At 70.3% G+C, this 54101-nt stretch carries 59 protein-coding genes and 1 tRNA gene (1 of these 60 running past the window's edge); 23 read left to right on the top strand and 37 right to left on the bottom strand.

All coding sequences use genetic code 11. From position 1 onward, the window contains the following. A tRNA-Tyr gene (locus tag ACWEMY_RS05350) sits at window positions 1–59 on the bottom strand; it reaches 24 nt to the left of the window's first position. Between the two features lie 177 nt (window positions 60–236). Here ACWEMY_RS05350 and ACWEMY_RS05345 point away from each other — a divergent pair. Then, a complete protein-coding gene (locus tag ACWEMY_RS05345) occupies window positions 237–728 on the top strand; it encodes a YajQ family cyclic di-GMP-binding protein (RefSeq protein WP_452388991.1) in 492 nt (163 codons plus the stop codon). 15 nt (window positions 729–743) lie between these two features. Here ACWEMY_RS05345 and htpX read toward each other — a convergent pair whose 3' ends face one another. Further along, on the bottom strand, window positions 744–1607 hold the full coding sequence (gene htpX, locus ACWEMY_RS05340; RefSeq protein WP_375930217.1) for a zinc metalloprotease HtpX: 864 nt from the start codon (window positions 1605–1607) through the stop codon (window positions 744–746). Window positions 1608–1643: 36 nt separating this feature from the next. Then, on the bottom strand, window positions 1644–2666 hold the full coding sequence (locus tag ACWEMY_RS05335) for a polyprenyl synthetase family protein (RefSeq protein ID WP_452388990.1): 1023 nt from the start codon (window positions 2664–2666) through the stop codon (window positions 1644–1646). A 145-nt stretch (window positions 2667–2811) separates the two neighbouring features. Between ACWEMY_RS05335 and ACWEMY_RS05330 the strand changes: the two genes are divergently transcribed. Continuing rightward, window positions 2812–4077 carry a geranylgeranyl reductase family protein gene (locus ACWEMY_RS05330; RefSeq protein ID WP_452388989.1) on the top strand — a complete coding sequence of 422 codons (1266 nt, stop codon included), beginning with the start codon at window positions 2812–2814 and terminating at the stop codon, window positions 4075–4077. Between the two features lie 36 nt (window positions 4078–4113). On the opposite strand, the gene ACWEMY_RS05325 is transcribed toward ACWEMY_RS05330, so the two are convergent. Further along, window positions 4114–4611: a DUF2505 domain-containing protein gene (locus ACWEMY_RS05325; RefSeq protein ID WP_375930226.1), complete on the bottom strand. Its 498-nt coding sequence runs from the start codon at window positions 4609–4611 to the stop codon at window positions 4114–4116. Window positions 4612–4716: 105 nt separating this feature from the next. Here ACWEMY_RS05325 and ACWEMY_RS05320 point away from each other — a divergent pair, with 105 nt between their 5' ends. The 4 genes from ACWEMY_RS05320 to ACWEMY_RS05305 all read left to right on the top strand — a co-directional run bounded on the left by ACWEMY_RS05320 (window position 4717) and on the right by ACWEMY_RS05305 (window position 11708). Further along, window positions 4717–5154: a DUF3592 domain-containing protein gene (locus ACWEMY_RS05320; protein ID WP_452388988.1), complete on the top strand. Its 438-nt coding sequence runs from the start codon at window positions 4717–4719 to the stop codon at window positions 5152–5154. A 72-nt stretch (window positions 5155–5226) separates the two neighbouring features. Further along, window positions 5227–6372, top strand: coding sequence for a glycosyltransferase family 4 protein (locus ACWEMY_RS05315; RefSeq protein ID WP_452388987.1), 1146 nt, complete (start codon window positions 5227–5229; stop codon window positions 6370–6372). A 33-nt stretch (window positions 6373–6405) separates the two neighbouring features. Next, window positions 6406–7119 carry a demethylmenaquinone methyltransferase gene (locus ACWEMY_RS05310; RefSeq protein WP_375930235.1) on the top strand — a complete coding sequence of 238 codons (714 nt, stop codon included), beginning with the start codon at window positions 6406–6408 and terminating at the stop codon, window positions 7117–7119. 197 nt (window positions 7120–7316) lie between these two features. After that, window positions 7317–11708 carry a molybdopterin-dependent oxidoreductase gene (locus tag ACWEMY_RS05305; protein WP_452388986.1) on the top strand — a complete coding sequence of 1464 codons (4392 nt, stop codon included), beginning with the start codon at window positions 7317–7319 and terminating at the stop codon, window positions 11706–11708. A gap of 1 nt (window position 11709) precedes the next feature. On the opposite strand, the gene ACWEMY_RS05300 is transcribed toward ACWEMY_RS05305, so the two are convergent. After that, window positions 11710–12753, bottom strand: coding sequence for an aldo/keto reductase (locus ACWEMY_RS05300; protein ID WP_452388985.1), 1044 nt, complete (start codon window positions 12751–12753; stop codon window positions 11710–11712). Window positions 12754–12835: 82 nt separating this feature from the next. Here ACWEMY_RS05300 and ACWEMY_RS05295 point away from each other — a divergent pair, with 82 nt between their 5' ends. After that, window positions 12836–13447 carry a TetR/AcrR family transcriptional regulator gene (locus ACWEMY_RS05295; RefSeq protein ID WP_375930244.1) on the top strand — a complete coding sequence of 204 codons (612 nt, stop codon included), beginning with the start codon at window positions 12836–12838 and terminating at the stop codon, window positions 13445–13447. Between the two features lie 17 nt (window positions 13448–13464). Here the strand turns inward: ACWEMY_RS05295 and ACWEMY_RS05290 are convergent, their stop codons facing one another. Then, window positions 13465–14064: a TIGR03086 family metal-binding protein gene (locus ACWEMY_RS05290; RefSeq protein ID WP_452388984.1), complete on the bottom strand. Its 600-nt coding sequence runs from the start codon at window positions 14062–14064 to the stop codon at window positions 13465–13467. A gap of 157 nt (window positions 14065–14221) precedes the next feature. Between ACWEMY_RS05290 and ACWEMY_RS05285 the strand changes: the two genes are divergently transcribed. Further along, the gene (locus ACWEMY_RS05285) at window positions 14222–14461 is read left to right on the top strand and encodes a hypothetical protein (protein ID WP_375930250.1); all 240 of its coding nucleotides are present in this window, start codon (window positions 14222–14224) and stop codon (window positions 14459–14461) included. On the opposite strand, the gene menD is transcribed toward ACWEMY_RS05285, so the two are convergent. The 3 genes from menD to ACWEMY_RS05270 form a co-directional block, all read right to left on the bottom strand. Beyond that, entirely contained in the window at window positions 14458–16089 is a 1632-nt protein-coding gene (gene menD, locus ACWEMY_RS05280) for a 2-succinyl-5-enolpyruvyl-6-hydroxy-3-cyclohexene-1-carboxylic-acid synthase (protein WP_452388983.1), read from the bottom strand. The genes ACWEMY_RS05285 and menD overlap by 4 nt on opposite strands. Before the next feature lie 254 nt (window positions 16090–16343). After that, a complete protein-coding gene (locus tag ACWEMY_RS05275; RefSeq protein ID WP_452388982.1) occupies window positions 16344–16628 on the bottom strand; it encodes a hypothetical protein in 285 nt (94 codons plus the stop codon). Between the two features lie 330 nt (window positions 16629–16958). Next, complete coding sequence (locus ACWEMY_RS05270) at window positions 16959–17405, bottom strand: DUF6918 family protein (RefSeq protein WP_375930259.1); 447 nt, start codon at window positions 17403–17405, stop codon at window positions 16959–16961. A 141-nt stretch (window positions 17406–17546) separates the two neighbouring features. Here ACWEMY_RS05270 and ACWEMY_RS05265 point away from each other — a divergent pair, with 141 nt between their 5' ends. The 5 genes from ACWEMY_RS05265 (at window position 17547) to ACWEMY_RS05245 (ending at window position 22055) form a co-directional block, all read left to right on the top strand. Then, window positions 17547–18440 carry a 1,4-dihydroxy-2-naphthoyl-CoA synthase gene (locus ACWEMY_RS05265; RefSeq protein ID WP_375930262.1) on the top strand — a complete coding sequence of 298 codons (894 nt, stop codon included), beginning with the start codon at window positions 17547–17549 and terminating at the stop codon, window positions 18438–18440. A gap of 24 nt (window positions 18441–18464) precedes the next feature. Beyond that, a complete protein-coding gene (locus ACWEMY_RS05260; protein ID WP_452388981.1) occupies window positions 18465–18857 on the top strand; it encodes a VOC family protein in 393 nt (130 codons plus the stop codon). A gap of 181 nt (window positions 18858–19038) precedes the next feature. Next, a complete protein-coding gene (gene menE, locus ACWEMY_RS05255) occupies window positions 19039–20172 on the top strand; it encodes an o-succinylbenzoate--CoA ligase (protein ID WP_375935496.1) in 1134 nt (377 codons plus the stop codon). Between the two features lie 75 nt (window positions 20173–20247). Next, window positions 20248–21234, top strand: coding sequence for an ATP-binding cassette domain-containing protein (locus ACWEMY_RS05250; protein ID WP_375930268.1), 987 nt, complete (start codon window positions 20248–20250; stop codon window positions 21232–21234). Then, entirely contained in the window at window positions 21231–22055 is an 825-nt protein-coding gene (locus ACWEMY_RS05245; RefSeq protein ID WP_375930271.1) for an ABC transporter permease, read from the top strand. Before ACWEMY_RS05250 ends, ACWEMY_RS05245 begins: the two co-directional genes overlap by 4 nt. Window positions 22056–22105: 50 nt before the next feature. Here ACWEMY_RS05245 and ACWEMY_RS05240 read toward each other — a convergent pair whose 3' ends face one another. Further along, on the bottom strand, window positions 22106–25516 hold the full coding sequence (locus ACWEMY_RS05240; RefSeq protein ID WP_452388980.1) for an AfsR/SARP family transcriptional regulator: 3411 nt from the start codon (window positions 25514–25516) through the stop codon (window positions 22106–22108). 95 nt (window positions 25517–25611) lie between these two features. Between ACWEMY_RS05240 and ACWEMY_RS05235 the strand changes: the two genes are divergently transcribed. Both ACWEMY_RS05235 and ACWEMY_RS05230 read left to right on the top strand, forming a co-directional pair. Further along, window positions 25612–26070: an SRPBCC family protein gene (locus ACWEMY_RS05235; protein WP_452388979.1), complete on the top strand. Its 459-nt coding sequence runs from the start codon at window positions 25612–25614 to the stop codon at window positions 26068–26070. 28 nt (window positions 26071–26098) lie between these two features. Beyond that, window positions 26099–26968, top strand: coding sequence for a 1,4-dihydroxy-2-naphthoate polyprenyltransferase (locus ACWEMY_RS05230; protein ID WP_452388978.1), 870 nt, complete (start codon window positions 26099–26101; stop codon window positions 26966–26968). A gap of 65 nt (window positions 26969–27033) precedes the next feature. Here ACWEMY_RS05230 and ACWEMY_RS05225 read toward each other — a convergent pair whose 3' ends face one another. Next, entirely contained in the window at window positions 27034–27642 is a 609-nt protein-coding gene (locus ACWEMY_RS05225; RefSeq protein ID WP_452388977.1) for a TetR/AcrR family transcriptional regulator, read from the bottom strand. A gap of 97 nt (window positions 27643–27739) precedes the next feature. Here ACWEMY_RS05225 and ACWEMY_RS05220 point away from each other — a divergent pair, with 97 nt between their 5' ends. Continuing rightward, on the top strand, window positions 27740–29425 hold the full coding sequence (locus ACWEMY_RS05220; RefSeq protein WP_452388976.1) for a nitroreductase family deazaflavin-dependent oxidoreductase: 1686 nt from the start codon (window positions 27740–27742) through the stop codon (window positions 29423–29425). On the opposite strand, the gene ACWEMY_RS05215 is transcribed toward ACWEMY_RS05220, so the two are convergent. From ACWEMY_RS05215 to ACWEMY_RS05195, 5 genes are all read right to left on the bottom strand, one after another. After that, a complete protein-coding gene (locus tag ACWEMY_RS05215; protein WP_278261520.1) occupies window positions 29422–29817 on the bottom strand; it encodes a phage holin family protein in 396 nt (131 codons plus the stop codon). The two genes, ACWEMY_RS05220 and ACWEMY_RS05215, sit on opposite strands and share 4 nt — an antisense overlap. Window positions 29818–29880: 63 nt before the next feature. Continuing rightward, complete coding sequence (locus tag ACWEMY_RS05210; RefSeq protein WP_452388975.1) at window positions 29881–30465, bottom strand: Clp protease N-terminal domain-containing protein; 585 nt, start codon at window positions 30463–30465, stop codon at window positions 29881–29883. After that, window positions 30465–30686 (bottom strand): helix-turn-helix domain-containing protein, encoded by a 222-nt coding sequence (locus ACWEMY_RS05205; RefSeq protein ID WP_375930293.1) that lies wholly within the window; start codon window positions 30684–30686, stop codon window positions 30465–30467. Before ACWEMY_RS05205 ends, ACWEMY_RS05210 begins: the two co-directional genes overlap by 1 nt. A gap of 80 nt (window positions 30687–30766) precedes the next feature. Beyond that, window positions 30767–31852 (bottom strand): PLP-dependent cysteine synthase family protein, encoded by a 1086-nt coding sequence (locus tag ACWEMY_RS05200; protein WP_452388974.1) that lies wholly within the window; start codon window positions 31850–31852, stop codon window positions 30767–30769. Continuing rightward, window positions 31849–32175: a DUF4229 domain-containing protein gene (locus ACWEMY_RS05195; RefSeq protein ID WP_375930299.1), complete on the bottom strand. Its 327-nt coding sequence runs from the start codon at window positions 32173–32175 to the stop codon at window positions 31849–31851. The genes ACWEMY_RS05200 and ACWEMY_RS05195 overlap by 4 nt, the downstream gene beginning before the upstream one ends. A gap of 164 nt (window positions 32176–32339) precedes the next feature. On the opposite strand from ACWEMY_RS05195, the gene ACWEMY_RS05190 reads away from it, so the two are divergent. The 3 genes from ACWEMY_RS05190 (at window position 32340) to ACWEMY_RS05180 (ending at window position 33630) form a co-directional block, all read left to right on the top strand. After that, complete coding sequence (locus ACWEMY_RS05190) at window positions 32340–32549, top strand: BldC family transcriptional regulator (RefSeq protein ID WP_278261525.1); 210 nt, start codon at window positions 32340–32342, stop codon at window positions 32547–32549. Between the two features lie 116 nt (window positions 32550–32665). After that, entirely contained in the window at window positions 32666–32845 is a 180-nt protein-coding gene (locus ACWEMY_RS05185; RefSeq protein ID WP_375930303.1) for a hypothetical protein, read from the top strand. Between the two features lie 134 nt (window positions 32846–32979). Next, window positions 32980–33630, top strand: a complete 651-nt coding sequence (locus ACWEMY_RS05180; protein WP_452388973.1) for a hypothetical protein — start codon at window positions 32980–32982, stop codon at window positions 33628–33630. Between the two features lie 25 nt (window positions 33631–33655). Here the strand turns inward: ACWEMY_RS05180 and ACWEMY_RS05175 are convergent, their stop codons facing one another. Continuing rightward, window positions 33656–33829 (bottom strand): hypothetical protein, encoded by a 174-nt coding sequence (locus ACWEMY_RS05175; RefSeq protein ID WP_452388972.1) that lies wholly within the window; start codon window positions 33827–33829, stop codon window positions 33656–33658. Between the two features lie 166 nt (window positions 33830–33995). Beyond that, window positions 33996–34445 (bottom strand): hypothetical protein, encoded by a 450-nt coding sequence (locus tag ACWEMY_RS05170; RefSeq protein ID WP_452388971.1) that lies wholly within the window; start codon window positions 34443–34445, stop codon window positions 33996–33998. A 168-nt stretch (window positions 34446–34613) separates the two neighbouring features. Here ACWEMY_RS05170 and ACWEMY_RS05165 point away from each other — a divergent pair, with 168 nt between their 5' ends. After that, a complete protein-coding gene (locus tag ACWEMY_RS05165; protein WP_452388970.1) occupies window positions 34614–35513 on the top strand; it encodes a DUF7691 family protein in 900 nt (299 codons plus the stop codon). A 180-nt stretch (window positions 35514–35693) separates the two neighbouring features. On the opposite strand, the gene ACWEMY_RS05160 is transcribed toward ACWEMY_RS05165, so the two are convergent. The 8 genes from ACWEMY_RS05160 to hemL all read right to left on the bottom strand — a co-directional run bounded on the left by ACWEMY_RS05160 (window position 35694) and on the right by hemL (window position 42464). Then, window positions 35694–35975: a hypothetical protein gene (locus tag ACWEMY_RS05160; protein ID WP_452388969.1), complete on the bottom strand. Its 282-nt coding sequence runs from the start codon at window positions 35973–35975 to the stop codon at window positions 35694–35696. A gap of 144 nt (window positions 35976–36119) precedes the next feature. Further along, window positions 36120–37085: a c-type cytochrome biogenesis protein CcsB gene (gene ccsB / locus ACWEMY_RS05155; RefSeq protein WP_452388968.1), complete on the bottom strand. Its 966-nt coding sequence runs from the start codon at window positions 37083–37085 to the stop codon at window positions 36120–36122. After that, on the bottom strand, window positions 37085–38713 hold the full coding sequence (gene resB, locus ACWEMY_RS05150) for a cytochrome c biogenesis protein ResB (RefSeq protein ID WP_452388967.1): 1629 nt from the start codon (window positions 38711–38713) through the stop codon (window positions 37085–37087). The genes ccsB and resB overlap by 1 nt, the downstream gene beginning before the upstream one ends. Beyond that, window positions 38713–39525 (bottom strand): cytochrome c biogenesis CcdA family protein, encoded by an 813-nt coding sequence (locus tag ACWEMY_RS05145; protein ID WP_375930335.1) that lies wholly within the window; start codon window positions 39523–39525, stop codon window positions 38713–38715. The genes resB and ACWEMY_RS05145 overlap by 1 nt, the downstream gene beginning before the upstream one ends. After that, window positions 39525–39692, bottom strand: a complete 168-nt coding sequence (locus ACWEMY_RS05140; RefSeq protein ID WP_375930339.1) for a hypothetical protein — start codon at window positions 39690–39692, stop codon at window positions 39525–39527. Before ACWEMY_RS05140 ends, ACWEMY_RS05145 begins: the two co-directional genes overlap by 1 nt. Before the next feature lie 56 nt (window positions 39693–39748). Beyond that, on the bottom strand, window positions 39749–40387 hold the full coding sequence (locus tag ACWEMY_RS05135; protein WP_375930342.1) for a TlpA disulfide reductase family protein: 639 nt from the start codon (window positions 40385–40387) through the stop codon (window positions 39749–39751). Beyond that, window positions 40384–41010, bottom strand: coding sequence for a histidine phosphatase family protein (locus ACWEMY_RS05130; protein ID WP_278261896.1), 627 nt, complete (start codon window positions 41008–41010; stop codon window positions 40384–40386). The genes ACWEMY_RS05135 and ACWEMY_RS05130 overlap by 4 nt, the downstream gene beginning before the upstream one ends. Before the next feature lie 107 nt (window positions 41011–41117). Further along, window positions 41118–42464, bottom strand: coding sequence for a glutamate-1-semialdehyde 2,1-aminomutase (gene hemL / locus ACWEMY_RS05125; protein ID WP_452388966.1), 1347 nt, complete (start codon window positions 42462–42464; stop codon window positions 41118–41120). A 208-nt stretch (window positions 42465–42672) separates the two neighbouring features. On the opposite strand from hemL, the gene ACWEMY_RS05120 reads away from it, so the two are divergent. After that, window positions 42673–43059, top strand: coding sequence for a hypothetical protein (locus ACWEMY_RS05120; protein WP_375930351.1), 387 nt, complete (start codon window positions 42673–42675; stop codon window positions 43057–43059). Here ACWEMY_RS05120 and ACWEMY_RS05115 read toward each other — a convergent pair. The 6 genes from ACWEMY_RS05115 to ACWEMY_RS05090 all read right to left on the bottom strand — a co-directional run bounded on the left by ACWEMY_RS05115 (window position 43056) and on the right by ACWEMY_RS05090 (window position 46975). Next, window positions 43056–43271, bottom strand: a complete 216-nt coding sequence (locus ACWEMY_RS05115) for a hypothetical protein (RefSeq protein ID WP_452388965.1) — start codon at window positions 43269–43271, stop codon at window positions 43056–43058. The genes ACWEMY_RS05120 and ACWEMY_RS05115 overlap by 4 nt on opposite strands. Window positions 43272–43327: 56 nt before the next feature. Then, complete coding sequence (locus ACWEMY_RS05110) at window positions 43328–43600, bottom strand: hypothetical protein (protein WP_452388964.1); 273 nt, start codon at window positions 43598–43600, stop codon at window positions 43328–43330. Beyond that, a complete protein-coding gene (locus ACWEMY_RS05105) occupies window positions 43597–44034 on the bottom strand; it encodes a hypothetical protein (RefSeq protein WP_452388963.1) in 438 nt (145 codons plus the stop codon). The genes ACWEMY_RS05110 and ACWEMY_RS05105 overlap by 4 nt, the downstream gene beginning before the upstream one ends. Window positions 44035–44267: 233 nt before the next feature. Next, window positions 44268–44744, bottom strand: a complete 477-nt coding sequence (locus tag ACWEMY_RS05100; RefSeq protein ID WP_452388962.1) for a hypothetical protein — start codon at window positions 44742–44744, stop codon at window positions 44268–44270. A 32-nt stretch (window positions 44745–44776) separates the two neighbouring features. Then, window positions 44777–45754, bottom strand: a complete 978-nt coding sequence (hemB, locus tag ACWEMY_RS05095) for a porphobilinogen synthase (protein ID WP_452388961.1) — start codon at window positions 45752–45754, stop codon at window positions 44777–44779. A gap of 42 nt (window positions 45755–45796) precedes the next feature. Beyond that, window positions 45797–46975, bottom strand: a complete 1179-nt coding sequence (locus ACWEMY_RS05090) for a serine hydrolase domain-containing protein (protein WP_452388960.1) — start codon at window positions 46973–46975, stop codon at window positions 45797–45799. A 238-nt stretch (window positions 46976–47213) separates the two neighbouring features. On the opposite strand from ACWEMY_RS05090, the gene ACWEMY_RS05085 reads away from it, so the two are divergent. Then, a complete protein-coding gene (locus tag ACWEMY_RS05085; RefSeq protein ID WP_375930372.1) occupies window positions 47214–47495 on the top strand; it encodes a hypothetical protein in 282 nt (93 codons plus the stop codon). Between the two features lie 56 nt (window positions 47496–47551). On the opposite strand, the gene ACWEMY_RS05080 is transcribed toward ACWEMY_RS05085, so the two are convergent. From ACWEMY_RS05080 to ACWEMY_RS05060, 5 genes are all read right to left on the bottom strand, one after another. Beyond that, complete coding sequence (locus tag ACWEMY_RS05080; protein WP_375930375.1) at window positions 47552–49123, bottom strand: bifunctional uroporphyrinogen-III C-methyltransferase/uroporphyrinogen-III synthase; 1572 nt, start codon at window positions 49121–49123, stop codon at window positions 47552–47554. Continuing rightward, window positions 49120–50151: a hydroxymethylbilane synthase gene (gene hemC, locus ACWEMY_RS05075; RefSeq protein WP_375930378.1), complete on the bottom strand. Its 1032-nt coding sequence runs from the start codon at window positions 50149–50151 to the stop codon at window positions 49120–49122. Before hemC ends, ACWEMY_RS05080 begins: the two co-directional genes overlap by 4 nt. Then, window positions 50148–51569, bottom strand: a complete 1422-nt coding sequence (locus tag ACWEMY_RS05070; protein ID WP_375930381.1) for a glutamyl-tRNA reductase — start codon at window positions 51567–51569, stop codon at window positions 50148–50150. Before ACWEMY_RS05070 ends, hemC begins: the two co-directional genes overlap by 4 nt. Continuing rightward, complete coding sequence (locus ACWEMY_RS05065; protein ID WP_452388959.1) at window positions 51566–52435, bottom strand: redox-sensing transcriptional repressor Rex; 870 nt, start codon at window positions 52433–52435, stop codon at window positions 51566–51568. Before ACWEMY_RS05065 ends, ACWEMY_RS05070 begins: the two co-directional genes overlap by 4 nt. 206 nt (window positions 52436–52641) lie before the next feature. After that, window positions 52642–52923, bottom strand: coding sequence for a glutaredoxin family protein (locus ACWEMY_RS05060; RefSeq protein WP_375930387.1), 282 nt, complete (start codon window positions 52921–52923; stop codon window positions 52642–52644). Between the two features lie 88 nt (window positions 52924–53011). Here ACWEMY_RS05060 and ACWEMY_RS05055 point away from each other — a divergent pair, with 88 nt between their 5' ends. Then, complete coding sequence (locus tag ACWEMY_RS05055) at window positions 53012–54037, top strand: HAD family hydrolase (protein WP_452388958.1); 1026 nt, start codon at window positions 53012–53014, stop codon at window positions 54035–54037. Window positions 54038–54101 lie beyond the last annotated feature (64 nt).

Genomic DNA, 54101 nt, shown 5'->3' with positions numbered 1-54101 from the left:
CGTAGGCTTTCACCGACAGATTTACAGTCTGCTCCCATTGGCCGCTCGGGCAATCTGCCTTGTGCGCCGTTTCCGGTGCGCTGAGCAGCTTACAACGAACCCACCCCGCCAATGCAAACCGCCTGCACAGGACCCCTGCGAGCACGGGTGGAACCCCCGTACGGGTACAACTGTCTCGGTGGCCGGTAGACCTCCGGCCCCGGAGTTTGCCGGACCTTCAGGGACAGGAGCGCAGTGTGGCTGATTCGTCATTCGACGTGGTGAGCAAGGTCGATCGGCAGGAGGTCGACAATGCGCTGCACCAGGCGGAGAAGGAGCTGAACTCCCGCTACGACTTCAAGGGCACCGACGCCTCGATCGCCTGGTCCGGCGAGGAGGCCATCGTGCTGACCGCCAATGCCGAGGAGCGGGTCAAGGCCGCGCTCGAGGTGTTCAAGGAGAAGCTGATCCGGCGCGACATCTCGCTCAAGGCGTTCGACGCGGGCGAGGCGCAGGCCTCGGGCAAGGTGTTCAAGATCACCGGCACCCTGGTGCAGGGCATCGACACCGAGAAGGCCAAGAAGATCAGCAAGAAGATCCGCGACGAGGGTCCCAAGGGCGTCAAGGCGCAGATCCAGGGCGAGGAGCTGCGGGTGAGCAGCAAGAAGCGCGACGACCTGCAGGCGGTGATCTCGCTACTCAAGGGCGAGGATTTCGGCATCGCCCTGCAGTTCGTCAACTACAGGTAGCCGGGGCGGCGGCGCTCAGTGCCGATGGGTGCCGCCCGCCATCTCCTCCAGGCGCCGGATGCGTTCGTCCATCGGGGGGTGGGTGGAGTACCAGCGGGCGATGCGGTCGCCCGCGCGGAACGGGTTGGCGATCATCAGGTGCGATTCGCTGGTGAGTTTGGGGTCCGGCGGCAGGGGTGCCACCTGCACGCCGCGCTCGATCTTGCGCAGGGCCGAGGCCAGGGCCAGCGGGTCGCCGGTGAGTTCGGCGCCGGACTGGTCGGCCTGGTACTCGCGTGAGCGGGACACGGCCATCTTGATCAGGCCGGCGGCGAGCGGTCCGAGCAGGGAGACCAGCAGCACACCGATGATGTTCGGCCCCTGTCCGTCGCGGCCGCCGAAGGACCCGGCGAACAGCGCCATATTGGCCAGACCGGTGATCACCGAGGCCATCGCGCCCGCCACCGACGAGATCAGGATGTCGCGGTTGTAGACGTGCGAGAGCTCGTGACCGAGCACCGCGCGCAGCTCCCGTTCGTCGAGCAGTTGCAGGATGCCGCTGGTACAGCACACCGCGGCGTGACGGGGGTTGCGGCCGGTGGCGAAGGCATTGGGCGCGTTGGTGGGGCTGATGTAGAGCCGGGGCATGGGCTGGCGCGCCGCGGTCGCGAGTTCGCGCACGATCCGGTAGATGACCGGAGCCTCCAGCTCGCTGACCGGTTGCGCGTGCATGGCCTTCAACGCGAGCTTGTCGCTGTTGAAGTAGGCGTAGGCGTTCATGCCGACGGCCAGCACGATCGAGATGATCAGGATCGTCGGACTGCGGAACATCGCCCCGATGGCGACGATCAACGCCGACATCCCGACCATCAACCCGAACGTCTTGATCCCATTGGGCATGGTGGTGAAACGTCGGTGACGCGGGGAAAGTTCCAGCTACCCCACGCGCTCGATGGTGTAGCGGACCAGCCGGGTGAGGGCGTCGTTGGCCGGGCCCGCGGGCAGGGCGGCCAGTTCGGCGTCGGCGAGGTCGGCGTAGGACTGCAGCTTCTCCTTGGCCTGGGCCATGCCGGGTGAGCGGCGCAGCAGTTCCAGCGCCTCGTCGACCTCGGCGTCGGTTTCCAGGGGGCGCGCCAGCAGCGTGCGCAGGCGGTCGCCGTCGGCGCCGGGCTCGCGCAGGGCGTAGAGCACCGGCAGGGTGTGCACGCCCTCACGCAGGTCGGTGCCGGGGGTCTTGCCGGACTGCTCGGACGAGGACGAGATGTCGATGATGTCGTCGGAGATCTGGAAGGCGGTGCCGACCGCGTCACCGAGGCGGGCCAGCCGCTCGACATGCTCGCCGCCCGCGCCGGAGAACGTGCCGCCGAAGCGGCCCGCGGCGGCGATGAGCGAACCGGTCTTCTCCCACACCACACGCAGGTAGTGCTCGACCGGATCCTGGGACTGCTTGGCGCCCATGGTTTCCCGCATCTGGCCGGTGACCAGTTCGGCGAAGGTCTCGGCGATGATGCGGACCGCGTCGGGGCCGAGGGTGGAGGTCAACCGGGAGGCGTGGGCGAACAGGTAGTCACCGGAGAGGATGGCGATGGAGTTGCCCCAGCGCGCGTTGACGCTCACCGCGCCGCGCCGCTGCGGGGCCTCGTCCATGACGTCGTCGTGATAGAGCGTGGCCAGGTGCACCAGTTCCACCACGGTGCCCGCGGTGACCAGGGCCGGGTCGGTGGGATTGGGGCCGAGCTGGCCGGTGAGCAGGGTGAACAGCGGACGGAAGCGCTTGCCGCCCGCGCGGGCCAGATGCAGGGCGGCTTCCTGGAGGAAGTCCTCGCCGTCGGAGAGTTCCTCGACGAGCAGTGTCTCGACCGCGGCCAGCCCGTCGCGCACGGTGGCCGCGAGTTCGGGATCGACGAGATCTACCCCGGCAACCACGGTGCTCTCGTCGCTCACAGCCGATGTGCTCATTCTCTTCTCCCAGTGATGCGTCCGACCCCGACGGGTAGCAACCTAGCGTGTTCCGGGGTCCACGCCGATGAACACCGTCACACACTGACTATTCCCGGTGTACCCGACACTCTCGCACAGCCGCCGCAGGTGCCAGTATTGAGCCATGGGTTCACCGGATCTCACCCCCGCCGACCGCGCTCCCCTGCCCGCCACCGTCGAGGTGCTGGTGGTCGGCGCCGGGCCGGCGGGCTCGGCGTCGGCGGCCTGGGCCGCGCGCGCGGGGCGCGATGTGCTGCTGCTCGACGCGGCGATCTTCCCGCGCGACAAGACCTGCGGCGACGGGTTGACGCCCCGCGCCACCGCCGAGCTGGAGCATCTCGGCCTGGGCGAATGGGTGCGCGCGCACACGGTGAACCACGGCCTGCGGATGGCGGGCTTCGGCCGCGAGGCGCTGCTGCCGTGGCCCGGCGGCTCGTTCCCGACCTACGGAAGCGCCGTTCCCCGAACCGAACTCGACGACAAACTGCGCGAGACCGCGATCAAGTCGGGTGCGCGGATGGTCGACGGCGCGAAGGTCACCGAGGTGCTGCGCGAGGGCGAGCGGGTCACCGGGGTGACGGTGCGTCTCGGTGAGAACACCCACACCGTGCGTTGCGCGACACTGGTCGTCGCCGACGGCGTGCGCTCCCCCGTCGGCAAGCAGCTGGGCCGCACCTGGCATCGCCGCTTCGCCTACGGCACCGCCGCGCGCGCCTACATCAAGTCCGCGCGCAGCGACGACCAGTGGATCTCCTCGCACCTGGAACTGCGCAATGCCGACAACGAGCTGATCCCCGGTTACGGCTGGATCTTCCCGCTGGGCAACGGCGAGGTGAACATCGGCGTCGGCTCGCTGGCCACCGAGGCCAGGCCCTCGCACGTCGCGCTCAAGCCGCTGCTCGAGCACTACACCCGGCTGCGCCGCGAGGAATGGCAGTTCGAGGGTGAGCTGCGGGCGGTGGCCTCGGCGCTGCTGCCGATGGGCGGTGCCGTCTCGGGTGTGGCCGGGCCCAACTGGGTGCTGGTCGGTGACGCGGCGGGCTGCGTGAACCCGCTCAACGGCGAGGGCATCGACTACGGCCTCGAGGGCGGGCACATGCTCTCGAAGCTGCTCGACGAACCCGATCTGAGCGCGGTGTGGCCGCAACTGCTGCGCGAGCGCTACGGCCGGACCTTCTCGGTGGCGCGCAGGCTGGCCGGGCTGGCCACCCATCCGCGGATGGTGCCGATCGGCGGTCCGCCGGTGATGCGCTCGAAGTACCTGCAGCGCACCGCGGTCCGGGTGATGGGCAATCTCGTCACCGACGAGGACCTCGACATCACCGCGAAAGCCTGGCGGGCGGCGGGCCGGGCCTCGCTGCGCGCCGACGATCTGGCCCCCTTCAGCTGACGGTGCCGCCCGGCGGACGGCACCCGCTGCGGCGGACTACAGCTTCGCGAACCATCCTTCGATGAATTTGCGTTCGCTGTTGAGAACGCGCTGGTGGAGTTGTTCGGCCAAGGGTTCGATGGCACCGCCGACCAGCGGAACCTTCACGGTGACGGTGCCGACGACCTCGATCTCGCTGCCCTCGGCGGTGGGGCGCAGTTCGTAGGTGCCCGACATCTCGGTGTTGATGCCACCGGTGTGGCCGGTGAAGCTGCCCTTGGCGACCTCGCCCTCCAGGGGCTGCCAGTGGTCGGTGCGCGCGAGCACCAGATCGCTCTTGAGCACCTTGCGGACCAGGCCGGGGACCTTGTCCGGGCCGGGGGTCTCGGTCATCTGGATGCGGATGGAATCCGGTCCGTCGGGGTGGGAGAGTTCCAGGGTCGCGGTGTCGGCGCCGGCGAATCGCTGCTGCCAGACCGCATCGTCGACGAGTGCCCGGTGAAGATCTTCGACCGGGACGGTGTAGGGCACGGTGAAGCTGAATTTTCGGGACATGCCCGCACACGCTAGTCCAGCCGGAGGCTCGGCGTACCTCCGCGTTCGCTCCGGCCGCGCGCGGGCTTCGCGACGCTGCGCGCGGGCGCCCTATAGGGTGGCCGGGTGTCGGAAACCAGCCAGTCGGAGAGGCGGAACGTGCGCCTGCGACGGGTGCGCGTAGGGGTGCTCGGCACCGCGACCGTGATCAGCGTGCTGATGGTGCTGCTGGTGCTGGCGGCCTGGCGCAACGACTACGAGATCGAGAACCATCGCGGCGTCACCTCCGGGGAGGTGCTCTCGGCGGGCAGGCTGCGCTCGGCGGTGATGTACGTGACGCCCGACAGCGTGACCCACAATCCCAAGGTCGGCATCCTGTATCCGACGAATCTGACCGCCGGTCAGCGGATCAATGTCGAATACAGCACGCGCGATCCCGACCTGGTTCGGGTGGCCGGGCGCGACGCGCGGGTGGCGATCATCCCGGCGGCCTCGGTGATCGTGGTGGTGTGGGCGCTGGCCCTGCCCGCGCTGTGGCTGGTGCGGCGCAAGCGCGCGGTGTGATTTCCTCCGCTGTTCGCCGGGGCTTCACGTCGGCGTAGGCGTGCCGCGTACCGGGGCCGTCAGGCTGGAGCGGTGCGCGTAGCCATCGTGGCGGAGTCTTTTCTGCCGAACATGAACGGCGTCGTCAACTCCGTCCTGCGGGTGCTGGACCATCTGGACGAGCACGGACACGACGCGATGATCGTGGCCCCCGACACCCTGCGCGGCGCACCACCGGCCCCACGCTTCCACGGCCGCTTCCCGGTGCACCGCGTGCCCGCGATGATGGTGCCCAAGGTGAGTTCGCTGCCGGTGGGCCTGCCGCAGCCGGGAATCACCGCGGCCATCGCCGCCTTCGACGCCGACGTGGTGCACCTGGCCTCGCCGTTCCTGCTCGGCGCGGGCGGACTGGCGGCCGCGACCCGCCTCGATCTGCCCTCGATCGCGGTGTATCAGACCGATGTGGCCGGGTTCGCCAAGAGCTACGGGCTCGGTCTGGCCGCGCGGGCCGCGTGGGCGTGGACCCGGCGGATCCACGAGGGCGCCACGCGCACGCTGGCACCGTCCTCGGCCGCCGCGCGCGATCTCGCCGACCACGGCATCCCCCGCGTGCACCGCTGGGGACGCGGGGTGGACATCGACCGGTTCACCCCGGACGCGCGCAGTGCCGAGCTGCGGGCGAGCTGGCTGGGCGAGGACGAGCATCGGCTCGTGGTCGGCTTCGTCGGCAGGCTGGCGCCGGAGAAGCACGTCGAGCGGCTGGCCGTGCTGGCCGCGGACCCGTCGATCCAGCTGGTGATCGTCGGCGGCGGACCGGACCGCGCGAAGCTGGGCGCGCTGCTGCCGGGGGCGGTGTTCACCGGCGAACTCGGTGGCAGCGAGCTGGCCAGGCACTACGCGAGCCTGGATGTGATGGTGCATCCCGGCGAGCACGAGACGTTCTGCCAGGGCGTGCAGGAGGCGCTGTCCTCGGGGGTGCCGGTGATCGGCCCCGACCAGGGCGGACCACGCGATCTGATCGCGCACTGCCGCAACGGCTACCTGCTGCCGGTCGACCGGTTCACCGAGCTGCTGCCCAGCGCGGTGTCGGCGCTGCGGGCCGCCGAGACCCGCGCGCGGTTCTCGGCCGCGGCGCGCAGATCGGTGCTGCACCGCACCTGGCCCGCGATCTGCGCCGAACTGCTCGGGCACTACGCGGATGTGACCGGATCGCGCGAACGCTTGCCGCGCTCGGCCTAGAACCGCGCGGCGGGCGCCCGATAAGCTCGGTTCGTGGCGACAACAGAGCAGCGGGAACCGATTCGGGCTTCGCTGGACAAGCAACCCCACGAGGTCGCGTCGATGTTCGACGGTGTGGCGAAGCGCTACGACCTCACCAATACGGTCATCTCCGCGGGCCAGGACCGGTACTGGCGGTGGGCCACCCGGCGCGCGCTGGCGCTGCGCCCGGGCGAGCGGGTCCTCGATCTCGCGGCCGGGACGGGGGTGTCGACGGTGGAGCTGGGCAAGTCCGGCGCCTGGTGTGTGGCCGCGGACTTCTCCCAGGGGATGCTCGGCGCGGGCCGTTTCCGGCAGGTGCCGATGGTCGCGGGCGACGCGATGGCGCTGCCCTTCGCCGACAACTCCTTCGACGCGGTGACCATCTCCTTCGGCCTGCGCAATGTGGCCGATATCGACGTGGCGCTGCGCGAGATGCTGCGGGTGACCAAGCCCGGCGGCCGCGTGGTGGTCTGCGAGTTCTCCACCCCCGTGTTCGGGCCGTTCCGCACGGTCTACATGGAGTACCTGATGAAGGCGCTGCCCCGGGTGGCCAAGGCCGTCAGCTCCAATCCCGACGCGTACGTGTACCTGGCCGAGTCGATCCGCGCCTGGCCCAACCAGCGCAGGCTGGCACGGCGCATCGCCGACGCGGGCTGGGACTCGGTGCAGTGGCGTGACCTCACCGGCGGTGTGGTGGCGCTGCACCGCGGTTACAAACTGGCCTGAAACCGCCCCGGGCCGGGGTGAGAACGGTCACCCCGGATCGGTGCGGTCGCGGCGGCGAACATTCGGCACATCCCCTGATCAGCGGCGATATTCCGGCCGCAACCTCACCGCGAAAATTTCGGCCTGTGAGGTCGATTGTCACCTGGAAATAACTTTCGGTAAATCCGGCGCAACGACGAGTACGGATGATCGAAGCCATGACAGGGGAAGCTGACATCCGCGGCGCGGACACTGTGCGTACGCAGTGTTCGTATTGCGGCGTCGGCTGCGGAATCGCCGTCGAGACCAAGACCGACCAGTCGGGTGCGCGGGTGATCGCGAAGGTCAGCGGCGACAAGCTGCATCCGGCCAACGCGGGCAGGCTCTGCACCAAGGGCGCCACCCACGCCGAGATGACCGCCGCGCCCGGCCGCATGGACACCGCCTATCACCGCCCCGAGCGCGGGCAGGTGCCCGTGCCACTGCCGGTGGACGAGGCCGTGCACGAGACCGCCACCCGGCTGCGCGCCGTCCTCGACGAGCACGGGCCCGACGCCATCGCCCTCTACGTCTCCGGGCAGATGTCGCTGGAAGCCCAGTACCTGGCCACCAAACTGGCCAAGGGTTATCTGCGGACCAAGCACATCGAGGCCAACTCGCGGCTGTGCATGGCCAGCGCGGGCACCGGCTACAAGCAGTCGCTCGGTGCCGACGGGCCGCCCGGGTCCTACGACGACTTCGAGCACGCCGACCTGTTCTTCGTCAGCGGCGCCAATATGGCCGACTGCCACCCCATCCTCTACCTGCGCATGGCCGACCGGCTCAAGGCGGGCGCCAAGCTGATCGTGGTCGACCCGCGCCGCACCGACACCGCCGCCCGCGCAGACCTGTACCTGCAGATCGCCCCGGGCACCGACCTGGCCCTGCTCAACGGCCTGCTGCACCTGCTGGTGGCCGACGGCGCCATCGACACGGAGTTCATCGCCGCGCACACCGAGGGCTGGGAGGCGATGCCGGAGTTCCTGGCCGATTACCCGCCCGCCCGCGTCGCCGAGATCACCGGCCTGGCCGAGGCCGACATCCGCACCGCCGCCACCATGATCGCCGAGGCGGGCGAGTGGATGTCGCTGTGGACGATGGGCCTCAACCAGTCCACCCACGGCACCTGGAACACCAACGCCCTGGTCAACCTGCACCTGGCCACCGGGGCGATCTGCCGGCCGGGCAGCGGCCCGTTCTCGCTCACCGGCCAGCCCAATGCCATGGGCGGGCGCGAGATGGGCTACATGGGCCCGGGACTGCCGGGCCAGCGCAGCCTGCTCTCCCCCACCGACCGCGCCTTCGTCGAAACCGCCTGGGATCTGCCCGCGGGCACCCTGCGCACCGAGGCGGGCCCCGGCACCATCGAGATGTTCCGCGGCCTGGCCGAGGGTGAGATCAAGGCCGCCTGGATCATCTGCACCAATCCCGTTGCCACCGTGGCCAATCGCAAGACGGTGATCGCCGGACTCGAGGCCGCCGAACTGGTCGTGGTGCAGGACGCCTACACCGAGACGGCCACCAACGCCTACGCCGATCTGCTGCTGCCCGCCACGCTGTGGGCGGAAAGCGATGCGGTGATGGTGAATTCGGAACGCAATGTCACGCTGCTGCGCCAGTCGCTCGGTCCGGTCGGCGACGCGCGGCCCGACTGGCTGCTGATCGCGCAGATCGCCACGGCCATGGGATTCCCCGGTTTCGCGTTCACCTCCAGCGCCGAAGTGTTCGCCGAGCTGCAGCAGTTCACCAACCCCGCCACCGGCTACGACCTGAGCGGGATGAGCTACGAGCGGCTGCGCGAAGGACCGATGCAGTGGCCGTGCGGTGATGACCGCTCGCCGCGCAATCCGATCCGCTACCGCAACGACGGCCGCCACCAGCCGCTGCACGTGGCGGCCGACGGCACCACCCCCGCGCTGGCGTTCGCGACGCCGAGCCGGCGCGCGGTGTTCTTCGCGCGCCCGCACCTGCCCGCCGCCGAGCTGCCCGACGACGACTACCCCTTCCTGCTCAATACCGGCCGCCTGCAACACCAGTGGCACACGATGACCAAGACCGGCAAGGTCGGCAAACTCACCAAGCTCACGGGTGAGCCGTTCGTCGAGATCCATCCGGCCGACGCACAGCGCCTGGAGTTGCGCGCGGGTGATCAGCTCGAGATCGCCTCCCGGCGGGGCCGCGCGGTGCTGCCGGTGCGGATCAGTGATCGAGTTCGTCCCGGTGATTGTTTTGCTCCTTTCCATTGGAACGACGAACAGGGCGAGTATCTGACGATCAACGCTGTCACCAACGACGCGGTCGACCCGGACTCCCTGCAACCGGAGTTCAAGGCGTGCGCCGTGGCGCTGCGCCGGGTGGGCCCGGCCGCCGAACCCGAGCAGGTCCCCGCCATGCCGGTCGCCCACCCGCTGGCCGGGATTCTCGGCCTGGACGCGGGCACGACGCCGACCCTGAACGAGACCGAACGCATCTACCTGAGCGGCTATCTAGCCGCACTCCAGTCGCTGCCGGTGACCGGTCAGCCGGTGCTGCCCGCGAGCGCGCCGCTGTCGACGTCGTCACGACTGTGGGTCGACGGCCTGCTGGCCGGGATGTACTCGCGCGGCACCAGCGCCACCACCGAGCCCACGGCCGACACCGCCGCGGCGCCCACTCCCCTGACCGTGCTGTGGGCCTCGCAGACCGGCAATGCCGAGGAACTGGCCGCCACCGTCGCCGCCCGGTTGACCGAGGCCGGGTTCACGCCCGCCCTGCTGGACATGGACTCCTGCGAGCTGACGGCCCTCACCGGCGACATCCTCGTGGTGACCAGCACCTTCGGCGACGGCGGCCCGCCCGACAACGGCGCCGACTTCTGGACCCGACTCGATGACAGCGTCATCCGCCTGACCGGCGTCCGCTTCGCGGTGTTCGCATTGGGCGACTCCTCCTATGACGATTTCTGCGGCCACGGCCGCAAGCTGGACTCTCTGCTCGCCGCCCGCGGCGCCGAGCGACTCCTCCCCCGCGTCGACAGCGAACCCGATTTCGCCGACGCCGCCGACCAGTGGCTCGATGCGGTGATCGACGCGCTCGGCAGCGCCACCCCGGGCGACCCCGCCACCGGCACCGGCACCGGCACCGGCCATCCGGGTCTGTCGGCTGGACCCAACTCCGGCGGTGCCACGGACCCGGCGCGTGCTGCTTCAGGCACAGCCGCACCTGGGTCCACCGGTACAGCCGGTCCGGCACACCCCGGCTCGAACTACCCCGGAGCCACCGGGCCCGCGAACACCCTGGCGACCTCCGGTGCGAGCGGTCCGGCGTATCCCGGCTCGGAGACCGCCGGGGGACGCGGTCCGGCGAACAATCCGGTGCCCTCGGGCGCGGGTGGTGCTCCCGCCGGACGCGGTGGCGCGACCGTGCTCGACCGGCCCCAGACCACTCGCACCCAGCGACCCGCGCCCACTCCGTTCACCCGTCAATCCCCCGTCCGCGCGACGCTGATGCGCAACGAGATCCTCAGTGCGCCCGGCTCGCCGAAGGAAGTGCGCCGCTTCGGTTTCGACCTGCACGATCTCGATGCGGGCTACGAGGTGGGTGACTCGTTGGGTGTGCTGCCGGCCAACTGCACCGATCTGGTCGAGGAGTGGCTCACGGTCACCGGGCTGGACGGGCGACGGACCGTCGAGCTCGACGACCGCGAACTCCCGCTCACCGTGGCGCTGCGCACCCACTTCGACATCACCAAGGTGAGCCAGGACCTGCTCGGTTTCATCGCCGAACGCAACCCGCACCCGCAGCTGGCCAAGCTGCTGCGCCGCGACAACCGCAACGAACTCGCGAGCTACCTCTGGGACCGGCAAGCCGTCGACGTGCTGCGCGACTTCCCCGTCCGCACCGATCTCGTCGACTGGCTCGGCGCGCTCAAAAAGCTCCAGCCCCGCCAGTATTCGATCTCCTCCAGCCCGCTGACCACCCCGGACGAGGTACAGCTGACCGTCGGCGTGGTGCGCTACGGCGACCCGGTGGGCGAGGCGGCTCGCCGTGGCGGGGTGTGCTCGACCTTCCTCGCCGACCGCGCCGGCGAAGAGGTGCCCATCTTCCTGCAGCGGGCACCGCACTTCCGCCCGCCGCTGGACCCGGCCGCGCCGATGATCATGGTGGGTCCGGGCACGGGTATCGCCCCCTTCCGTGGATTCCTGCACGAGCGCAGGGCGCTCGGCGCGACGGGCCGCAACTGGCTGTTCTTCGGTGACCAGCACGCCGCCCAGAACTTCTACTACCGCGCCGAACTGGAGGACATGTTCCGCTCGGGCTTCCTCACCCGCCTCGACCTCGCTTTCTCCCGCGACCAGCGCGAGCGGATCTATGTGCAGCACCGGATGATCGAGCACGGCGCCGAGCTGTGGGCCTGGCTGCGCGAGGGCGGTCACTTCTATGTGTGCGGTGACGCCGCCCGCATGGCCAAGGATGTCGACGACACGCTGCTGCGGATCGCCCGGATCCACGGCAAGCTCGACGAGGCCGGGGCCCTGGCCTTCAAGAAGCAGCTCGTCGCGGAGAAGCGCTACGTCCGCGACGTCTACTGACTCAGGCCGCCCGGACCGCGGGCGGGTTCAGCCGGGCGAAATCGGGGAGCCGGTGATACGGGTAGTACGGGTAGGGCGGGGTGGTCGCGCTCGCGGCGTCGAGGGCGGCCAGGTGCTGCGGGTCGAGCTGCCAGCCGACGGCGTCGAGGTTCTGCCGTAACTGCTCCTCGTTGCGGGCGCCGATCAAGACGGTGGCGACCGTGGGGCGGGTGAGCAACCAGTTCAGCGCGATCTGCGGAACGCTGCGGCCGGTCTCGGCGGAGATCCGGTCGAGGACCTCGACCACCGAATAGAGGTGCTCGTCGTCCACCGGCGGACCCGCCTGCGCCGTCTCGTGCAGTCGGCTGCCCGCCGGAAGTGGCTGTCCGCGCCGGACTTTGCCGGTGAGCCTGCCCCAGCCGAGCGGGCTCCACACGACCGCCCCGACCCCCTGGTCGGCGCCCAGCGGCATGAGCTCCCATTCGTAGTCGCGCCCGACGAGCGAGTAGTAGACCTGGTGGGCCACCGGCTTTTCCAGGCCGTGCGCCTGCGCGGTGGACAGGGTTTTCATCAGTTCCCACCCGGCGAAGTTGGAGACGCCCAGGTAGCGGATCTTGCCGGCGCGCACGAGATCGTCCAGCGCCGAGAGGGTTTCGGTGAGTGGGGTGCCCGCGTCGAAGGCATGCAACTGGAACAGGTCGAGGTAGTCGGTGCCGAGACGGCGCAGAGACGCGTCGACGGCGTTGATGAGCCGCGCCCGGCTCGCACCGGCCTCGTGCGGCCCCGGGCCTGTCGGCAGCGCGGACTTCGTGGACAGCAGGACCTGGTCGCGCCTGCCCTTGATGGCGGCGCCGAGCACTTCCTCGGAGGCGCCTTCGGAGTAGACGTCGGCGGTGTCGAAGAAGGTGACGCCCGCGTCCAGGCTGATGTCGACCAGGCGCCTGGCCTGAGCCGCATCGGTATCTCCCCAGGCGCTGAACAGGGCGCCGCGGCCACCGAAGGTGCCCGCGCCGAAGCCGAGCGCCGGAACGAGCAGACCGGAAGCGCCGAGCCGACGGTATTCCATGAGAACTCCTAAAGGGTCTATAGTTCCGTTAACACGAGCGACACTACACCCGATCGCCACTAAATGAAACAGGAGTTCCGTTATGGAGCACGACATTGCCTGGCCCGGCTCCGTTCGCCCAGGTGGACGCACCGCACGGGTGCGCGAATCGGTGTTGCAGGTCGCCGGGGACCTGCTCGCCGACCGCGGTTTCCCCGCACTGGATCTGGCCGAGGTGGCCGCCACGGCCGGAGTCGGCAAGACCACCGTCTACCGCCGCTGGCGCACGCCGGCGGGCCTGGTCGCCGATCTGCTGCTCGAGATGGCCGAGCAGTCGCTGCCGCGCGCCGACACCGGCACCCTGCTCGACGACCTGACCGCCAACGCGCGCCTGGTCGCGGGCACTCTCGCCGATCCCCGCCAGGGCAATCTGTTCCGCGCCGTCATCGCCGCCGCCACCGGCGACGAGTCCACCGCCACAGCCCTGCACACCTTCTACGACACCCGGCTCACCGAATGGTCGCCGTGCGTGGACGACGCCGTGGCGCGCGGCGAGGCACCGCCGGGCACCGATCCCCGCGCGGTGCTCTCGGCGGTCTCGGCCCCGCTCTACTACCGATTACTCGCCAGCGGCGACCCGATCGACACGGCCGCCGCCGACGCCGCCGCCCGCGCGGCCACCATCGCCGCCGCCGCGGGCACCTTCGTCAGCTGACCGCCCCGCCGATCGAGTCAGCGAACCCGCTGGTCAGCGGACACGACCGGCCGCCAGGCAGGATCACGACCGGCGAGACCGAGGAGCCGGTCCAGCGCCGGGGCCTCCGCGTCGACCTCGACCACCGGACCGAAGAGCCCGGGGATACCCGCGGGATCGGTGTCGCGCAGGAACTCGTGCAGGATCGCCAGATCGCGGGCTTCGGCGCCGAAGGTCTGCCCGGTGGACACGGCCAGGTCCCAGCCGTGCAGGACCAGCTCGTCCAGCGCCACGGTCGCCATGACCGGCGCGGGCAGCGTGATGCCGCCCGCCTCGGCGTCACCGTCCCAGGCGGCGGGCTCGCGCCAGGCCGCCGCGAGCGCGCTGAGGCGGGTGGGGATCAGGGTGCGCCAATCCGCGGGCAGCGGGATGTCGAGGCTGGGCGGGACACTGTTGCCCGCGGACTCCTTGGTGGCGGCCTGGCGGAAGGCCTCGGCGAGGCCGACGACGTGCGAGAGCAGCTGGGAGACCACCGTGTCGGCGCACGGCGTGGGGGCGTCGAGGTGGTCGTCGGCGATAACGGCGACCACGGTGGCCAGTGACAGGGCGGCGGGGGCGAGATCGAACTGCGGTTCCATGAGGGCTCCTCGGCGACGGCGGGCGGCGTTACCCGTACAGACGAGGCCGGGGCCAGGAATTCATCGGACCGCAGGTTGCCGAGTGCCGCCGAGGGGCGCAGGCTGGAAGCGCAGGACCGATCAATCACCACGTCCGAGGTAGTACCGAGGAGGATCGATGAGCGATTACGACCCCGCCCGCCCGCTGGACGAAGTCCCCGAGGCCGACCGCGTCGAGCAGGAACAATCGGCCTTCCACGACGACGACGCCGACGATCCGGCCTTCGCCGACGCGGCCGACTACGCCGAGGTCGCCGCGCGCGTCGCCCTCGACAGTGGCAACGCGAACCCCGCGGACGTGATCGAGCAGACCCTCACCGTCCCCTACGAGGACGAGGAGCTGGGCGCCGAGCGCTAGCCCGCGATCTTGGCGCGCACGGTCGCGTGCAGTTCGCGCAGGCTGGAGCGTTCGGTCGCGACCTCGAGCACCCGCAGGCCGTGCGCGTCACCGGTCAGCTCCACCGCGAGTTCGGTGGGGTCGACCTGGCGGTGCGGGATGCGGTAGGCCGCGCACAACGCCGCGAGGTCCATACCGTGCGGGGTACCGAAGACCCGCTCGAAGACGCCCGCGTACTGCGGGTCGCCCTGTTCGAGCAGTTCGAAGATGCCGCCGCCGTCGTCGTTGGCGACGACGATGGTGAGGTTGTCCGGGCGCGGTTCGCCGCGGCCGATGAGCAGGCCGGACGCGTCGTGCAGGAAGGTCAGGTCGCCCATCATGGCGATGGTGCGACCGGGATGGGCCAGCGCGGCACCGACCGCGCCGGAGACCGTGCCGTCGATCCCGGCTACGCCACGGTTGGACAGCACCCGCACGCCGGGGCGCGGGGGCGCGACCAGCGCGGCGTCGCGCACCGGGTTCGACGCGCCGAGCAGCAGCTGATCGCCCTCGCGCAGCGCGTCCATGACCACGGCGGCCACGTGCAGACCGGTCGCCTTCGGATGGGCCGCCAGTTCCTCGCGGACCACCGCCCTGGCCTGCCGGTCGAGTTCGGCGCAGCGGGCCAGCCAGGCGGGATCCGGCGTGCCCGCGGTCACCGCGCGGGTGCCGGTGCCGACGACATTGCCGGACACATCGGGCCAGCGCGGACCGGTGGTGAGCGCGAAGACGGTCACCTCGGGGTCGGCGAGCACCCGCGACACCTGCCGGTGCAGGGTCGGGCGTCCGGTGATGATCGCCTGGGCCGGCTTCAGCAGCGGCAGCGCCAGCGGATGCAGGGCCGGGCCGTGCACGGGCGCGGTCGGCTCGGCGACCGTGGGCAGGGCCGACAGCTCGGGCCGCAGCCCGGCACCGTGGCCGGAGATGACCACCGTGTCGGGGGTGAGGTCGATGTCGAGGGGCACGTCGAGGGTCGCGTACTGGGTCGCGGTCCACGGCTTGTCGCCGTCGCGACCCTGCGGCAGCGGGTCGGCGGCGAGCTCGGGGACCAGCGGCTCACGCAGCGGGATGTCGAACTGGACCGGCCCGGCATTGCCCGAGCGGGTGCCGCGCGCGGCGGCGAGCACCCGGCACACCGCCGAACGCCACACGCTGTTCTGGCGCGGGTAGCTCTGCTCGCCCGCCTCCGCCTCGGCCAGCCCCAAACTGATCGTGGCCCTGACCTGGCTGCCGAACAGGCCCATCTGCTCGACGGTCTGGTTGGCGCCGGTGCCGAGCATCTCGTAGGGCCGGTTCGCGCTGACGACGATCAGCGGCACCCTGGCGTAGTTGGCCTCCAGCACCGCGGGCCCGAGATTGGCCACCGCGGTCCCCGAGGTCATCACGACCGGCACCGGCCGCCCCGAGGACACCGCGAGCCCGATCGCGAGGAAGCCCGCGGTCCGCTCGTCGATGCGCATGTGCAGCCGCAACTGCCCGGCCACGTCCGCCGCCTGCAACGCGAAGGCCAGCGGGGCGTTGCGCGAACCGGGGCACAGCACCACCTCGCGGACGCCGCCGCGCACGAGCTCGTCGACGACCACTCGTGCCTGCGCAGTAGACGGATTCACAAACCCCAGCCTGTCAGACCGGGATACGCACGTCTCCCCCTGGCCCGCGTTGGCTGCGTCACGGGCGCGTCGCCGGGGCCCACCCCGACGCCTTCTCCGGACAATTCACACGAATCGACCAGCCGTTGACGCATATCTGTTCATGCGGCCGAGAAGACTTATTCGTGAATTCGCAACAGGATCACAAACAAAAAGAAATCCGGCACCGGCCACAAGGACCGGCACCGGATTTCTCCGGATATTCGCGCAGCGGCTCAGGACGCCGGCTGGGTGAGATCCTGGATGCCGATGACGGATTCGATGATGTTGAGCACCGCGGAGGTGCCGCTGTCGACCGCGGCGCTGCCCGACTCGAGCACACCGAAGCCGGCGGCCGAGCCGGTGGTGAGGTCGGCGGAACCGCTGGCCAGGTCGGCCGAGCCGCTGAAGGAACCGGTGCCGGAGCCCGAATCGGCGCCCGCGACGGCGACGGGGCCGAGGAACACGGCGGCAGCGGCGGCAACGGCGCCGGTGGCGGCGAGAGTCTTGCGAGAGATCATGAGAACCGAACTTCCTTTCAGCAATTCGCGTTTCGAACCGCTCGAAAGGCAACGTAATCGATGCGATCCGGAAGTTTCCACCGCCGCGGCGACGGCCGGATTTCCGGCTACTTCCGCTTTTCCTGCCGTTCACCCGGACCGTTGTCCGTCTCACATTTTCCCGATCGGAATTTACCGCTGACCGGAAAAAGATGTGGCCCGCGACTCCCCGTCGGGCGTTACGTGAGTGTGGTCACCCGGAGACGCGAAAGGCCGGTGCGCCCCGGTTGTCCCCGGCGGCCGCACCGGCCTTTCACTGACGATCACGGCGGGGGCTGCCCCGCCCCTTGCTCAGCCCGCGTGCTTCTGCACCAGGTCGGCAACCCGCGGCAGCGCCTCGACGACGTGCTTCTTGGCGGAGCCACGCATCGACGAGTACACCTTCTGCAGAGCCGGACGCGAGGAGGCGTCGGCCCGGGCGTCGGTGACGGCCAGCAGCGCCTCGGCGACCTCGTCCGACTTCGCGGTCAGCAGGTCGGCGAAGGTGCCGGTGCCGGACGCGGTGAATTCGGCCCAGTACGGCTGGAGCTGATCGAGCAGCTTGGGCGCCAGCGATGCGAGGGCATCCGGAACGATGGACGGGCTGATCTTCTTGACCGCCGCGTAGCCACCCTTCACGGCCAGGCCGGACGCACCACCTTTGTCCGAGACCTCGGCGTCGAGAACCTCGACGGCGTCAGCAAGGAAAGCCGGACGCTTGGTGTCGTCGAGCAGGGATTCAGACAGTGCTGCAACCACTTTCAGGTTCCTCCGGATCGGTTCGTTGAACGAGCAGCCGCAACTATACGCACCGGGTCGGTCCGGCACCGCGCGACCGCTCCACCTGCGGTGTCACGACCATGTACCACCTCGCGCGGCGGTAGGGCAATAATCGGGGTCGTGACTTTCGATCCGAAGCTGTGGCGGCCCGTCCCCGGGTTCGAGGACCTGACCGACATCACCTATCACCGACATATCGAGCAGGGCACGGTGCGGGTGGCGTTCGACCGGCCCGAGGTGCGCAACGCGTTCCGCCCGCACACCGTCGACGAGCTCTACCGCGCGCTCGACCACGCGCGCATGTCCTCGGATGTGGGCGCGGTGCTGCTCACCGGCAACGGACCGAGCCCCAAGGACGGCGGCTGGGCCTTCTGCTCCGGTGGCGACCAGCGCATCCGCGGCCGCAACGGCTACCGGTACGCCGAGGGCGAGACCGCCGACACCGTCGACCCCGCGCGCGCGGGCCGGTTACACATCCTCGAGGTGCAGCGGCTGATCCGCTTCATGCCCAAGGTCGTGATCGCGCTGGTCAACGGCTGGGCCGCCGGTGGCGGTCACAGCCTGCACGTGGTGTGCGACCTGACGCTGGCCTCGCGCGAGCACGCGCGGTTCAAGCAGACCGACGCCGACGTGGGCTCCTTCGACGGTGGCTACGGCAGCGCCTACCTGGCCAAGATGGTCGGCCAGAAGTTCGCCCGCGAGATCTTCTTCCTCGGCAGGCCGTACACGGCCGAGGAGATGCATCAGATGGGCGCGGTGAACAAGGTCGTCGACCACGACGAGCTGGAGAACGTCGCGCTGGAGTGGACCGCCGACATCAACGGCAAATCGCCACAGGCCCAGCGCATGCTGAAGTACGCGTTCAACCTGCTCGACGACGGCCTGGTCGGCCAGCAGCTCTTCGCCGGTGAGGCGACCAGGCTGGCGTACATGACCGACGAGGCCGTGGAGGGCCGCGACTCGTTCCTGGAGAAGCGCGACCCGGACTGGACCCCTTACCCCTGGTACTTCTGACACGTCACGAGACAGGCGGACCCCATGGAGATTCTCAACAGCCGGATCATCGTGCGGCCCAGCGATTACGCGCGCACGCTGGAGTTCTACCGGGACGGGCTCGGACTGGCCGTGGCCAGGGAGTATCCGGGCGGCACGGTGTTCTTCGCCGGGCAGTCGCTGATCGAGGTCGCCGGGCACGGTAGCGACGGCGCGCCGGGAAGTTTCGCGGGCGCGATCTGGTTGCAGGTGCGCGACATCGCCGACGCTGCGGCGGAATTGGCGCTGAAGGGAATCGCGATCGAGCGCGCACCGGCGCTCGAACCATGGGGTCTGTGGGAGATGTGGGTGCGTGATCCCGACGGGGTGCCGCTGGTCCTGGTCGAGGTTCCGGCCGAGCATCCGATCCGGCGCGATCCGCGTCGGCCCCCGGAGTGAGTTCGCCGGGGCCCGGCCGAGTTGCCGATCACGGTCGGGCCGCGCACGATAGCTGCGAGCAAGCGCAAACAGACCCGTTGGCCGGGTCTTGTCGGTCGCATGACACGATCGAAGCCGTGAGGGCGCGCAGCAAGCTGTATCCGGAGGTGAAGGCGTGAGCAGAACGCTGCGGACGCTGCAGATGCCGACCGGTTCCGGTGTCGGCGAAGTGCTTCCCCACCTGCGGCAGGCGCTCGACGGCAGCGGCCCGGCCTGGCTGCCGATTCCCACCACCGATCGCCGCGAGGCGCGCAGGCTCTCCGACGCGCTCAAGCCCGGCGATCCGATCGACGACGACGTCGCCCTGGTGGTGACGACCTCGGGCACCACCGGCATCCCCAAGGGCGCGCTGCTGGGCGCCGAAGCCCTGCGCGCCAGCGGCAACGCCACCCACGAGCGGCTGGGCGGGCCGGGCAGCTGGCTGCTGGCGCTGCCCACCCATCACATCGCCGGTATCCAGGTGATGCTGCGCAGCATCCTGGCCGGGACCGAACCGACCGTGCTGGACGTGTCGGGTGGTTTCCTGCCCGAGGCGCTGGCCGGGGCGGTCGCCGCCATGCGCGGGCCGCGCCGCTACACCGCGCTGGTGCCGACGCAGCTGATCAAGTCGCTGGATTCGCCGGTGGCGGCCAAGGCGCTGGCCGAGCTGGACGCCGTGCTGGTCGGCGGGGCGGCCACGCCGCTGCCCGTCTACGACCGGGCCCGCGACCTGGGCATCAATGTGGTGCGGACCTACGGCATGAGCGAGACCTGCGGTGGGTGCGTCTACGAGGGCGTGCCGCTGGACGGCACGCTGATCCGGATCGAGGACGGGCGGGTGGTCCTCGGCGGGGCGATGGTCGCGCGCGGGTACCGCAATCTGCCCGATCATCCGGCCTTCGCCGAACCCGGCTGGTTCCGCACCGAGGACGCGGGCACCTTCACCGACGGCGTGCTGACCATCTCCGGACGGCTCGACGAGGCGATCATGACCGGCGGTCTGCTGGTGATCCCGCAGGTGGTGGAGGCCGTGCTGGCCACGCATCCGGGAATCCGCGAGTGCATCGTGCTCGGTCTGCCCGACGAGCGGCTGGGTCAGCGGGTGGCGGTGGCGGTGGTGCCCGCGCCGGGGGCCGCGCCGACGCTGGACGAGTTGCGCGCGCACGTCGTCGCCGAGCTGGATTCCATCGCCGCCCCTCGTGAGCTGGCGGTTCTCGACGAGATCCCGCTGCGCGGACCGGGCAAACCCGACCGGGCCGCCCTGCGCGCGCACCTGCAGGCCGACTCCGCGCGCTGACCGCCGCGGCTCTTGCATGGGCGGTGACATGCCGGTGCAAGAGCCACGCAAGGCCCGGTGGGCACCGTAGATCGCATGACTTACACACCCACTTCCGCGCTCGCCGTCGAGGCCGACGGCTTGGTCAAGGTGTTCGGCAAGCAGCGCGCCGTCGACGGGGTGAGCCTGGCCGTGCCGCGCGGCTCGGTCTACGGCGTGCTCGGACCCAACGGCGCGGGCAAGACCACCACCATCAAGATGCTGGCCACGCTGCTGCGGCCCGACGGCGGCAGCGCCCGGATCTTCGGCCACGACGTGGTCGAGCGGCCCAATGCCGTGCGTTCGCTGGTCGGCGTCACCGGGCAGTACGCCTCGGTCGACGAGGAGCTCACCGCCACCGAGAACCTGATCATCTTCGCCCGGCTGCTCGGCCTGAGTCGCGCCGACGCCCGGCGCAGGGCCGATGAGCTGCTCGACGAGTTCGCCCTGGCCGAGGCCGCGAACAAGCCGCTGAAGAACTTCTCCGGCGGCATGCGCAGGCGCCTGGACCTGGCCGCCAGCCTCATCGCCACCCCGCCGCTGCTGTTCCTCGACGAGCCGACCACCGGCCTTGACCCGCGCACCCGCGCCCAGATGTGGGACACCATCCGGCGTCTGGTCCGGGAGGGCGCGACGGTGCTGCTCACCACCCAGTACCTCGACGAGGCCGACCAGCTGGCCGACCGCATCGCGGTGATCGACCACGGCCGGGTGATCGCCGACGGCACCGCCGACGAGCTCAAGGCCTCGATCGGCGGCTCCTCGGTGCACCTCACGCTGGTCGACCGCGATCAGCTCGAGGAAGCCCGCCGCATCGTCGGCGACTTCCTGGGCGTGAGCGCGCAGATCAGCCCGGAGGCGGGCAGGCTCACCGCCGCGCTGCCCGACCCGAATCTCACCGCCGATCTGCTGATCCGCCTGCGCGACTGGGAGATCGGCGTCGAGGAGATCACCGTCAGCAAGCCCACCCTCGACGAGGTCTTCCTCACCATCACCGGCCACCCGGCCGAGGATTCCGACGACACCGAACGGAGCGCGGCATGACCGCAGTTCTCACGGCGCCCGCCCCCACCACCGACCTCGCCGAGGTCAGTGACCGTCCGGGTCTGCGCGCGACCGTCTCCACCTCGTTCACCATGGCCTATCGCGGCCTGCTCAAGATCAAGCACAATCCCGAACAGCTCTTCGACGTGACGGTGCAGCCGATCCTGTTCACGGCGCTGTTCACCTACATCTTCGGCGGCGCGATCTCGGGCAGTGTGTCGAGCTACCTGCCGGTGCTCATCCCGGGCATCCTGGTGCAGACCGTCGTGCTGACCTCGGTCGTCACCGGCACCCAGCTGCGCGAGGACATGGACAAGGGCGTGTTCGACCGCTTCAAATCGCTGCCCATCGCCCGGGTTTCGGCGCTGGCAGGCGCGCTCATCGCCGACATGGTGCGCTACGGCATCGCCTCCACGCTCACCATCATCGTCGGCCTGTGCCTGGGCTACCGGCCCGAGGGCGGGCTCACCGGCGTGCTCGCCGCGGTGCTGATGGTCGTGGTGTGCTCGTTCGCGATCAGCTGGGTGTGGGCGCTGGTCGGTGTCACCGGCAAGAGCGCCGCGTCGGTGCAGGGCATCTCGATGATGGTGATGTTCCCGCTGACGTTCATGTCCGGCGCCTTCGCCCCGGTGAGCACCATGCCGGGCTGGATGCAGGGCCTCAACCACGTCAACCCGGTGTACTACATGGTCAATGCCGCGCGGGAGCTGATGAACGCCAACAGCTTCGGCGGTGACCTGGTGTGGTCGCTGCTCGGCGCGGTCGTGGTGATCGCGATCTTCGCGCCGCTGACCGTGCGGGCCTACATGCGCCGCGCCTGACGCGCCTTCGGTGACGGCATCCGGAACACTCCGGGTGCCGTCGCCGTGTCTCAGGCCAGGGTGCCCGCGAGCTCGACGATGCGGTGCGCCGACGCCGTCCGGCGCATCCCCGCGGCCCGCTGCAGGGCCAGCTCCAGCGCGTGCGCGCCGACGGCATCGCGGTGCAGGGCGAGGTGGCGGGCCACTTCCATCGACGGATTGTCCTGCCGGGCCACCGAAGTGGCGGCCAGGGCCAGCAGTTCGAGCCCCGCGGCGCGGTCGGTACCGGTGGCCAGCAGATAGGAACCGAGCGCGCAGCCCACCGCGCCGACCTGCGGCAGGTCGAAGTACTTGTTCAGCCGCCACCGGGTCGCGGCGACCACGCTGACGACCATGTCGCCCGCCTGCGCCGCCCGGCCGTGCAGGACATACGCGCTGACCGCGGCTGAGGCCACCATCAGACCGCCGGGGCCGGGCGTGACGTCGAAATCCGGCCAGCCGAGCAGCTCGAGCGCGCGTCGGTAGTGTCCGAGCCCGGCGTCGATGTCGCCGTCGGCCAGTTCGAGTTCGGCGACGGCGGTGGCCACGGTGGCGATGCGGTGGTTGCGGCGGATATGCGGGTCGTCGATCTGACGGATGCCCGAATCGTCGGCCCGCAAGGCGAAGTCGAGTTCGGCGCGCGCCTCGTCACGCCTGCCGTTGCCGATCAGCGCGGCGGCCAGATAGCAGCGGCTCTCCATGATCTCGTCATGGATGCGCAGCCGATCCATCAGCGCCAGCGAGCGGCGGTAGTAGGTCACCGCCTCGGCGTAGCGCGCGGACTGACCGCACAGCTGGGCCAGATGCTGACAGAGATTGGCCGCGCCCCAGACCTCACTGTCGCCCAGTTCGTCGAGCGCGCGCAGGGCGTCGCGGGTCGAACCGCGCATATTGCCCAGGTTCTCCCAGAAGTTGGCGCGGGCGATCAGCGCGGCGACGCGCACGTGCGGATGCGTCGAGCGCACCGAGTCGGCGAACAACCGGCCGATCCGCAGGTCCCCGAGCGGCACGCTGATCAACCGGCCGAGGAAGCCCAGCCCCGGGTCGAGCCCGGGGTGGCCGACCAGCCGGCGGGTGCGCAGCCGGACGATCATGATCGGCCGGGTCTGGCCGCCGTCGAGGAACATCAGGTGCATCAGCGTCAGCACGTGGGTGACCATCTGCAGGTCGGCGGCCTCACCGGTGGCCGGTTCCGGTGGCGCGACCGCGATCACCCGCATCGCCCAGCCGGTGAATTCCAGGTGTGCGCCGCGCATCATCCACAGCGTCGCGACCACCGGGAACACCCCGTACACGGTGGCCGCGTCGGCGCGGTCGGTGGCGGTGCGCAGCACGACGATCAGGTTGTCGAGTTCGGCGCCGACGGTGAGGACCGCCGACACCTGATCGCCGTCGCGGTAGGTGCGGATCGCGGCGGCGGCGAATTCCCGTGCCCAGCGCGCCATCCGGTCGCGGACCAGCGTGGATTCGGCACCGTCGGTGTCCGCGTCGATCGCGGCGAGCTGTTCGGCGCCGAATTCGCGGACGGTCTCGAGCATCCGGTAGCGGATGCCGCCGTTGTCGGGGTCGTCGAGGACGGTGAGCAGCGACTGGCTCACCAGCCCGTCGACCGCCAGCGCCACGTCGAGCACCTCCGCACCGGCCGCGACCACCTCCGCGGCCGACAGGGTGAACCCGGCCGGGAACCGGGACAGCCTGCGCAACACCACCTGCTGATCGGGTTCGAGCAGATTCCAGCTCCACGCGATCACCGCGTGCAGGGTGCGATGCCGGTGCGGCGCGGACCGATCGCCGCTGCGCAGCAGGGCGAAACGGTGTTCGAGCCGGGTCTCGATCTCGGCCACGCTCATGGTGCGCACCCGGGCCGCGGCGAGTTCGATGGCCAGCGGCAGGCCGTCCAGCGTTCGGCACAGGCGCGCCACCGTCTCCGGGTCGAGGCGGACATCGGGGCGCACCGCGCGGGCGCGCGCCGAGAACAGTTCCGTCGCGGGCGAACCGGCCGCGTCGATGGCCAGCGGAGCCAGCGGATAGACGGTCTCGGCGGTGATCTCGAGGGGCGAACGGCTGGTGGTGAGCACGGTGAGCCCCGCGCACGTGCCGACCAGATCGGCGACCAGGTCGGCGGCCGCCTCGATGACGTGCTCGCAGTTGTCCAGGATGAGCAGCGTCGGCCGCGCGTCGAGCGCTTCGCGCAGCCGCCTGCCCGCGTCGACGGTGTGGCCCGTGCGCAACTGCGCCGAATCGCTGAGCTCACCCAGCCCCATGACATAGCCGATCGCGGCCTCGATGTCGGCGCGCGCGTCGGCGCCCGTACTCGATTCGCCCTGCACCGAGGCCAATTCGACCAGCACCACCGGCACGCTGCGGCCCAACCGGGCGCCGACCGCGTTGGCGACCCTGGTCTTCCCGGTCCCGCCCGGCCCGAGGATCGTGGTCACCCGCGAGTGCCCGACCATGGCGGCGATGGCGTCGAGATCGGCGGCGCGGCCGAGCAATTCGTTGGGGGCGGCGCGCAGGCCGAGGGCGGTGGGCAGGGAACCCGATCGGACACCAGCCGCCTGCGCGAGCCCGGCGCCGCCCGGCACGGAGACCCCGCCACTGCCGTCCGCACGGATGGTTTCGTCACTCGTCCCGGCGGAGTCGACGGGGCGAGGCAACGGGATCGGGTCGCCGCGCAGGATCGAGGCGTTGAGGGCGAGCAGGGCCGGGCCGGGGTCGGCGCCGAGTTCTTCGATGAGGCGCAGGCGGTAGGTGGCGAAGACCTCCAACGCGTCGGCGGTGCGGTCCGCGGCGGCGAGCAGGCGGATCAGGGCGGTGTGGGCGGGTTCGTCGAACGGTTGGGCTTCGGCGGCGGTGCGGGCCAGGGCGATGGCGGTGGGGAGGTCGCCCTGGGCGGTGCGGGCGGCGAGTTCGATGCGGTCGAGGTCGCGGCGCAGGTGGTCGGCGGCGGTGCGCAGGTCGTCGGCGGGGGCGGAGTCGGGCAGGTCGGCGCCGGGGTCGCCACGCCACAGGGCGCGGGCCCGGGCGACCGCGGCCAGGCAGTCGGTGAGTTCGCCCGCGGCGAGTCGCTTGTCGGCGCGGCGGGCCAGGGCCTGGGCGGCGGTGAGGTCGACGTCGTCCTCGGGCAGGGTCAGCCGGTACCCGGCGGGCCCGATCTCCAGCGCGCCCTCGGGCAGCAGTGCCCGCAACCGCGAGACCTGGGTGTGCAGGGCGTTCATCGGAGCACGCGGCGGCTGATCGCCCCAGACCTCCTCGACCAGCGCGTGCGCGCTGCGGGCCCGGCCCGGCCGCACCGCGAGCGCGGTGAGCAGCAGGCGGGCGCGGGCGCCGGGAAGCGCGCGCAGCGATCCGTCGCGACCGATCGCGATCACACCGAGCACGCCGACGACGGCGGCATCGGCGGCGGGAAACGGCCCTCCCGGACCGGGGTGCTGTGCAGACATGCCGAAGGTCATCGTAGGCCGCGCACCGGCGCCCCGCCGACCCGCGCGGGCGCGCGCACACGGATTTGTCACCACCCCGGCCTACGCTGACGTCCATGGGCGACTTCGAGGTGATCCGGCGCACCAGCATCGCCGCCGAACCGGCACGTATCCACGGCTACATCGACAACTTCCACCAGTGGCTGCTCTGGTCACCGTGGGAAGACGCCGACCCGCAACTGGCCCGCACCTACACCGGGCCCGAGTCCGGGGTCGGCGCCCGCTACGCCTGGCGCGGCAACCGCAAGGCGGGCGCGGGCACCATGGAGATCAAGGCCGAGGCCGAACGTGAGATCGGCATCGAGCTCACCTTCGAGAAACCGTTCAAGGCCACCAACTTCGTCACCTTCACCCTCGCACCCAGTGGCGCGAACACCGAGGTCACCTGGACGATGACCGGCACCCACTCCGGCCTGATGGGCGTGCTGGGCAAGGTGTTCCCCATCGACAACATGATCGGCAAGGATTTCGACAAGGGCCTGGCCCGGCTCAAGACCCTCGCCGAATCGGCCTAGCTTCCGGCACGCGGCTAGGCTTCGGACCATGGCTACAGCAGCGCAATGGATCGAGGGCGCCCGGCCGCGGACGCTGCCCAACGCGATCGCGCCGGTCCTGGCGGGCACCGGTGCCGCCGCGTCGATCGACGGGGCCGTCTGGTGGAAAGCGATACTGGCCCTGGTCGTTTCGCTGGCCCTGATCGTGGGCGTGAACTACGCCAACGACTACTCCGACGGCATCCGTGGCACCGACGACGTGCGCGTCGGCCCGCTGCGGCTGGTCGGCTCGAAGCTGGCCTCCCCCACCGCCGTCCGCACCGCCGCCGTCCTCAGCCTGGCCCTCGGCGCGGTCGCGGGCCTGGTCCTGGCGGTGACGACGGCATGGTGGCTGGTGCTGATCGGCGCGCTGTGCCTGGCCGGCGCCTGGTTCTACACCGGCGGCAGCAAGCCCTACGGCTACAGCGGTTTCGGCGAGATCGCGGTGTTCGTGTTCTTCGGCCTGATCGCGGTGCTGGGCACCCAGTACGTGCAGGCGCTGCGGGTCGACTGGGTCGGGCTGCTGCTGGCCGTCGGTGTGGGCGCGTTCTCCAGCGCGGTCCTGGTGGCCAACAACCTGCGCGACATTCCCACCGACACCGAATCCGGGAAGGTCACCCTCGCGGTGAAACTCGGTGACTCCCGCACCCGCACGCTGCACCTGATCCTGCTGGCGGTGCCGTTCGTCCTGAGCGTCGTCCTGGTGGCCCGCACCCCGTGGGCCCTGGTCGGCCTGCTGGCCGCCCCGCTGGCCGTGCGCGCCAACGCCCCGGTCCGCACCGGCAAGAACGGCCTCGAACTGATCCCGGCCCTCCGCGATTCGGGGCTCGCGCTGCTGGCCTGGTCGGCACTGAGCGCCCTGGCCGTCGGCCTGGGCTGACATCGCCCCGGACAGGCTCGTGGCCGACGAAGCCATCGGCGGGCCCCCAGCAGCGCCGGAGCCGATCAGGCCGACGTCGACAGCGGCCTGTCGGGCCCGACGACCGGCCGTTGCGAGGGCACATGCGCCCGGATCAGCTCGGCCAGATGACGCCCCGTGCGGTCCAGCGGCTCCGCACTGCGCTGGGCCAGTGACATCACCACCGCACCCTCGATGGCCGCGATCACCGTCGTCGCCAGTGACAGCGCGGTCTCCGGCGCGACCTGTTCGGCCCGCAGCCGGGCGGCCAGCGCCTGCTCCCAGTCGTCGAACGCCGCGCCCGCCGCGTCGGCCGCGTCGGGTGCCTCCGAACGTCCCAGCGCCGCGGCCACGATCGGGCAGCCCGCGAGGAAATCGCTGGATTCCACGACCTTCTTCCACGCCTCGGTGAACGAGGCGATGCTCGCCTCGGGATCGGATCGGCGGCCGAAGGTCTCGATCACCCCGGTCATCGCGCACCCGGCCACCCGGGTAGCCTCGGTGATCAGCTCGGACTTGCCGCCGGGGAAGTTCAGGTAGACCGTCCGGCGGGAGATCCCGCTGTGGTCGAGCAGCCGGGTGACACCGGTCCCGGCCACGCCGTAGCGGCGTACCAGGTCGATCGCACTCTGCACGAGTCCGTCACGCGCTGCCATCGGGCGTCCTTCCGTTCGGTCCATTGAAGTATACCGATCGGTGTACTACCGTCGGCCGAGTACACCGATCGGTGTACTTCGATCGGAGGAGTCGACGATGACAGCCCTGAGCGACCCGCTCGCCCTGCCCTGCGGCCAGGTGCTGCCCAACCGGTTGATGAAGGCCGCGCTCAGCGAGGGCCTCGGCACCGCGGACTTCGGCCCCGACGAGCGCCTCGACCGGCTCTACCGCCGCTGGGGCACGGGCGGCTTCGGCCTGATCGTCACCGGCAATGTGATGGTCGACCGCACCCAGCTGGGCGAACCGGGCAATGTCGTCGTCGAGGACGAGCGCCATCTCGGCGCCCTGCACCGCTGGGCCGAGACCGCCAAGGCGGGCGGCTCCCGGGTCTGGATGCAGATCAATCACCCCGGCCGCCAGGCCAACCCGCTCGCCTCCAAGACCCAGCCGGTCGCGCCGTCGGCCATCGCGCTCGACATCCCCGGCGTCCCCGCGCCCCGTGCGCTCACCGACACCGAGATCACCGACCTCGTGCACCGCTACGCCACCACCGCGCGCGTGGCCGAGGCCGCGGGCTTCGACGGCGTGCAGATCCACGGCGCGCACGGCTATCTCGTCTCCCAGTTCCTCTCGCCGCTGGCCAACCAGCGCACCGACCGCTGGGGTGGTGACGCGCAGCGCCGCGCTCGCTTCGTGCTCGAGGTGGTGCGCGCGATCCGCGCCGAGGTGTCCGATTCCTTCGCGGTGGCGATCAAACTCAACTCCGCGGACTTCCAGCGCGGCGGCTTCACCGAGGACGAGTCCCGCGCGGTGATCAGCCTGCTGGCCGCCGAACGCCTGGACCTGATCGAGATCAGCGGTGGCAGTTACGAATCCCCCGCCATGATGGGCAGGCCGGTCACCCGCTCGGCGAGCACGGCCGCGCGCGAGGCGTATTTCCTCGACTACGCCCGCTCGGTGCGGGCCCTGGCCGGGGCGGTGCCGCTCGCGGTCACCGGCGGATTCCGCACCAGGACGGCGATGGACGCGGCGGTCGACTCGGGCGAATGCGATGTGGTCGGTCTCGGCCGCCCGAGCACCCTCGATCCCGGCGCGGCGGGCGAGCTGCTGGGCGGGCGCACCACCCGGCTGCACTCGCGCCAGATCTCGCTGCGCCTGCCCGCCGCGCTGACGGCCCTGGCCTCGATCAAAGCCCTCGAGGGCGCGCTCGACCTGCAATGGCACACCGACCAGCTGCACCGCCTCGGCGCGGGCGAGGACCCCGATCCCCACCGCACGCCGTGGCTCACCGCGGCGACCATGCTCCAGCGCAACGGCCTGGACGCGTTCCGCAGCAGAAGGAGTTCCACCGTGCGCACGAAGAACCGCAAGTTCCAGATCGAACGCACCGTCGGCCGCTATCTGGGCAATCCGGCGGTGCGCGCGCTGAGCCGCATCGGCGTGCGCACCTCGTTGGCCGCCGAGCTGGAGACCACCGGCCGCAAGTCGGGTCAGCCCAGGGTGGTGCCGGTGTCGGTGTCCTTCGACGACACCGGCGCCTGGGTGATCAGCCAGCACGGCACCCGTTCGGGCTGGGCCGCCAATATCGGCGCCGACCCGAAAGTCCGGGTGCGCCAGGGCGATCGCTGGCGCACCGGGGTGGCCGAGCTGCGCCCCGGCGACGACGTGGCCGCCCGGGCCCGCGGTTTCGCCTCGAATCCGGCCTTCGCCGGCCTGACGGCGGCGACGTTCCGCGCCCTGGCCAGCGATCCGATCTCGGTGCGGATCACCTTCACCGACTAGTCGCCGTCGGGCACCAGGATGCCGAGCACCCAGTTGACCAGCGTGATGATGACACCGCCCCACAGCGCGGCCCAGAAGCCGTCGACACGCAGGCCGTAGTCGGTGATCTCGGTGATCTTGGCGGTGAGCCACAGCATGCCCGCGTTGACCACCAGCAGGAACAGCCCGAGGGTGAGGATCACGAACGGCAGGGACAGGAGTTTCACGATCGGCTTGATCACCGCGTTGACGGCCGTGAACACCAGCGCGACGAGCACGATGACCAGGGCCTTGCCCCAGTTGCCCCACTCCTGGGACCAGTCCGGCGGCACGTAGATATCGATTTTGTCGATCCACGCGGCCGCTGCCCAGATGGCAACGGCGTTGATGACCAACCGTATTGCTAGCTGCATACCCGCCATGCTAGGCCCGGAATCGGACATCGCGGCGGGACTGACACGAACCCGGCGCCGAATTCAGGCCGCGCGGTCGAGCATCGCGCGGATGTCGGCGCGCAGCGCGGTCACCGTCTCGGGACCGCCGAGCAGCGCGGTGGTGGCCGGTTCGCCCGCGCGCAGGATGCCCAGCACCAGGTGGGGCGTGCGGATTTCGCGGTCGCGGTGGTGAATCGCCTCGCGCAGTGACAGTTCCAGCGACTTCTTGGCCTCGGTGGTGAACGGGATGTGCCCCCAGTTGCCGCCCCCGAGCAACCGGCCCAGGACGCCGCGCCGGGGTTCGGGTTCGGCGCGGTCCCAGGCGTCGGGGCCGAAGTTCTCTGCGACGCTGGCCTGCACGGCGTCGAGGTCGATCCCGATCGAGCGCAGCGCCTCGGCGTCGTCGGCGCCCAGCGGCGTCTCGTCCGACCGGGCGGCCAGCGCGGCGCGCACGCCGTCGGCGGTGATGTCGCGGGCGGTGAGGACCGCGGCCAGGTCGGGTTCGGCGTGGGTGAGCACGCCGAGCAGCAGGTGCTCCGGCCTGATCCGGGAGGCCCCGAGTTCCTTCGCGTCCTCCTGGGCCACCACCACGGCCACCCGGGCGTGCTTGCTGAATCTCTCGAACATCAGCGGGTTCCGCCTCTCCGGTTGTGTTTCTGATGCACGGCCTGCTTGCTCACCTCGAGTGCCTCGGCGATGGCCTGCCAGGACCAGCCGTTGGCTCTGGCATTGGCCACCTGGATGGTCTCGAGCCGGTCGGCCAGCCTGCGCAGGGCGAGGACCGCGCGCAGGCCGACCGCGGGATCGGGATTTCCGGCCGCGGCGGCGAGGGTTGTTGCGTCCGTCATGGTGTCAATTTTGATTGACGATACTGGCGATGTCAACGAAAATTGACATCGCCGAGAGCGAACGAGTCGGGCGGGAGAAGTCAGCCGTTCCAGCGGCCGGTGGCGGTGAACTCGTCGAGGATCGCGGTCGGGCCGGCGAGATCCAGCCCCTGACCGGCCACCCAGGCGTCGTCGAAGTAGGTTCCGGCGTAGCGGTCGCCACCGTCGCACAGCAACGTCACCACGCTGCCGCTGCGGCCCTCGGCCAGCAGGTCGGCGATCAGGGCGAAGGCGCCCCACAGATTCGTGCCGGTCGAGCCGCCGACCCGGCGCCCCAACGTGGCGCTGGCGTGGCGCGCGGTGGCGATCGAGGCCGCGTCGGGCACCAGGATCATCCGGTCGACCACCTGGCCGATGAACGACGGTTCCACCCGCGGCCTGCCGATGCCCTCGATCCGAGACGGCATGCCCGTCTCGTACCCGGCGTCACCGGTCTCGTACCCGCCGAAGAAGGCCGAGTGCTCCGGATCGACCACGGCCAGCTTGGTCGCGTGCCTGCGATAGCGCAGGTAGCGCCCGATGGTGGCACTGGTGCCGCCGGTGCCCGCGCCGACCACGATCCACTCCGGCACCGGATGCGTCTCCAGCGCCAGCTGCTCGAAGATGGATTCGGCGATGTTGTTGTTGCCGCGCCAGTCGGTGGCCCGCTCGGCGTGGGTGAACTGGTCCATGAAATGCCCGCCGGACTCCTCGGCCAGCCGCTTGGCCTCGGTGTACATCTCCGGCGGCCGCTGCACGAAATGACAGCGCCCACCCTGGGCCTCGATCAGCGCGATCTTCTGCGGCGAGGTCGACGCGGGCATCACCGCCACGAAGTCCAGCCCGAGCAGCTTGGCGAAATACGCCTCACTGACCGCCGTCGACCCCGACGACGCCTCGACCACCGTGGTCCCCTCGCTCACCCAGCCGTTGCAGATGGCGTAGAGGAACAGCGAGCGCGCCAGCCGGTGCTTGAGGCTGCCGGTGATGTGGGTCGACTCGTCCTTGAGGTAGAGCTGCACCGGCCAGTCGGCGGGCAGCGGGTAGCGCAGCAGATGGGTGTCGGCCGAGCGCTGGGCATCGGCGTCGATCAGCCGGACGGCGTTATCGACCCAGGCCCGCGGGGCGCTGTGGTCGACGACCTTCACGCGGCCGACCCGTCGTCGTCACCCCGCAAGCGGGCCCGCAGTTGCGCCTTGTCCTGCCGACGGCGCTCGTCGACGATCGCGATGTCGGCGTTGACCTTGGTCCGCAGCGACTTGAACAGGGTGAGCGAGAGCGGCATCGCGACCAGCAGCGCGAACAGCGCGGCGACGATGATCGGGATATCGACCCCGATCAGCGCGGCGACGCCGATAATGAGCGCGGCGATCACCACCACCAGGCCGAGGCGGGCCAGCGTGTAGAGGGCCAGATTGCGGAAAAGCCGCTTTCCCGCGCCCGAACCTTGCTGACCGGTTGCTTCACTCACGCCAACAGCCTAACCCCGCGGCCGGACCGCTCGGCGCAGCCCCGTTCGCGGCTTTTGTCTATTACTTCCCCTTTACCAACAGTAGGTGGTTCGACTAGGTGGGGGTCGCAGTGCGACGATGACGCCATCTGATGAGGGAACTGTCGAGAACGGAGAGGTTAGCTATGACTGCGATCACCGTCGGCGGCCAGGACACTCTGCTGACACCAGGCCAAGTGGCCGCCATGTTCCACGTAGACCCGAAGACCGTCACACGGTGGGCTCATGCGGGCAGGCTCGGTTCGCTGCGCACGCCGGGCGGACATCGCCGCTTCCGCGAGTCCGAAGTGTTGCAGTTGCTCAGGTCGCTCACCACCGAGGCAGCCCCGCGCTGACCCCACACCGGCGGCGCGAGCCTGTCCCGGGCTCGCGTTTGCCGGATATTTCCCTTCCGTTGCGGATGTGCACACGGCGCGGACACGGCTACCCTCGATAGCAGGAGGTGAGCGACGTGACGTACCTGTTGGCACTCATCGCGATCGTGGCCGTGGCGGTGCTGTGCTGGAAGGCGTTCGGCCCCGAGAAGCCCCATCCCGGCTCCACCCGCCGCCAGGTGCTCGGCCCCGATGACGACCCGGAGTTCCTCTGGCGCCTCGGCAAGCAGCACCGCGACGATTCCGGCGATCTCTGACACCGGCGTGCTCCGGCCCACACGGTGATCCGGCTCGGCATCATACCGGCCAGTCGGGATGAAACATGCCATCGTGAGCTGGCACACATACCCCCGATTGCAGCGCGAAAAACCCGGGTAGATAACGTATTCCGGTGATCGATGTGCAGCAGGGTTCCATTCCGACCACTTGGCGCGCGGCTGACGGCAGCGCCGTGACGTTCACCGAGGCACGGTCGGCATGGACGCGCGCGGCACACGAGGTGCTCGCCGCGACCGCGACCCGCTTCAACAACTTCATCGTCAACACCGAGCTCGCGGAACTGGTCCAGGAAGAGTCCGGGATCCGCACCCAGGTGAAGTGGCAGCACTGGCTGCCCGTCGTGCTCGACCGCGTCGCCGAGCACTGTCACAAGAACAACGAACCGCCGCTGAGCGCCCTGTGCGTGCGCCGCAACCAGACCGTCGGCACCGGCTACCGCTACATCCTCGAACTCGCGGGCCTGCCCATCCCCGACGACCTCGAGATGCACGCCGCCGCCGCCCGCTGGCAGTGCTACCAGCACTACGCCACCGACCTCCCCGCCGACGGCGGCCTGCCCACCCTCCCCCCGAAGGTCGCCGCCGTCCGACAGCGCACCTCCCAGGACCTGGCCGCCACCGAAGCCGCCGAGGCCGCCGAAGCCAAGCGCACCGCCACCTCCCGCCGCAGCGTCACCATCCCCAAACCCGAACCCGTCCGCAAGCCGGTCTGCCTGACCTGCCACGTGGAACTCCCCGCCAACAAGATCTGCTACTACTGCTGATCCCCGACGGTTGTCGCGCGCTGGCTCATCCCGCCTCCGCGCGAGCGCGAGCCTCGGCCTCCATCGCGGCGATGAATTCGGTGACATCCGAGCCGTAGATACCCCAGCTGTTCACGCCGCCGAGCTCGACGAGGCGTAGCGTGCCGTCCGGGCCGACGCCGACGTCCACGGTGAGCATGGTCATGCCCTGCGCGAGCATCCGCCCCGCCGACGACCACCTCCCCCTCCGCGACCACCGGCCACCGCCCCACCATGGCGTCATACGCACCCACGATCAGCGCATCCCCCACAGCCTCCGCGACAACAGCGGCCCCGGGAAACTCCTCATGAAGATCAACGATCCACCGCACCCGCACCACCCGATGCTACGTCCACGGCCCCAACACCATTCGACCTCGACCCGCCGACCGGATATCCACAGTCATCCCCACCGCCCGCAACGAAGCCGCCAACACCTCCACCTCGACCCGAGTCCCCTCGACGCCTTCACCGCACAGTTCCTCAGCCATCACACGGGCCTCCACCAGCGACAACACCCTGCTCTTCCGAAGCGCCCCCATCACCACAGACATGGCGCCGCCCCCGACAACCCGAAGAGTCGACGTACCGTTCGCAGCGATGATCGCCGCCCGCATGCCATCCAACGGTGCCGGATAACCACATTCACTCCACCGACACCCACACCCCGAACAGTCACCCTCGACATCCCACTGGTGCCTCCCAGCCGAAAACACCTCGGCGACCGTGACTTCGACCTGCTCGCCACACCCGGCGCACTCGGTGAGATACGGCGCTGACTCGAGCACGGTGTTCATCCACCGAATCGTAGAGCCGCCGAAAATTCCGTGGTGCGTGGTCGCCGCTCGACCTATGCTGCGCGGGTGGGATGCAGCGCTGGGGTGCGCGGTGCAGACGAGTACGTCGAGAGACTGCAGGCCGAGCGACGCCGTTTCGTGTGGGCGCTGCAAAGGTATGGCGCCACGATGACTGTCAGTCATGACGAGGCCCGTGAGATCGTTCGAGCGAGGTTCGAACCGAACCGGCCGGATGATTTCGGCACATTCTGTATCGACGACCGGGAGATCACCGAGAACGACGAGCTGTACGTCTTCCGGATCGGGGCATGGGAATTCCTGATCGAGGACGATATCTCGTATGCGATCATCCCCGGCGCTGTTCCGGCCGTCTACAAACGCGGCGGGCGAGTGATCAGCCTGCCGCACATTCCCTGGGACCAACCTGTCACCGTTTCCCGACCGAACCCGTCCCCGGCACTGTTCGATGCGCACCGTAGAGCACTGGCACGAGCGTCGTTTCCCGCAAATAGGATTCGCGGCTCAGCACGGACTCTGCACGTCTATCTCGTCGACCTGGCCGAGGTCAGAGCCGTCATCGGATCCCACGACGAGCAGCGGCTGAGTCGTGTTCTGGCAGCCGCACCAGCCGCGTCCCTCGGGAACGACGACCGCCGAGCCGCGCGCAGCGAACAGGCACTCAGGGCGATCTTCGCGGGGGGACCTTTCACGGCCGACTTCGCCGAGTACTACATCGATGCACTGGAATCGATCTGCGACGAACTGTCCGAAGACGGTGGTGAGGTGGAGTTCCGGCTCACCGACCCGCACCTGCCCTTCGCCATCGAATGCTTGGCGACGAACTTGACGAACCTGGACCCCTTTCCGGATATCCCCGGCTTGGCATCGAGCTTCAACCGCGCCCGATGGAACGGGTGGGGACACCTGAGCAATCAGGAGTGCGCCAGCGAGCTCGAGCAGTGGGCGAACTACATTCCCGGCGATGACGACCTCGGCGACCACTTGGTCGAGTGGCTACGCATGTCGAAAGCAGCCGACAAGGACCTCATCGGCTTCTGGAGCGGATAGGGGCACTGCTGGACCTCACAAGGCAGACTCTCCCATGGTCCGATGTGCTCACTCTCGATGGTTGGTGGGTCGAGGAGCACGGTGTGTTCGCGCACAGCACCGACGGTGACCACACATCCCCCGAAGAGGTTCCCGACTGCCCGATTCTCCCCGGCGGCAGTTCCTCGCCCCGCAGCTTTGTCACGTCTGGACCATCGTCGGCCCACCCTCGATCCGATAGTCGACCTGCGTGCCACGCTGCTTCGGAGTCCAGCCCCGGTTGAGTGCTCTGTGTACGACCCTCGCGACCAGACGTGGAGTAATGATCGTGCCGTGATCGACCCAGGTGACCATTCGCTGGCCGTGCCCCTCGGCTATCTCCACGACGATCGCCAAGCCCGGTTCGTCATCCGGCGCCACCACCCACCTGTAGCGTTCGCCGTTGAGGTTCAAAATCCGGGTTCCCTGGCGTGCGATTCCCATGCGCTGACTGAACATGCTTTTACCCACGTTCTCAACGGATTTTTGGAGCTCGGCAGGCCGGTCTCACCAAAGGTCATCGGATGGAACTTGCGGGCGGCCAAGGCGAAGGTTCCCGGACTGCCGGAGGACCCTGGTAGAGGACTTTCAGTTCAACCCGGCGTAGCTGTGCAGGCCCGAGATCACCATGTTGATGATGAACAGGTTGAACAGCATCGCGACGAAGCCGGCGATGTTGATCCAGGCGGCCTTGGTGTCTCGCCAGCCGGAGGTGGCTCGGGCGTGGAGGTAGGCGGCGTAGAGGACCCAGGCGATGAAGGAGCAGGTTTCTTTGGGGTCCCAGCCCCAGAAGCGGCCCCAGGCGGCTTCGGCCCAGATGGCGCCGAGGATTACGCCCGCGCCGAAGAGGGGGAAGCCGATGATGGTGGTTTTGTAGGCGAGCTGGTCGAGGGTGCGGGCGTCGGGGAGGCGGCGGGCGATGGTGCCGAGGATGTTGTTCGACTCCTCGCCCGCGGGCTGGCGCATGCGGTACAGGTACAGCAGGCTGGCTACGCCGGAGACCAGGAAGACGCCGCTGCCGATGCTGACGATGGTGACGTGGATGGGCAGCCAGAACGAGCGCAGCGCGGGGACCACGGGGGCGGCGTCGGCGTAGAGGACGGTGCCCGCCAGGAACATCAGGATCAGCACGGGGACCAGCAGGAACGCCCACATGGCCCGGTAGCGGTGGTCGCGCAGGAAGTACAGGCCGATCACCACGGCGGCCGCGGTGGCCATGGTGGTGAACTCGTACATGTTGCCCAGCGGGAAGCGGTGGGTGGCGAATCCGCGCAGCACGATCGAGCCCACGTGCAGCGCGGCGCCGACGATCAGCACGGCGAAGGCCATGTTGCCGAGGCGTTCGCTGAGCGGCTTGACCGGAGGCGCCTCGATCCGGCCGGGCAGGGCGGGGTCGGCGGGGGCGCCGACGGTGACCAGTTCGCGGGCGGCGACCTGCTTGGCGCGCGCCGAGGCGTACTGCACGATCAGCAGAACGGTGGCCAGGGCGTAGATCGCCATGGCCGACATGAAGGCGAAATCGCTGTACCGTGCCAGCGTCTCGTCGATCCGCATCAGTTCTCCGCTCCCAGCAGCCGTGCCCGCAGTCGATCGAATTCGCCGCCCCAGCCCGCTTGATCGCTTCTGGCCAGGCCGCCCATCTCTACTACGGTGCGTCGTTGGTCCACGGTACCCGTACCGCTCTCGGCGGGGTAGGCCCGGACCCAGATCCGGCGCCGCTTCACCAGCAGCGATACCAGCAGTCCGGCCATCATGGTCAGCGCGCTGATCAGCACCCACTGCTGGGCGGGATCGTGCGAGACCTGCAGGTTGACGAACTCCTCGGCCCCGTCGAAGCTCACCTTGGTGCCGTTGGGCAGGGTGGTCGACTCCCCCGGACGCAGGTTGACCCTGGCCTCCTTGGTGAGCCTGCCCTGCTTGATCATCTCCGGGTCCAGCGCGAACAGCGACTGCGAGCGGCCGGTGTCCAGGCCGGTGTTGCCGCGGTAGATGTCGACGGCGACGGCCGGATCGTCCATCCGCGGGAACGACGAGGTGAGCAGGCTGCCGTGGAAGAACGCCGTGGGCGCGAACAGGCCCTCGATGGCGATCTGGTTCTGGCGGCGTTCTTCGTCGGTGGCGTACATGCCGCCGGGCGGGTCGATGCGCAGCGCGCCGCTGGACAGGAAGGTCTGGGCGTCGTCGGGGCGCCACTGGATGGTCTCGGTGCGGGTCTGCCCGTCCGGGAAGGTGACGGTGAACGTCGGCGCGAAACCGTGGCCCTGCAGGTAGACGCGGTCACCGGCCACGCGCAACGGGTGGTTGACGGCGAGTTCGGTGCTGCGCCAGGTATCGGTGCTCAGGTCGGCGCCGGACTGGTATTCGATGTTCGAGGTGAACATCTCGGCCTGGCCGGTGGGCAGGTAGTCGGCTTTGAAGTCCTTGACGCGCACGCACAGCGGGGTCATCCCGGTGCCGTCGTTGACATTGCCCGCGCGGAAGGAGTCGAACACCGCGGGCGAGGTGGTGCAGAAACCGGGGCCGTTGTCGGCGATCACGATGACATTGCCCTCGTAGCCGAACAGCTTGCCCAGCGCGATCGCGACCAGCAGCCCCACCAGCGACAGGTGGAACACCAGGTTGCCGAACTCGCGCAGGTACCCCTTCTCCGCCGACAGCGTCACCTCGCCGTCGCGCTGACCGGGCCGCACCTCGGTGCGCCAGCCGCGCAGCTGCTCGCGCGCCTGCTCGACGAACGCGGCGGCGTCTTCGTCGACGGTGTCGCTGCCGTGGTGCGGCAGGCGGCCCAGGTTGCGCGGCGCGGCCACCGGCGGGGTGCGCAGGGCCCGGAAGTGGTCCCAGCAGCGCGGCAGGATGCAGCCGACCAGCGAGATGAACAGCAGCACGTAGATGGCGGTGAACCAGAAGCTGCCGAACACGTCGAACAGCTCGAAGCGGTCCATCCACGGACCCAGCGTCGGGCGGTCGGCGATGTACTGGTCGACCTTCTGCGCGTTGAGGCTGCGCTGGGGCAGCAGCGCGCCGGGGATGGCGGCCAGGGCCAGCAGGAACAGCAGCACCAGCGCGGTGCGCATGCTGGTCAGGCCGCGCCAGGAGTTGCGGATCAGGGCCCAGGCACGGCCCGGCAGCGACTGCCTGCGGGGCGGGGAGGGGGCGGTGGGAGGAGTCAGTGTGTCAGTCATCAGATCGGGAGAGTCACCTCGGAGACGAAACCGTCGCGCACCCAGCCGACGAACTGGTCCCATGCCCCCGTGACCAGTGCGACGCCGACGGCGACGAGCAGAACACCCCCGATTACCTGGATGGTGCGCGAATTGCGCCGCAGCCAGCCCACACCACGCAGCGCGCCCGCCGAGCCGAAGGCCAGCACCACGAAGGGCAGGCCGAGCCCGAGGCAGTACGCCACGATCAGCACCACACCGCGCACCGCGGTGGTGCCCTCGGTGCCCGCCGACACCGCCATCACACCCGAGAGCGTCGGGCCCAGACACGGCGTCCAGCCCAGCGCGAACACCCCGCCCAGCAGGGGCGCGCCGACGATGCTGGTGAACCGGCGCGGTTCCATCCTGGTGTCGCGCTGCAGCGCGGGCACCAGGCCGATGAACACCAGACCCATCAGGATCGTCACCACACCGCCGATGCGCTGCAGCAGCTCCCGGTTGACATTGAGGGTCTGGATCACGCCGAACACGGTGGCCGTGGCCAGCACGAACACCACCGTGAACCCGGCGACGAACAGTCCCGCGGCACCGGCGACCCTCAGCTTGGCGCTACGACGGGTCGCGGTGAGCGTGCCCGCCTGCGCGGCCGTGGCAGGCGGCGCCTCGGCACCGACCAGCCCGGCCAGATACGACAGGTAGCCCGGCACCAGCGGCACGACACACGGTGAAGCGAACGACACCAGGCCCGCGAGCAGGCAGGCTCCCAGCGCCAGCAGCAACGGACCCGATGCCGCGGTCTGCTGGAAGGAATCCCCGACTGCGGCGAGCACCATCACTCTGAGGTGTCTTCGTCACGCTGTTCGTCGCGCGGCAACGACAGTGTGCGCTCGGTCTCGGCCGGTTCCGACGGGCCGAAATCGAACAGGCCGGCACCGGCGACGCTGCGCGGCACGGTCGCGATGCCCGCCCAACGATCGTCAACGGTCCAGCCCGCACCCATCCTGCGGGCGCCCTGGCGGGGACGACACGCGGTCAGATTTCCGGGACGACGACGGCTCACTGCTTCTCCTCGGCGATGGTCTCGACCACGGGCTGCAGGTCTTCGGCCAAGAGCGAGCGAAGGAAGACCGCGGCGACCCGGTGCTGACGATCGAGAATCAGCGTGGTCGGAATGACACTGGTGGGAAAGTTTCCGCCGAGAGCGAGCAAGGTTCGCATCGACGGGTCGTAGATGGACGGGTATTCGATCTTGTTGTCCACCACGAAGTCCTGGGCCTTGTCGCGCTGGTGATCGCGGACGTTGATGCCCAGGAACGCGACGCCCTTGTCCTTGGTCGCCGCGTAGACCTTTTCGAGTGCGGGCGATTCGGCGCGGCACGGGCCACACCACTGCCCCCACAGATTCACGACCACGACCTGGTTCGGGAAATCGTCGACCGAGACGGTCTTCCCCTCGTTCATCAGGTCGGGCCCCGAGAGCGTGCCGATCGTCCCGCGACTGGCGGGCGGGTCGTATCTGATATCGGTTCTACCACCCGGCGACACGAATTCGAAGGTGCCGCCACCGGTTGCCACCGCATCGGTACCGGTCGAGCAGCCCGCTGCCGCGACGATCACCAGCAGCGCGGACAGCGCGACGGTCAGCACCCGCGGCCGACGGCCACGGGCGGGTCCCGATGCGGTGGTGCCGCTCATGCGCCGTGAACCGCCGGATCCGAGGCCCCGGCGGGCTCGGAGTAGACGATGTCGACGAGGGTGTCGCCGTGATAGACCAGCGAGGTGAGCGAGGCCAGCGAGCACTGCCGGTTGCGCGGGTCGTGCCAGAGGCGCTGACCCTGCAGGAACCGGCGCAGCGTCCACACAGGGAGCTGATGCGAGACCAACACGACCTCGTGCCCGGCGCCCTCGACGCGCGCCTTGTTGACCGCGGCCAGCATGCGATGGGCGATCTGCAGGTACGGCTCGCCCCAGGACGGGGTGAACGGGTCGCGCAGCTTCCACCAGTGCCGCGGCTTGCGCAGCGCGCCGTCACCGACCGACACGCGCAGGCCCTCGAAGGTGTTGCCCGCCTCGATCAGGTTCTCGTCGGTGCGCACGACCACGTCGTGGGCGGCGGCGATGGGGGCGGCGGTCTCCTGGGCGCGCTGCAACGGGGAGGCGATCACCAGGGAGATGTCGTGGTCGGCCAGCGAGCGGGCGACGGCGGCGGCCTGCGAGCGACCGGTCACCGACAGGCTGAAACCGGGCAGGCGGCCGTAGAGGATGCCGTTGGGATTGTGCACCTCGCCGTGGCGCAGCACGTGGACGATGGTCTCCACGGTCGACGGGTCGTCGTCGAGGCCGGGCGGCGCCGCGGCGGGAGCCGGATGCGGCGCCTGCGCCGCGTCGTCGGGGGTGGCGAATTCTGCGTCGGGCTGGTCGGAGCTCACGCTGTGGATCCTTCGGGGGTTGCGGCCGCGGCCGCGAGGGCGGCGGCGGGCAGAGCGGCGGCGATACGGTCGAACGCGTCCTCGTCGAGTGCCGCGGAGACGAACCACGCTTCGAACGCGCTCGGCGGCGCGTACACGCCCGCGTCGAGCAGGGCGTGGAAGAAAGCGGGGTAACGCCAGGTCTGGCTCGCCTTGGCGGCGGCGTAGTCGGTGACCGGGCGCTCGGCGAAGAACACGCTCACCATATTGCCTGCGAACTGGACCTGATGCTCGACCCCGGCCTCGGTGAGCGCTTTCGCGAACAGCGAGCCGAGCCGGTCGGCGTTGCGATCCAGTGCCGCGTACACCGTGTCGTCGGCGGCGCGCAGGGTCGCCAGACCGGCCGCGACGGCGACGGGATTCCCCGACAGCGTGCCCGCCTGGTAGACCGGGCCGAGCGGGGCGAGGTTGTTCATGATCTCGGCGCGTCCACCGAACGCGGCGGCGGGCAGGCCACCGCTCATCACCTTGCCGAAGGTGTAGAGGTCACCGGCGACGCCCTCGCGGCCGTACCAGCCCGCGGCGCTCACCCGGAAACCGGTCATGACCTCGTCCATGATGAGCAGCGCGCCGTTGTCGTGAGCCAGCGTGCGCAGGCCCTCGTTGAAGCCGGGCAGCGGCGCGACCGCGCCCATGTTGCCCGCGGCGGCCTCGGTGATCACGCACGCGATCTGCCCCGGATGCGCCTCGAAGGCGGCGGCCACGGCGGCGAGATCGTTGTAGGGCAGGACCAGGGTGTCGGCGGCCTGGGCGCCGGTCACGCCCGGCGAGGTGGGCAGGCCGAGGGTGGCCACGCCCGACCCGGCGTCGGCCAGCAGCGCGTCGACGTGGCCGTGGTAGCAGCCGGAGAACTTGATGATCTTGGTGCGGCCGGTGAAGCCGCGGGCCAGGCGCACCGCGCTCATGGTGGCCTCGGTGCCCGAGTTCACCAGGCGCACCCGCTCGACCGGTTCCACCCGGGCGGCGATGGCCTCGGCGAGCTCGATCTCGGCCTCGGTCGGCGCGCCGAAGGACAGGCCACCGGTGGCGGCCCGCTGCACCGCCTCGACGACGGCCGGGTGCGCGTGCCCGAGGATCATCGGACCCCACGAGCACACCAGATCGACGTACTCGTTGCCGTCCGCGTCACGCAGGGTGTAGCCGTCGGCGGAGGCGATGAAGCGCGGCGTGCCGCCGACCGAATTGAACGCGCGGACCGGCGAATTCACGCCACCCGGGATCACCGAAGCAGCCCGCTCGAAGAGCTGGGCGGACACCGGCACCTGCGAGGGGCTGGTCCTGGTCGCGCGCGGAGAAGAACTCACGGATTCCAGTGTCTCAGCTTGCCTCGGCGCGCCGGACGACAGGGTGGAGCACAGTGACCCAGACCGCAGCGACCCACCGGCGACACGCCCGACACACCGCCGTGATCCGCGCGGGAATTCGATCCGGCCGCACCGGCACGGGGCTACGCTGCGGGCTGCTCTGCCGCCCCGGGCGGCTCGTCACCAGGTTTCAGCGAGAGGGTATTCCATGCGTTTCGGCGTCACCAGCACTGCCCTTGGCACGGGCTTCGTCGCGGCCGGGGTCCTGTTCGGCGCACCGGCGGCGGGCGCGCTCGCCCCGCAGATCCAGCCCGACCGGATCGGGGTGACGCTCAGCCACGAGGAGACCGTCGCGCTCGGCGCGGGCCCGATCCCGGCGGTCACGGCGATGTTCGTGCCGCCCGACCGGATCGGCGCGGGCCTGCACAGCGACACCGCGCTCTACCGCGACGAGCGGGGCGGCGTGCACGCCACGCTGCGGCAGGTGGTGACCGAGGCCGCCGGACATCCCGACGGCACCGTCAGCGTGTATCTCAACGCGCCCGGCACGCGCGGCGGCAGGCTGCTCGACATCTACCAGGCGTGGACCGGCTAGGTGTACATGCAGGGGATCTCGGCGGAGAGCGTGTGCAGCTGGCACATGATGCCGTTGTAGATCCCGCCGGAGCCGGTCTCGGGGGCGAAGCCGTCCGCGGCCGGTTCGGCGGACGGGGTCAGCGGCAGGCCGGGAGCGGCCTGGGCGGGCGCGGCGGCGAGGGCGAGTGCGGCGGCGGCCGTACAGATTCCGGCGGCGAGCTTGCTGATCATCGGTGTCCTCCTCGGTGCGTTCCGAACCCCAACGCACACATCGGAATTCGCTTCACTCAGTGCATCGGTTCGACCGGCCGAGGTGCTACAGAGCGCGCGGCGGCCGCGCGGGCGACGGCATCGATGACCAGCAGACCGGCGACGATCACCAACCCGGTGGCCAGCACGATCAGCGGCGGCACATACCGCACCGCCTCGAAACCCGGGTGCTCGTCGGTGCCCACGAATTCGGTGGTGCGCCGGGCATTGCCCCAGCTGTAGGCCGCGCCCGCCAGCAAGATCACGGCCAGGGCCAGTTCCGTCAGCGCCGTGACGATCCAGCGATTCATTCCCGCGATCCTGCCAGGGCGGTGGCCAGTGCGGCGCGCAGCCCGGTGTGGTCGATCGCCCACGCCCGTACGACGGCACCGTCGGCCAGGCGCAGGCCGATGCCGCGGCGGCGCCGGGGCATGCCGCTGAGCTCGCCGAGCGCGCGGGCCTCGGCGGCATCGTCGTCGTCGGCGGGCAGCACGGCCGCGATGCGGGCCACGGCTACGGATTCGGTGCCCTGCCGCAGTGTGTCGGGGGTGAGTTCGACCCTGGCGTGCGCGCGACCGGCGACCACCTGCAGTGCGGTGAAACCACCGAGGGCGAGGGCGCAGAAGCCGAGGGCGAAACCGTGCAGCGTGCTGCCGGTGGCCCATTCGACGAGCAGGATGACCGCGCAGAGGACGGGACCGTAGGCGACCGCGCGCCAGCGGGCGCCGGGTTCGGAGAACAGCATCACAGCGTCGTCGCGCCGCAGCGCGGTGGCGTCAGCCGACAATGCTCGGGAGCAGCACGAGTGCGATGGTGGCGACCACGAGCAGAACCATCAATCCGATGACCAAGCAATCGCGTCGCAGACTGTGGGGCTGCTGGATCACCACGCGCATCATTGCCTCCGCTCAGTGTGACCATCCTCACCATACACTGTGGCCGGTGAGCGGCCAACGACGTCCGGGGTCTACCCGGTGTTCACCGCTTGTTCAATTGGAAGTACCGCGTGGAGTCGGGGCGGAAACTCAGATACGCCGCGCCCGCGGCGAGCACGCCCTGCACGATCGCCGTCGCCCCGCTGATCATCGCGGCGGCACCGGTGACGGCGGCGATGTTGAACATCGTGGCGATCGCGCCCAGTGCCAGCCAGACGGCGGCCACCGTCAGCAGGGTGCGCGCCCAGGACTTGCCGCGCCCGAGCTGATGGGCGATGACCACCGTGAGGGCGCACACGAGCAGCCCGACCACCGCCGTGAGCACGAAGGCGGCCAGGATCAGTACGTCCACGGTCGAGGCGGGCATGTTCGGGTCGGTCTTGTGCATCTCGTCGAGGAACTGCTTGCTCAGGTCCCCGCGGCGGCCGTACATGGTGGCCACGCTCGCGCCGGTGTAGATCACGCCGAGGCCGGCCACGCCCCACCACAGCTGCCGTGCGGTGCCGACGTCCTCCGGCATCGGGAGGGATTCTGGTTTGTTCGGTGGAACGATCACGACAGCCAGTGTGCAGCCTCGGTCGCCCAGTAGGTGAGCACGATGTCCGCGCCCGCCCGCCGGATGCCGACCAGCGATTCCAGGATCGCGCCCCTGCGGTCGATCCAGCCGCGTTCGGCGGCGGCGGTGATCATCGCGTACTCGCCGGAGATCTGGTAGGCGGCCACCGGCACGGTCGAGCGGTCGGCGACGTCGCGCAGGATGTCGAGGTAGGACATCGCGGGCTTGACCATCACGATGTCGGCGCCCTCGGCCAGGTCGAGATCCAGTTCGCGCAGCGATTCGCGGCGGTTGGCCGGGTCCTGCTGGTAGGTGCGGCGGTCGCCTTCCAGCGAGGAGCCCACCGCCTCACGGAACGGGCCGTAGAAGGCCGAGGCGTACTTGGCGGCGTAGGCCAGGATGGCGGTGTCGGTGTGCCCGACGGCGTCGAGGCCGCGCCGGATCGCGCCGACCTGGCCGTCCATCATGCCGCTGGTGCCGAGCAGATCGGCGCCCGCCTCGGCCTGGGCCAGCGCCATCTCGACATAGCGGTGCAGGGTGGCGTCGTTGTCGACCCCGCCGTCGGGGCCGATCACGCCGCAGTGGCCGTGGTCGGTGAATTCGTCGAGGCAGGTGTCGGCCATGACCACGGTCGAGTCGCCCACCTCCTCGGCGAGCGCGCGCAGGCCGCGGTTGAGGATGCCGCGCGGATCGCTGGCCTGGCTGCCGGTGGCGTCCTTGTCCTCGGGCAGCGGGACGCCGAACAGCATCAGCCCACCCACGCCCGCGGTCACCGCCTCGACGGCCGCCTTGCGCAGCGAGTCCAGCGAGTGCTGGTACACCCCCGGCATCGAGCTGATCTCGCGCGGCTCGTCGATGCCGTCGGCGACGAACATCGGCAGTACGAGGTGGCGCGGCTCGAGCGTGGTCTCGGCGACGAGCCGACGCAGTGCGGGGGTCCTGCGCAACCGCCGTGGGCGGTCGAAAGCGGTCATATTCCGCAGAGTACGCCTGCGTGCCCGGCGTGGTCGCGCCGCCTAGGGCGCCTCGCCGGAGCGCGATAATTCACCCAGGATCGACTCGAACGCAGCAAACACCGGGGTGGGTCCGGCCGACCCCCAGGTCTGGTTGGTGAGCAGGATTCCGGTCACCGGTCCGTCGTTGCTCCAGGTGGAGCCGAGACCGCCCGCCCAGCCGTAGGAACCGGCGCGCGGGCCGTCCGGCAAGTCGGTGAGCTGGACACCCATGCCGTGGCCCCAGCCCGCGCTGCCGTCGGGATTCGGGCCGCCGCGCGCGAGCTGCTCGGCGGTGAGGTGATTCGTCGTGAGCGTTGTCACGGCCCGTTCGGACAGGACCCGCACGCCGTCGAACACGCCGCCGTCGCGCAACATCCGGGCGAACCGGTGATAGTCCGCGACGGTGGACACCAGCCCGTCGCCGCCGCCCTCGAAGGCCGGTGGCGCGCTCCACTGGCCGTCGACCGGATCGTGCACGACGCGCTCGCCGTCGCGTTCGGTGTAGTGCGGGCCGAACCGGTCGAGTCGTTCGGGCGGGACCCAGAAGCCGGTGTCGGTCATCCCGAGCGGGTCCAGCACGCGCTCGGCGAGGAACTCCGCGAACGAGGTGCCCGCCGCCCGGCCGACGAGGAAGCCCAGGATCGGCGCGCCGACGTGATAGAGCCAGCGCTCCCCCGGCTGGTACTGCAACGGCAGGGTGCCGAGCCGGGCCAGCCACTCGTCCCCCGGCGGGAGTTGCGCGGGTGTCGGCGGGCCCCAGCCCAGACCGAGCTCGCTCCAGGCGGCGTCGAACGGCTTGGGCGAGAAGTCGGTGAAGTCCATGCCCCAGCCGAGCCGGAAGGTGAGCAGATCGTCGACCGTGATCGGGCGCCGCGCCACGACGGTGTCGGTGACCTCGGCGCCCGGGTGGATGAGCACCTGACGGTCGGCGAGTTCGGGGAGCAGGCGGTCGACCGGTTCGGCCGGGTCGAGCAGGCCGTCGTCGACGAGGACGGCGGCGGCCGCCGCGGTGAGCGGTTTGGTCATCGAGGAGATACGGAACAGGCTGTCGGTGCGCACCGGCGCGGCGCGCGCCTGGTCGAGATGACCGATCGCGCCGGTCGACACCCGGTCGCCGACGGCGACGAGCCAGGCCAGCCCGAGCAGTTCGTCGGCCTCCACATGGGCGCCGAGGCGCCGGGTGATCTCCTCCGTTGTCATCGTGTCTCCTCCCCCGTCGACTGTGCCACCGAATCCTGGTGTCACTAGAGCACAGCCCACCGACAGACTCCCGGCGCAACGCCGCGCGGGGCCGGTGGATACGATCGAATCCGACTGGAGCTCAATGGCTTCCGCGAGCGGATCACGAAACTTGTCGGACCCCCTCGGTACAATCGAAAGCGTGTTCGAGGGTTCCCGGCGATCGGGGACGGGGACCCATTCGCGACGGGAGGACGCCATGAACGCCATTGCCGCAACGTCGAAGTCCGGATTCATCGCACCGTATGTGCCGCTGGAGAAGAAGCGGCTGCCCGCGGGCAGGCCGCGCCGCTGGTACATCGCGCACAACCGCAGGCTCAAGGCCATGCGGTTGACCATCGCGCTGCTCGACAGCGGGGTGTACCTGCCCAACCAGGCCACCAACGACACCATCCGCCGCACCGCCGAACAGATCGAGCTGCGGGCGCCCTCGGACGCCACCTGCCGGCTGGTGCGCACGCTGCTGCGCTACAGCCGGTGATCTCGATACGACGAAGGCCCGCCACGATGGGCGGGCCTTCGGGTCTCGTTCGCCGGCTAGCGGCTGCTGCTACGGCGGCTCTTCTTGCGCGGCGGCGGCAGCAGGCCCTCGGCGCGCAGGCGCGAGGCGTGCTCGGCCAGGGCCTCCACCAGGGGGCCCACCTGGGCGGTCTCGGGCTGCACGTCGACCCGCAGGCCGAACTCGATCGCGGTCTCGGCGGTCTTGGGGCCGATGCAGGCCACGATGGTGCGCGCGTGCGGCTTGCCCGCGATACCCACCAGGTTGCGGACCGTGGAGGACGAGGTGAACAGGACCGCGTCGAAACCGCCGGTCTTGATCATCTCGCGGGTCTCCGCGGGCGGCGGCGAGGCACGCACGGTGCGGTAGGCGGTGACGTCGTCGATCTCCCAGCCGCGCTCGCGCAGGCCCTCGGCGAGGGTCTCGGTGGCGATATCGGCGCGCGGCAGCAGCACCCGGTTGACCGGGTCGAACACGTCGTCGTAGGGCGGGAAGTCGGCCAGCAGGCCCTCGGAGGACTGCTCGCCGCTGGGCACCAGCTCGGGGTTGATGCCGAAGGAACGCACCTTCTCCGCGGTGGCCTCACCGACACAGGCGATCTTCACCCCGGAGAACGCGCGCGCGTCCAGACCGAACTCGGCGAACTTCTCCCACACCGCGCGCACCGCGTTGGTGGAGGTGAACACCACCCACTGGTAGCGGCCGTCGACCAGGCCCTTCACCGCGCGTTCCATCTGCGCGGGGCTGCGCGGCGGCTCGACCGCGATGGTCGGCACCTCCATCGGGATGGCGCCGTGGGTCACCAGGCGCTCACTCATCTCGCCTGCCTGGTCCTTGGTGCGCGGCACCAGCACGGTCCAGCCGTAGAGCGCCCGCGACTCCCACCACGACATCTTCGAGCGCTTGTCGACCTCCTTGCCGACCGTCACCACCAGCGGACCGACCAGCTCGGAGGCGGCGTTGTTGAGGGTGGCGAGGGTGGCCTCGATGGTGCGCTGCTGACGGGTGGTGCCGCGCACGGTCACCGCGACCGGCGTCTGCGGGGCCAGCCCGTGCTCCACCAGCGCGCTCGCGGTCTCGGCCAGGTGGCCGGAGGTGGCGTTGAGCACCAGCGGGCCCGGCGCGGCGGCCAGCGCCGCCCAGTCGACCTCGCCGCGCACATCGGCCTCGGTGTGCCCGGAGCCCAGCGCGATCCCGGCGTAGCTGGGCACCGCGGAGCCGTTGGGCAGGCCCGGCAGCACCTCGAACACCATGTGCGAGCGGGTCACGGCATTGACCTCGTTGATCACCGAATCGGTGGTCAGCGGGTCACCGGCGACGACACGCACCACGTCGTGGCCGTTGCGGGCCTCGGCGATCAGCGTCTTGGCCACCTCGGCGGGTTCGCCGAGGGCGGGCCGCACGTCGACCGGACGTTCGCCGTCCTCGTTCGCCTCGACCGCGCCGCCGATCAGCGCCAGCACGCCCTTGTCGACATCGGGATCGGTGAACGCCAGCGTCGCCCGCTCGAGCACTTCACGGGCACGCACGGTCAGCAGGGCCGGATCGCCGGGGCCGGAGCCGACGAAAAGGATCCGCCCTGGTTGCTTCTTGGTGGCTCGGCTGCTCATCGGTTGTTCTCCATCGGGCTGGAATTGGTGAAGTCTGTGGCCGGGGCCGGCTCGTCCACGCTCAGCAGAGCGCGGGCGCCGAGATCCAGCAGTTCGCGCGCGAGCGTGCGGCCGAGCTCCGCCGCGTCCTGCGGCGCGCCGACGATCGAGGCGCGCAGCACATCGGAGCCGTCGATCGCCGCGGCACAGGCCCGCAGCGAGAGCTCCTCGAAGATGCGCCCGTCCTCGTCGATCGACTCGACCACCTCGGCGATGGCACCGATCGGGGCGGTGCAGCCCGCCTCGAGCTCGCCGAGCAGCGCGCGCTCGGCGAGCACCGCGGCTCTGGTCGGTTCGTCGTCGAGTTCGGCCAGGATGGCGATCAGGTCCGGGTCGTCGCTGCGGCATTCCACCGCCAGGGCACCCTGTGAGGGGGCGGGCAGCATCTGCACCGGCTCGAGCGATTCGGTGATGGCGTCGGTGCGCCCGATCCGCGACAGGCCGGCGCGGGCGATCACGATGGCGTCGAGTTCGCCCTCGCTCACCTTGCGCAGCCGCGAGTCGATGTTGCCGCGCAGCGGGACGATCTCGAGGCCGAGTCCCAGTGCGCGCAACTGCGCGGCCCGGCGCGGCGCCGAGGTGCCGACCACCGCGCCCGCGGGCAGTTCGCCCAGCACCAGTCCGTCGCGGGCGACCAGCGCGTCGCGCGGGTCCTCACGGGGCGGAATGGCGGCGATGGTGAAGCGCGGGTCCTGCGCGGTGGGCAGATCCTTGTAGGAGTGCACCGCCACGTCGATGGTGCCCGCGGCCAGTTCGTCGCGCAGCGCGGAGGTGAACACGCCGACGCCGATCTTCTGCACGGGATCCGACGACAGGTCGCCGGGGGTCTTGATGACGACCAGCTCGGCGGGCTGGCCCGCCGCGATCAGCGCGTCGCGAACGGTGCCCGCCTGTGTCAGGGCGAGCAAACTGCCGCGCGTGCCGATCCGCCACGGCGCGCGAAGGCTGCCTGCGGTCACGGTGTCCTCTTCCTGCACTGTCGTGGTCATGCCGTTTCCTCCTGCGACTCGGTCATGCGGGCCTGCCCATCGCCGAGGTGCCCTGCGGTGAAGTCGTCGGCCAGCGCGGACTCGGCGGCCGCGACCTCCATCGGCGCGGCAACCGCTTGCACCGCACCGGGTTTGAGTTCGAACAGCTCACGCAGCGCTTCGGCGTAGCTGTCACCGCCCGGGGTGGACGCCAGCTGCTTGACCCGCACCGTCGGCGCGTGCAGCAGCTTGTCGACGACGCGGCGCACGGTGCGCGCCACCTCGTCGCGGGCCGGGTCGGCCAGGTCGGGCAGGCGCGAGTCGAGGCGGAGCAGTTCGGCCTCCACCACGTCGGCGGCGCGCTGGCGCAGCGCGGCCACCGTGGGGGTGACCTCCGCCATGCGTTGCCCGGCAAGGTATTTGGTGAGTTCGTCGGCGACGATGAGGCGCGCGGCGGCGGTGTCGTCGGCCGCGGCGCCCGCGGCCGGATCGCGCTGCAGCGATTCGATGTCGATGACGGCGACGCCGGGCAGTCCGGCCACGGCGTGTTCCACGTCGCGCGGCAGGCCGAGGTCGCAGAAGACCAGGGGCCGCTCGGCGGCGTCGGTACGGGTGCGGCCTGCGAGCGCGCGGTGGGTGTCGGCCAGGGTGACCACGGAGCCCACCGCGCCGGTACAGGTGATCACCACGTCGGCACCGGCCATGGCCTCGGTGAGCCGCGACATCTCGATCGCCTCGGCGTCGACGCCGTGCATGGTGCGCCCGGTCTCGGCCAGCCGCTGCGCGCGCTCGACGGTCCGGTTGACCACCATGATCCGCCCGATCCCTGCCCGCGACAGATGCGCGACCGCCAGGCCGCCCATCGCCCCGGCCCCGAGGACCACCGCGGTCCGGCCGCCGAGTTCGCCGACGATGCCGCGCGCCCGGTCCAGCGCCACCGACACCACCGAGGCGCCCGCCCGGTCGATCCCGGTCTCCGAGTGCACCCGCTTGCCGACCCGCAGGCCGTGCTGGGCCAGCTCGTGCAGGGTGCGCCCGACCGCCTGCTGGCCGTCGGCGCTGGCGTAGGCGCTGCGAATCTGGCTGAGCACCTGCTGCTCGCCGACCACCATCGAGTCCAGGCCGCTGGCCACCGCGAACAGATGCTCGGCGGCGGCCTCGCTGTAGCGCACGTAGGCGTGCTTGGTGAGATCGCCCAGCGGCAGCCCGGAGTGGCGGGTGAGCAGGTCGCTGACCTCGCCGAGGCCACCGTGGAAGGCGTCGACCACCGCGTAGACCTCGACGCGGTTGCAGGTGGAGACGATCATCGCCTCGGAGACGTGGCTGGAGGCGAGCAGCCGGTCGACCAGCTTCGGCCGGTCGGCCTCGCTGATGGCAACCTTCTCGAGCACGGAGACGGGCGCACTCCGGTGCGAAATCCCGACCAATAGAACGCTCATGGGGTGATCACCGATCCCTTGGTGCTTGGCTCCGTTGCCGAGTGGGGCGTGGTCGCGTGCGACGCGGTGCGTCGCTGCGGCCGGGCGCGCGCCGGTTCGACCGGCGCGGGATGCGTGAGGGCGGGATGGTTCTGCGGCGGCACCCGGCGCGCGACCCGGGCCGACCCGGCGCCGGCGGCCTCGGGCAGCGCGGGCGCGTCGTTGCGCGCGGCGTCGAACGAGAGCATCTGCAGTTCCATCGCCAGGTCGACGCGGCGGACCTCGACGTGGGCGGGCGCGCGCAGCTCGCACGGGGCGAAGCTCAGGATCGAGGGCAGCCCGGCCGCGACGAGGTGATCGCACACGTCCTGGGCGGCCTCGTCGGGGACCGCGACCACCGCGATGGTCGGGGCGAGGGCCGGGATCTGGTCGGTGAGCCGCTCGACATCGCGCACGACGAGACCGGCGTACGACTGGCCGATCACCGCCGGGTCGTTGTCGAAGATCCCGACCACGGTGAAGCCTCGTACCCCGAAACCGCCGTAACCGACCAGTGCGCGGCCGAGATTGCCCGCACCGATCAGCACCACCCGATGTCCCTGCGACAGACCGAGCACATCCTCGATCCTCGTGCGCAATTTGGCTACGTCATAGCCGACACCCCGCACACCGTTGGGTCCGAGGAAGGAAAGATCTTTACGCAGCTTCGCCGAATTGACACCCGCCGCGACAGCGAGTTCCTCACTCGATACGATGGCTACACCCTCGTCGGCCAACCCGGCGAGAACCCGGAGATAGGTAGCGAGACGAGTCACCGTGGCCTGCGGAATGTCCCGCTGAAGAGCCTTGCCGGAGACGCCACCGGGCGTCTCGTGCTGCTCTGTCACGTCGTCGGCTCCTCGTGCCGGGCCTGATCGCGGTCCGGTTCCTGTCGTTCGTTCACCGGGGTTGGTCGCCGCGCGGTGAGGCGGCGGCCGGTCCATGGGGGGCTGTCACAAACCCGGCCACCGCCGCTGCGTGAAGCGGCGGTGCGGATTGCGTGCCACCACCGTAACCGCTTGTGCAGGCGTTCACAAAGTCGGTGAAATTGGCCTCATTTTCCGCCGCGACCAGCGAAACGGCTCAGGTCTGCCCGCAAACGCGGCTCGTCGACGTCGAAATAGCTGTGTTCACGGCCGTCCAACAGGACCACCGGCAGCCGATCGCCGTACTCCGCGCGCAGGGCGGGGTCGCTGACCGCGGCTTCGTCCACATCGACGGTGTGCACCGGGAGACCGAAATCACCACAGATCGTCTCCAATTGCGCCAGTGCGATGGTGCACATACCGCAACCGGCGCGGGTCAACAGGGTCACGGTGGGTGTGGGATTCGTCATGACCCTTATTTAATCCCCGAGCCCGGCGCGGGTTGTCGGTGAATCCGGTTACTGTGGACATGGTTCGCGCGACTAGCGGAGGGTACTGGTGCCGGAACGTTCGAAGGTGACTAGGGCCGGATTCGTCGCAGGGCGATTCGGGGAGTTCCCTGCACGGTGGCAGCCCAGCCGCCTCGGTCAGGAGCTACAGGAGCAGTTCGCACGGCTGCCACGCAGCCCGTTCGGGCCGAGCGAGGAGGAGCTGCGCGCCAATCTGGCCGGTGAGGCCAGTGCCGACGCCGCGCTCACCCTGCACGACGCCGAACTGGCCGAGCAGGGCGAGGACACGGGCCCCGAGGTCCCGCGCGACCTCACCGCCGCCGCGTTCTTCGACGTCGACAACACCCTCGTGCAGGGTGCCTCGATCGTGCACTTCGCCCGCGGGCTGGCCGCACGCAAGTATTTCAAGACCTCCGACCTGGTCGACGTCGCCTGGAAGCAGGTGAAGTTCCGGGTCACCGGCAAGGAGAACTCCTCCGACATGGCCTCGGGCCGGGAGAAGGCGCTCAGCTTCATCGCGGGCAGGCCCACCGCCGAGCTCGCCGCGCTGGGCGAGGAGATCTACGACGAGATCATCGCCGACAAGATCTGGCCGGGCACCCGCGCGCTGGCCCAGATGCACCTCGACGCGGGCCAGCAGGTGTGGCTGGTCACCGCCACGCCGGTGGAGCTGGCCAATGTGATCGCCAAGCGCCTCGGCCTGACCGGCGCGCTGGGCACCGTCGCCGAGAGTGTCGACGGGAAGTTCACCGGCCGCCTGGTCGGTGACATCCTGCACGGCCTCGGCAAGGCGCACGCCGTGCGCACCCTGGCCATCCGCGAGGGCCTCAACCTCAAGCGCTGCACCGCCTACTCCGACAGCCACAACGACGTCCCGATGCTCTCGCTGGTCGGCACCGCCGTCGCCATCAACCCCGATTCCGACCTGCGCGAGGTCGCCAAGAACCGGGGCTGGGAGATCCGCGACTTCCGCACGGGCCGCAAGGCCGCCAAGATCGGCGTCCCGACCGCCCTCGCCCTCGGCGCGGCCGGCGGCGCGGTGGCCGCGGCAGTGGCTCGTCACCGGGATCACTGATTAGTTGGAGCGCTGGCGCGCTCGAGGTCGCGGCCCCTGGAGGGTCGCCGGTCAGGCACCGTTG

The sequence above is a fragment of the Nocardia sp. NPDC004415 genome, from assembly GCF_053602435.1.
This window is presented reverse-complemented; position numbering and strand designations above follow the sequence as displayed.

Coding starts and splice junctions, on each gene's coding strand:
- ACWEMY_RS05295 (WP_375930244.1), top strand. CDS start 12,836: ATGGAGCACGACATTGCCTGGCCCGGCTCCGTTCGCCCAGGTGGACGC.
- ACWEMY_RS05290 (WP_452388984.1), bottom strand. CDS start 14,064: ATGGAACCGCAGTTCGATCTCGCCCCCGCCGCCCTGTCACTGGCCACC.
- ACWEMY_RS05240 (WP_452388980.1), bottom strand. CDS start 25,516: ATGTCTGCACAGCACCCCGGTCCGGGAGGGCCGTTTCCCGCCGCCGAT.
- ACWEMY_RS05260 (WP_452388981.1), top strand. CDS start 18,465: ATGGAGATTCTCAACAGCCGGATCATCGTGCGGCCCAGCGATTACGCG.
- ACWEMY_RS05335 (WP_452388990.1), bottom strand. CDS start 2,666: ATGAGCACATCGGCTGTGAGCGACGAGAGCACCGTGGTTGCCGGGGTA.
- ACWEMY_RS05220 (WP_452388976.1), top strand. CDS start 27,740: ATGACAGCCCTGAGCGACCCGCTCGCCCTGCCCTGCGGCCAGGTGCTG.
- ACWEMY_RS05070 (WP_375930381.1), bottom strand. CDS start 51,569: ATGAGCGTTCTATTGGTCGGGATTTCGCACCGGAGTGCGCCCGTCTCC.
- menE (WP_375935496.1), top strand. CDS start 19,039: ATGCCGACCGGTTCCGGTGTCGGCGAAGTGCTTCCCCACCTGCGGCAG.
- ACWEMY_RS05160 (WP_452388969.1), bottom strand. CDS start 35,975: ATGGGAATCGCACGCCAGGGAACCCGGATTTTGAACCTCAACGGCGAA.
- ACWEMY_RS05115 (WP_452388965.1), bottom strand. CDS start 43,271: ATGATCAGCAAGCTCGCCGCCGGAATCTGTACGGCCGCCGCCGCACTC.
- ACWEMY_RS05145 (WP_375930335.1), bottom strand. CDS start 39,525: ATGGTGCTCGCCGCAGTCGGGGATTCCTTCCAGCAGACCGCGGCATCG.
- ACWEMY_RS05085 (WP_375930372.1), top strand. CDS start 47,214: ATGAACGCCATTGCCGCAACGTCGAAGTCCGGATTCATCGCACCGTAT.
- ACWEMY_RS05080 (WP_375930375.1), bottom strand. CDS start 49,123: ATGAGCAGCCGAGCCACCAAGAAGCAACCAGGGCGGATCCTTTTCGTC.
- ACWEMY_RS05325 (WP_375930226.1), bottom strand. CDS start 4,611: ATGTCCCGAAAATTCAGCTTCACCGTGCCCTACACCGTCCCGGTCGAA.
- ACWEMY_RS05190 (WP_278261525.1), top strand. CDS start 32,340: ATGACTGCGATCACCGTCGGCGGCCAGGACACTCTGCTGACACCAGGC.
- ACWEMY_RS05235 (WP_452388979.1), top strand. CDS start 25,612: ATGGGCGACTTCGAGGTGATCCGGCGCACCAGCATCGCCGCCGAACCG.
- ACWEMY_RS05100 (WP_452388962.1), bottom strand. CDS start 44,744: ATGCCGGAGGACGTCGGCACCGCACGGCAGCTGTGGTGGGGCGTGGCC.
- ACWEMY_RS05225 (WP_452388977.1), bottom strand. CDS start 27,642: ATGGCAGCGCGTGACGGACTCGTGCAGAGTGCGATCGACCTGGTACGC.
- hemB (WP_452388961.1), bottom strand. CDS start 45,754: ATGACCGCTTTCGACCGCCCACGGCGGTTGCGCAGGACCCCCGCACTG.
- ACWEMY_RS05215 (WP_278261520.1), bottom strand. CDS start 29,817: ATGCAGCTAGCAATACGGTTGGTCATCAACGCCGTTGCCATCTGGGCA.
- ACWEMY_RS05135 (WP_375930342.1), bottom strand. CDS start 40,387: ATGAGCGGCACCACCGCATCGGGACCCGCCCGTGGCCGTCGGCCGCGG.
- ACWEMY_RS05210 (WP_452388975.1), bottom strand. CDS start 30,465: ATGTTCGAGAGATTCAGCAAGCACGCCCGGGTGGCCGTGGTGGTGGCC.
- ACWEMY_RS05060 (WP_375930387.1), bottom strand. CDS start 52,923: ATGACGAATCCCACACCCACCGTGACCCTGTTGACCCGCGCCGGTTGC.
- ACWEMY_RS05330 (WP_452388989.1), top strand. CDS start 2,812: ATGGGTTCACCGGATCTCACCCCCGCCGACCGCGCTCCCCTGCCCGCC.
- ACWEMY_RS05300 (WP_452388985.1), bottom strand. CDS start 12,753: ATGGAATACCGTCGGCTCGGCGCTTCCGGTCTGCTCGTTCCGGCGCTC.
- ACWEMY_RS05205 (WP_375930293.1), bottom strand. CDS start 30,686: ATGACGGACGCAACAACCCTCGCCGCCGCGGCCGGAAATCCCGATCCC.
- ACWEMY_RS05120 (WP_375930351.1), top strand. CDS start 42,673: ATGCGTTTCGGCGTCACCAGCACTGCCCTTGGCACGGGCTTCGTCGCG.
- ACWEMY_RS05140 (WP_375930339.1), bottom strand. CDS start 39,692: ATGGGTGCGGGCTGGACCGTTGACGATCGTTGGGCGGGCATCGCGACC.
- ACWEMY_RS05230 (WP_452388978.1), top strand. CDS start 26,099: ATGGCTACAGCAGCGCAATGGATCGAGGGCGCCCGGCCGCGGACGCTG.
- htpX (WP_375930217.1), bottom strand. CDS start 1,607: ATGCCCAATGGGATCAAGACGTTCGGGTTGATGGTCGGGATGTCGGCG.
- ACWEMY_RS05110 (WP_452388964.1), bottom strand. CDS start 43,600: ATGAATCGCTGGATCGTCACGGCGCTGACGGAACTGGCCCTGGCCGTG.
- ACWEMY_RS05105 (WP_452388963.1), bottom strand. CDS start 44,034: ATGCTGTTCTCCGAACCCGGCGCCCGCTGGCGCGCGGTCGCCTACGGT.
- ACWEMY_RS05245 (WP_375930271.1), top strand. CDS start 21,231: ATGACCGCAGTTCTCACGGCGCCCGCCCCCACCACCGACCTCGCCGAG.
- ACWEMY_RS05175 (WP_452388972.1), bottom strand. CDS start 33,829: ATGCTCGCGCAGGGCATGACCATGCTCACCGTGGACGTCGGCGTCGGC.
- ACWEMY_RS05285 (WP_375930250.1), top strand. CDS start 14,222: ATGAGCGATTACGACCCCGCCCGCCCGCTGGACGAAGTCCCCGAGGCC.
- ACWEMY_RS05090 (WP_452388960.1), bottom strand. CDS start 46,975: ATGACAACGGAGGAGATCACCCGGCGCCTCGGCGCCCATGTGGAGGCC.
- ACWEMY_RS05165 (WP_452388970.1), top strand. CDS start 34,614: ATGACTGTCAGTCATGACGAGGCCCGTGAGATCGTTCGAGCGAGGTTC.
- ACWEMY_RS05305 (WP_452388986.1), top strand. CDS start 7,317: ATGACAGGGGAAGCTGACATCCGCGGCGCGGACACTGTGCGTACGCAG.
- ACWEMY_RS05275 (WP_452388982.1), bottom strand. CDS start 16,628: ATGATCTCTCGCAAGACTCTCGCCGCCACCGGCGCCGTTGCCGCCGCT.
- resB (WP_452388967.1), bottom strand. CDS start 38,713: ATGACTGACACACTGACTCCTCCCACCGCCCCCTCCCCGCCCCGCAGG.
- ACWEMY_RS05170 (WP_452388971.1), bottom strand. CDS start 34,445: ATGAACACCGTGCTCGAGTCAGCGCCGTATCTCACCGAGTGCGCCGGG.
- hemC (WP_375930378.1), bottom strand. CDS start 50,151: ATGACCACGACAGTGCAGGAAGAGGACACCGTGACCGCAGGCAGCCTT.
- ACWEMY_RS05250 (WP_375930268.1), top strand. CDS start 20,248: ATGACTTACACACCCACTTCCGCGCTCGCCGTCGAGGCCGACGGCTTG.
- ccsB (WP_452388968.1), bottom strand. CDS start 37,085: ATGCGGATCGACGAGACGCTGGCACGGTACAGCGATTTCGCCTTCATG.